The 57,671-nt window shown below is 33.8% G+C and carries 58 protein-coding genes and 1 tRNA gene (2 of these 59 only partly in view); 20 read left to right on the top strand and 39 right to left on the bottom strand.

Features of this window, described 5'->3' with window-relative positions:
* Positions 1–836, bottom strand: partial view of a T9SS type B sorting domain-containing protein gene (locus tag M0D21_RS09645; protein ID WP_248328848.1) — the 5' portion only. It extends 670 nt beyond the left edge of the window; only the first 836 of its 1,506 coding nucleotides appear in the window; it begins with the start codon at positions 834–836; its stop codon lies beyond the left edge, outside the window.
* Positions 837–1,129: 293 nt separating this feature from the next.
* Between M0D21_RS09645 and folE the strand changes: the two genes are divergently transcribed.
* The 5 genes from folE (at position 1,130) to M0D21_RS09620 (ending at position 5,876) form a co-directional block, all read left to right on the top strand.
* Positions 1,130–1,807, top strand: a complete 678-nt coding sequence (folE, locus tag M0D21_RS09640; RefSeq protein ID WP_248328847.1) for a GTP cyclohydrolase I FolE — start codon at positions 1,130–1,132, stop codon at positions 1,805–1,807.
* Between the two features lie 36 nt (positions 1,808–1,843).
* On the top strand, positions 1,844–3,340 hold the full coding sequence (gene cysS, locus M0D21_RS09635) for a cysteine--tRNA ligase (RefSeq protein WP_248328845.1): 1,497 nt from the start codon (positions 1,844–1,846) through the stop codon (positions 3,338–3,340).
* 5 nt (positions 3,341–3,345) lie between these two features.
* The gene (gene yidD / locus M0D21_RS09630) at positions 3,346–3,612 is read left to right on the top strand and encodes a membrane protein insertion efficiency factor YidD (protein WP_248328843.1); all 267 of its coding nucleotides are present in this window, start codon (positions 3,346–3,348) and stop codon (positions 3,610–3,612) included.
* A gap of 89 nt (positions 3,613–3,701) precedes the next feature.
* Positions 3,702–4,637: a prolipoprotein diacylglyceryl transferase gene (gene lgt / locus M0D21_RS09625; protein ID WP_248328841.1), complete on the top strand. Its 936-nt coding sequence runs from the start codon at positions 3,702–3,704 to the stop codon at positions 4,635–4,637.
* Positions 4,638–4,748: 111 nt separating this feature from the next.
* Positions 4,749–5,876, top strand: a complete 1,128-nt coding sequence (locus M0D21_RS09620; protein WP_248328839.1) for a glycoside hydrolase family 5 protein — start codon at positions 4,749–4,751, stop codon at positions 5,874–5,876.
* Positions 5,877–5,950: 74 nt separating this feature from the next.
* On the opposite strand, the gene prfA is transcribed toward M0D21_RS09620, so the two are convergent.
* The gene (gene prfA, locus M0D21_RS09615; protein ID WP_248328837.1) at positions 5,951–7,027 is read right to left on the bottom strand and encodes a peptide chain release factor 1; all 1,077 of its coding nucleotides are present in this window, start codon (positions 7,025–7,027) and stop codon (positions 5,951–5,953) included.
* Positions 7,028–7,146: 119 nt separating this feature from the next.
* Between prfA and M0D21_RS09610 the strand changes: the two genes are divergently transcribed.
* Positions 7,147–7,521 (top strand): hypothetical protein, encoded by a 375-nt coding sequence (locus tag M0D21_RS09610; RefSeq protein WP_248328835.1) that lies wholly within the window; start codon positions 7,147–7,149, stop codon positions 7,519–7,521.
* A gap of 110 nt (positions 7,522–7,631) precedes the next feature.
* Entirely contained in the window at positions 7,632–7,796 is a 165-nt protein-coding gene (locus M0D21_RS09605) for a hypothetical protein (RefSeq protein ID WP_248328833.1), read from the top strand.
* A gap of 105 nt (positions 7,797–7,901) precedes the next feature.
* Here M0D21_RS09605 and M0D21_RS09600 read toward each other — a convergent pair whose 3' ends face one another.
* The 8 genes from M0D21_RS09600 to M0D21_RS09565 all read right to left on the bottom strand — a co-directional run bounded on the left by M0D21_RS09600 (position 7,902) and on the right by M0D21_RS09565 (position 18,103).
* The gene (locus M0D21_RS09600; protein ID WP_248328831.1) at positions 7,902–9,080 is read right to left on the bottom strand and encodes an AIR synthase related protein; all 1,179 of its coding nucleotides are present in this window, start codon (positions 9,078–9,080) and stop codon (positions 7,902–7,904) included.
* Positions 9,081–9,207: 127 nt separating this feature from the next.
* Positions 9,208–10,698, bottom strand: a complete 1,491-nt coding sequence (locus tag M0D21_RS09595) for a carboxypeptidase regulatory-like domain-containing protein (protein ID WP_248328829.1) — start codon at positions 10,696–10,698, stop codon at positions 9,208–9,210.
* A gap of 75 nt (positions 10,699–10,773) precedes the next feature.
* The gene (locus M0D21_RS09590) at positions 10,774–12,249 is read right to left on the bottom strand and encodes a CsgG/HfaB family protein (RefSeq protein WP_248328827.1); all 1,476 of its coding nucleotides are present in this window, start codon (positions 12,247–12,249) and stop codon (positions 10,774–10,776) included.
* A gap of 7 nt (positions 12,250–12,256) precedes the next feature.
* Positions 12,257–12,661 carry a curli production assembly/transport component CsgF gene (locus M0D21_RS09585; RefSeq protein WP_248328825.1) on the bottom strand — a complete coding sequence of 135 codons (405 nt, stop codon included), beginning with the start codon at positions 12,659–12,661 and terminating at the stop codon, positions 12,257–12,259.
* Between the two features lie 51 nt (positions 12,662–12,712).
* Entirely contained in the window at positions 12,713–13,435 is a 723-nt protein-coding gene (locus tag M0D21_RS09580) for a CsgE family curli-type amyloid fiber assembly protein (RefSeq protein ID WP_248328823.1), read from the bottom strand.
* A 20-nt stretch (positions 13,436–13,455) separates the two neighbouring features.
* On the bottom strand, positions 13,456–13,962 hold the full coding sequence (locus tag M0D21_RS09575) for a hypothetical protein (protein WP_248328821.1): 507 nt from the start codon (positions 13,960–13,962) through the stop codon (positions 13,456–13,458).
* Between the two features lie 105 nt (positions 13,963–14,067).
* Positions 14,068–15,585, bottom strand: a complete 1,518-nt coding sequence (locus M0D21_RS09570) for a hypothetical protein (protein WP_248328819.1) — start codon at positions 15,583–15,585, stop codon at positions 14,068–14,070.
* A gap of 331 nt (positions 15,586–15,916) precedes the next feature.
* Positions 15,917–18,103, bottom strand: a complete 2,187-nt coding sequence (locus M0D21_RS09565) for a glutamine synthetase III family protein (protein ID WP_248328817.1) — start codon at positions 18,101–18,103, stop codon at positions 15,917–15,919.
* A 220-nt stretch (positions 18,104–18,323) separates the two neighbouring features.
* On the opposite strand from M0D21_RS09565, the gene M0D21_RS09560 reads away from it, so the two are divergent.
* On the top strand, positions 18,324–19,349 hold the full coding sequence (locus tag M0D21_RS09560) for a glutamine synthetase beta-grasp domain-containing protein (protein ID WP_248328815.1): 1,026 nt from the start codon (positions 18,324–18,326) through the stop codon (positions 19,347–19,349).
* Between the two features lie 120 nt (positions 19,350–19,469).
* Here M0D21_RS09560 and M0D21_RS09555 read toward each other — a convergent pair whose 3' ends face one another.
* Positions 19,470–20,417 carry a calcium/sodium antiporter gene (locus M0D21_RS09555; protein ID WP_248329469.1) on the bottom strand — a complete coding sequence of 316 codons (948 nt, stop codon included), beginning with the start codon at positions 20,415–20,417 and terminating at the stop codon, positions 19,470–19,472.
* Positions 20,418–20,604: 187 nt separating this feature from the next.
* Here M0D21_RS09555 and M0D21_RS09550 point away from each other — a divergent pair, with 187 nt between their 5' ends.
* The 3 genes from M0D21_RS09550 (at position 20,605) to M0D21_RS09535 (ending at position 23,706) form a co-directional block, all read left to right on the top strand.
* Positions 20,605–20,964: a BlaI/MecI/CopY family transcriptional regulator gene (locus tag M0D21_RS09550; protein WP_248328813.1), complete on the top strand. Its 360-nt coding sequence runs from the start codon at positions 20,605–20,607 to the stop codon at positions 20,962–20,964.
* Positions 20,964–22,559 carry a M56 family metallopeptidase gene (locus M0D21_RS09545; protein ID WP_248328811.1) on the top strand — a complete coding sequence of 532 codons (1,596 nt, stop codon included), beginning with the start codon at positions 20,964–20,966 and terminating at the stop codon, positions 22,557–22,559. The genes M0D21_RS09550 and M0D21_RS09545 overlap by 1 nt, the downstream gene beginning before the upstream one ends.
* Positions 22,560–22,887: 328 nt before the next feature.
* The gene (locus M0D21_RS09535; protein ID WP_248328807.1) at positions 22,888–23,706 is read left to right on the top strand and encodes a hypothetical protein; all 819 of its coding nucleotides are present in this window, start codon (positions 22,888–22,890) and stop codon (positions 23,704–23,706) included.
* Between the two features lie 61 nt (positions 23,707–23,767).
* On the opposite strand, the gene M0D21_RS09530 is transcribed toward M0D21_RS09535, so the two are convergent.
* Complete coding sequence (locus M0D21_RS09530) at positions 23,768–24,280, bottom strand: adenine phosphoribosyltransferase (protein ID WP_248328805.1); 513 nt, start codon at positions 24,278–24,280, stop codon at positions 23,768–23,770.
* Positions 24,281–24,417: 137 nt separating this feature from the next.
* Here M0D21_RS09530 and M0D21_RS09525 point away from each other — a divergent pair.
* Positions 24,418–24,491, top strand: a tRNA-Arg gene (locus tag M0D21_RS09525).
* A gap of 273 nt (positions 24,492–24,764) precedes the next feature.
* On the opposite strand, the gene M0D21_RS09520 is transcribed toward M0D21_RS09525, so the two are convergent.
* The 6 genes from M0D21_RS09520 to M0D21_RS09495 all read right to left on the bottom strand — a co-directional run bounded on the left by M0D21_RS09520 (position 24,765) and on the right by M0D21_RS09495 (position 30,243).
* A complete protein-coding gene (locus tag M0D21_RS09520) occupies positions 24,765–25,796 on the bottom strand; it encodes an AI-2E family transporter (protein ID WP_248328803.1) in 1,032 nt (343 codons plus the stop codon).
* Between the two features lies 1 nt (position 25,797).
* Positions 25,798–27,438: an arylsulfatase gene (locus M0D21_RS09515; protein WP_248328801.1), complete on the bottom strand. Its 1,641-nt coding sequence runs from the start codon at positions 27,436–27,438 to the stop codon at positions 25,798–25,800.
* A 31-nt stretch (positions 27,439–27,469) separates the two neighbouring features.
* The gene (locus tag M0D21_RS09510) at positions 27,470–28,036 is read right to left on the bottom strand and encodes an HdeD family acid-resistance protein (protein WP_248328799.1); all 567 of its coding nucleotides are present in this window, start codon (positions 28,034–28,036) and stop codon (positions 27,470–27,472) included.
* Positions 28,037–28,100: 64 nt separating this feature from the next.
* Positions 28,101–28,538 (bottom strand): DUF1772 domain-containing protein, encoded by a 438-nt coding sequence (locus M0D21_RS09505; protein WP_248328797.1) that lies wholly within the window; start codon positions 28,536–28,538, stop codon positions 28,101–28,103.
* A gap of 14 nt (positions 28,539–28,552) precedes the next feature.
* Positions 28,553–28,984, bottom strand: a complete 432-nt coding sequence (locus tag M0D21_RS09500) for a hypothetical protein (RefSeq protein ID WP_248328795.1) — start codon at positions 28,982–28,984, stop codon at positions 28,553–28,555.
* A 5-nt stretch (positions 28,985–28,989) separates the two neighbouring features.
* Positions 28,990–30,243, bottom strand: coding sequence for a ferredoxin reductase family protein (locus M0D21_RS09495; RefSeq protein ID WP_248328793.1), 1,254 nt, complete (start codon positions 30,241–30,243; stop codon positions 28,990–28,992).
* Between the two features lie 139 nt (positions 30,244–30,382).
* Between M0D21_RS09495 and M0D21_RS09490 the strand changes: the two genes are divergently transcribed.
* The 3 genes from M0D21_RS09490 to M0D21_RS09480 all read left to right on the top strand — a co-directional run bounded on the left by M0D21_RS09490 (position 30,383) and on the right by M0D21_RS09480 (position 32,392).
* Entirely contained in the window at positions 30,383–30,817 is a 435-nt protein-coding gene (locus M0D21_RS09490; protein ID WP_248328791.1) for a MarR family winged helix-turn-helix transcriptional regulator, read from the top strand.
* A gap of 180 nt (positions 30,818–30,997) precedes the next feature.
* Positions 30,998–31,735 carry a hypothetical protein gene (locus M0D21_RS09485; RefSeq protein WP_248328789.1) on the top strand — a complete coding sequence of 246 codons (738 nt, stop codon included), beginning with the start codon at positions 30,998–31,000 and terminating at the stop codon, positions 31,733–31,735.
* Positions 31,736–31,843: 108 nt separating this feature from the next.
* Positions 31,844–32,392, top strand: coding sequence for a hypothetical protein (locus M0D21_RS09480; protein WP_248328787.1), 549 nt, complete (start codon positions 31,844–31,846; stop codon positions 32,390–32,392).
* 59 nt (positions 32,393–32,451) lie between these two features.
* Here the strand turns inward: M0D21_RS09480 and M0D21_RS09475 are convergent, their stop codons facing one another.
* The 6 genes from M0D21_RS09475 to M0D21_RS09450 all read right to left on the bottom strand — a co-directional run bounded on the left by M0D21_RS09475 (position 32,452) and on the right by M0D21_RS09450 (position 38,714).
* Positions 32,452–33,489: a bestrophin family protein gene (locus tag M0D21_RS09475; protein ID WP_248328785.1), complete on the bottom strand. Its 1,038-nt coding sequence runs from the start codon at positions 33,487–33,489 to the stop codon at positions 32,452–32,454.
* A 43-nt stretch (positions 33,490–33,532) separates the two neighbouring features.
* Complete coding sequence (locus M0D21_RS09470; RefSeq protein ID WP_248328783.1) at positions 33,533–33,967, bottom strand: MarR family winged helix-turn-helix transcriptional regulator; 435 nt, start codon at positions 33,965–33,967, stop codon at positions 33,533–33,535.
* A 684-nt stretch (positions 33,968–34,651) separates the two neighbouring features.
* The gene (locus M0D21_RS09465; RefSeq protein WP_248328781.1) at positions 34,652–35,704 is read right to left on the bottom strand and encodes a trypsin-like serine protease; all 1,053 of its coding nucleotides are present in this window, start codon (positions 35,702–35,704) and stop codon (positions 34,652–34,654) included.
* A 179-nt stretch (positions 35,705–35,883) separates the two neighbouring features.
* Positions 35,884–36,447, bottom strand: a complete 564-nt coding sequence (locus tag M0D21_RS09460; RefSeq protein ID WP_248328779.1) for a porin family protein — start codon at positions 36,445–36,447, stop codon at positions 35,884–35,886.
* 171 nt (positions 36,448–36,618) lie between these two features.
* The gene (locus M0D21_RS09455) at positions 36,619–37,524 is read right to left on the bottom strand and encodes a hypothetical protein (protein WP_248328777.1); all 906 of its coding nucleotides are present in this window, start codon (positions 37,522–37,524) and stop codon (positions 36,619–36,621) included.
* Between the two features lie 101 nt (positions 37,525–37,625).
* Positions 37,626–38,714 (bottom strand): helix-turn-helix domain-containing protein, encoded by a 1,089-nt coding sequence (locus M0D21_RS09450; RefSeq protein WP_248328775.1) that lies wholly within the window; start codon positions 38,712–38,714, stop codon positions 37,626–37,628.
* 758 nt (positions 38,715–39,472) lie between these two features.
* Between M0D21_RS09450 and M0D21_RS09445 the strand changes: the two genes are divergently transcribed.
* The 3 genes from M0D21_RS09445 (at position 39,473) to M0D21_RS09435 (ending at position 41,939) form a co-directional block, all read left to right on the top strand.
* On the top strand, positions 39,473–39,631 hold the full coding sequence (locus M0D21_RS09445; protein WP_248328773.1) for a tetratricopeptide repeat protein: 159 nt from the start codon (positions 39,473–39,475) through the stop codon (positions 39,629–39,631).
* A gap of 206 nt (positions 39,632–39,837) precedes the next feature.
* Positions 39,838–40,974, top strand: coding sequence for an MBL fold metallo-hydrolase (locus tag M0D21_RS09440; protein WP_248328771.1), 1,137 nt, complete (start codon positions 39,838–39,840; stop codon positions 40,972–40,974).
* Positions 40,975–41,012: 38 nt separating this feature from the next.
* Positions 41,013–41,939, top strand: a complete 927-nt coding sequence (locus M0D21_RS09435; RefSeq protein ID WP_248328769.1) for a helix-turn-helix domain-containing protein — start codon at positions 41,013–41,015, stop codon at positions 41,937–41,939.
* Between the two features lie 119 nt (positions 41,940–42,058).
* On the opposite strand, the gene M0D21_RS09430 is transcribed toward M0D21_RS09435, so the two are convergent.
* Genes M0D21_RS09430 through M0D21_RS09405 form a run of 6 tightly spaced genes read right to left on the bottom strand, consistent with a single transcriptional unit; the run spans position 42,059 to position 46,909 of the window.
* The gene (locus M0D21_RS09430; RefSeq protein WP_248328767.1) at positions 42,059–42,781 is read right to left on the bottom strand and encodes a GNAT family N-acetyltransferase; all 723 of its coding nucleotides are present in this window, start codon (positions 42,779–42,781) and stop codon (positions 42,059–42,061) included.
* 2 nt (positions 42,782–42,783) lie between these two features.
* Positions 42,784–43,740 carry an NAD(P)H-dependent oxidoreductase gene (locus M0D21_RS09425; protein ID WP_248328765.1) on the bottom strand — a complete coding sequence of 319 codons (957 nt, stop codon included), beginning with the start codon at positions 43,738–43,740 and terminating at the stop codon, positions 42,784–42,786.
* 27 nt (positions 43,741–43,767) lie between these two features.
* Positions 43,768–44,346, bottom strand: coding sequence for an NAD(P)H-dependent oxidoreductase (locus M0D21_RS09420; RefSeq protein ID WP_248328762.1), 579 nt, complete (start codon positions 44,344–44,346; stop codon positions 43,768–43,770).
* Positions 44,347–44,396: 50 nt separating this feature from the next.
* Positions 44,397–44,744 carry a DUF983 domain-containing protein gene (locus tag M0D21_RS09415; RefSeq protein WP_248328760.1) on the bottom strand — a complete coding sequence of 116 codons (348 nt, stop codon included), beginning with the start codon at positions 44,742–44,744 and terminating at the stop codon, positions 44,397–44,399.
* Positions 44,745–44,762: 18 nt separating this feature from the next.
* Entirely contained in the window at positions 44,763–45,632 is an 870-nt protein-coding gene (locus M0D21_RS09410) for an SDR family oxidoreductase (RefSeq protein ID WP_248328758.1), read from the bottom strand.
* 20 nt (positions 45,633–45,652) lie between these two features.
* The gene (locus M0D21_RS09405) at positions 45,653–46,909 is read right to left on the bottom strand and encodes a serine hydrolase domain-containing protein (RefSeq protein WP_248328756.1); all 1,257 of its coding nucleotides are present in this window, start codon (positions 46,907–46,909) and stop codon (positions 45,653–45,655) included.
* 220 nt (positions 46,910–47,129) lie between these two features.
* Between M0D21_RS09405 and M0D21_RS09400 the strand changes: the two genes are divergently transcribed.
* Positions 47,130–48,227, top strand: a complete 1,098-nt coding sequence (locus tag M0D21_RS09400) for a serine hydrolase domain-containing protein (RefSeq protein WP_248328754.1) — start codon at positions 47,130–47,132, stop codon at positions 48,225–48,227.
* A gap of 11 nt (positions 48,228–48,238) precedes the next feature.
* On the opposite strand, the gene M0D21_RS09395 is transcribed toward M0D21_RS09400, so the two are convergent.
* From M0D21_RS09395 to M0D21_RS09375, 5 genes are all read right to left on the bottom strand, one after another.
* Complete coding sequence (locus tag M0D21_RS09395) at positions 48,239–50,029, bottom strand: tetratricopeptide repeat protein (RefSeq protein WP_248328752.1); 1,791 nt, start codon at positions 50,027–50,029, stop codon at positions 48,239–48,241.
* A 125-nt stretch (positions 50,030–50,154) separates the two neighbouring features.
* On the bottom strand, positions 50,155–50,616 hold the full coding sequence (locus tag M0D21_RS09390; RefSeq protein WP_248328750.1) for a GNAT family N-acetyltransferase: 462 nt from the start codon (positions 50,614–50,616) through the stop codon (positions 50,155–50,157).
* Positions 50,617–50,621: 5 nt separating this feature from the next.
* The gene (locus tag M0D21_RS09385; RefSeq protein ID WP_248328748.1) at positions 50,622–53,255 is read right to left on the bottom strand and encodes a DUF5916 domain-containing protein; all 2,634 of its coding nucleotides are present in this window, start codon (positions 53,253–53,255) and stop codon (positions 50,622–50,624) included.
* 179 nt (positions 53,256–53,434) lie between these two features.
* Positions 53,435–53,920, bottom strand: coding sequence for a hypothetical protein (locus M0D21_RS09380; protein ID WP_248328746.1), 486 nt, complete (start codon positions 53,918–53,920; stop codon positions 53,435–53,437).
* Positions 53,921–54,148: 228 nt separating this feature from the next.
* The gene (locus tag M0D21_RS09375) at positions 54,149–54,667 is read right to left on the bottom strand and encodes a DinB family protein (protein WP_248328744.1); all 519 of its coding nucleotides are present in this window, start codon (positions 54,665–54,667) and stop codon (positions 54,149–54,151) included.
* A 118-nt stretch (positions 54,668–54,785) separates the two neighbouring features.
* On the opposite strand from M0D21_RS09375, the gene M0D21_RS09370 reads away from it, so the two are divergent.
* Positions 54,786–55,229 (top strand): Lrp/AsnC family transcriptional regulator, encoded by a 444-nt coding sequence (locus M0D21_RS09370; protein ID WP_248328742.1) that lies wholly within the window; start codon positions 54,786–54,788, stop codon positions 55,227–55,229.
* Between the two features lie 94 nt (positions 55,230–55,323).
* Here the strand turns inward: M0D21_RS09370 and M0D21_RS09365 are convergent, their stop codons facing one another.
* The 4 genes from M0D21_RS09365 to M0D21_RS09350 form a co-directional block, all read right to left on the bottom strand.
* The gene (locus M0D21_RS09365; protein ID WP_248328740.1) at positions 55,324–55,764 is read right to left on the bottom strand and encodes a carboxymuconolactone decarboxylase family protein; all 441 of its coding nucleotides are present in this window, start codon (positions 55,762–55,764) and stop codon (positions 55,324–55,326) included.
* A gap of 65 nt (positions 55,765–55,829) precedes the next feature.
* Positions 55,830–56,405, bottom strand: coding sequence for a Crp/Fnr family transcriptional regulator (locus M0D21_RS09360; RefSeq protein WP_248328738.1), 576 nt, complete (start codon positions 56,403–56,405; stop codon positions 55,830–55,832).
* 168 nt (positions 56,406–56,573) lie between these two features.
* Positions 56,574–57,086, bottom strand: coding sequence for a cupin domain-containing protein (locus M0D21_RS09355; protein ID WP_248328736.1), 513 nt, complete (start codon positions 57,084–57,086; stop codon positions 56,574–56,576).
* Positions 57,083–57,671: the 3' portion of an FMN-dependent NADH-azoreductase gene (locus M0D21_RS09350; RefSeq protein ID WP_248328734.1), read on the bottom strand. 35 nt of this gene lie beyond the right edge of the window; the window shows 589 of its 624 coding nt (coding positions 36–624); its start codon lies beyond the right edge, outside the window — the gene reads right to left on this strand; its stop codon occupies positions 57,083–57,085. Before M0D21_RS09350 ends, M0D21_RS09355 begins: the two co-directional genes overlap by 4 nt.

The raw sequence follows: 57,671 nt of genomic DNA, 5'->3' as shown, positions 1-57,671 counted from the left end.
TCTGTCAACCCTCCAATATTAACAGCACTACTGCTATCGGCTCCTAGAGCCCAAGTTCTCCATTGGTAAGTAATAGCACCAGGGAATCGTCCTTCTATAGTTACTGGGAATTCTCCACAAGTGGCAATATCTGGACCAACTCCTGGCTCCAATATTGTACAATCTGTGGTTCCAGCATTATCTTCGTCTAAATTCGTTTGTTGTAGTTGTATTACTCCTGCTTCATCAGAAAAATTTGTAATGAGAATAAAATAATACTCTCCAGTTTGCGCATCAGGAATTGTAAAGGTCTCAGTAAAAATACCTTCATCAGGATTTCTTGCAAAGCTACAGTCTACAATATTGGTATTATCAAGATTTTGAACATAAAAGTCTGGATCATCTACATTATTTACACATTCTGCAGGTCGTATATTTTCTCCATCACCATTAAGATCACAACCTTGAGTTAATTGATCTTCACAATTGATAAAAGAAGTTGTGAAAGGACCCCAGGCGATAAAATCTACATCCAATTGTTGCTCTCCTCTATCTAAGTTACTATTATCATTTATATCGATCCATTGTTGAATATCAAAAATCAATTCCCCAGGCTCATCAATTCTTAGGAAATACCAAGAAGAATTACGTGTACTGTCTAAGCAACCTAACCCTTGAAAACTAATGTCTTCTCCTGTAATATTTGGAAAAGTTAATTCCTGGGCTGCATCAGAACAAAACGGTTGAGCAGTTCTACAGGCCACATCAAAGTCGAGTTGAGCAAAACTCGAAAACGTACTTGATCCTATAAAAAACAGAACCAATAAAATTTGAGAGAAAGATATTTTTTTTGCCATCTTCATATAACGTTAAAAACTACAATTTTCTTGTACAAAGGTTAAATTTGGGATTTAAATATACTGAACTTCTTTAATAAAACTAGTATATCTAATTGTTTAACATTGATTTCACTAACTAACCCAACAAAATCGTATCTTTGCAAATCATTTGAGTAGAGGCTGATTAACATTTCTTTACTCAAATCCGAAAAGGGAGTGCAATATCATAAATTTAGACAGGATTTTATACAAGCATTTATGTAATTTTGTGGCCCACATCGGTATTTTGAAGAACAATAAAAATTTGCAGTGTGAAAATTGACAAGGCCCTTGAAGCTATCGAAGCGCTAGGTGATAATCATGTAGCTACTAGCGCAACTACCCCACTAAGAGAAGACGCTTTTAAACTTAGTGATAAGGAAAAAATTGACATAATTAGAGAAGACGTAAAACATATTATGGAAACATTAGGACTTGATCTTACCGATGACAGTCTTAAAGGAACTCCACAACGTGTTGCGAAAATGTTTGTAAACGAGATCTTTTCGGGATTACATCCTCTAAGAAGGCCTGAAGCCTCTACTTTTGATAACAACTACAAGTATGGCGAAATGCTTGTAGAAAAAAATATTACCGTTTATTCTACTTGTGAACATCATTTATTACCAATCGTAGGAAGAGCCCATGTAGCATACATCTCTAATGGTACAGTAGTAGGACTTTCAAAAATGAATCGTATCGTAGATTACTATGCAAAACGCCCACAAGTACAGGAGCGTTTAACCATGCAAATTGTAGAACACTTGCAAGTAGTTTTAGGCACTAAAGATGTTGCATGCGTGATCGATGCTAAGCATCTTTGTGTAAACTCAAGAGGAATTCGAGATATAGAAAGCAGCACCGTAACTAGTGAATTTGGCGGTAAGTTTAAAGAAGAATCTGTAAGAAGAGAATTCCTGGATTACATTAAATTAGATACTACATTTTAATCATTCAATACATTTCATCAAGCATCAATCTAGATCATGGCAGTAGCTCCTTTGTACAAAACTCAAGAACTAAAAATTTATAATTCAATTTCAGGACAAAAAGAAACATTTACACCTATTACAGACGGAAACATAGGTATGTATGTTTGCGGTCCAACGGTTTACAGTAATGTACACTTAGGTAATTGTCGCACTTTTATTTCTTTTGATTTAGTTTTTAGATATCTTAAACATTTAGGGTACAAAGTGCGTTATGTAAGAAATATCACAGATGCTGGTCATTTAGAAAATGATGCCGATGATGGTGAAGACAAAGTAGCTAAAAAAGCTAGACTGGAGCAATTGGAACCTATGGAGATTGTACAGCGTTACACTTTGGACTTTCACAGTGTAATGAATAATTTCAACACAATTCCACCAAGTATAGAACCTACCGCTACCGGACATATTGTTGAACAAATTGAAATCATTAAAACTATTATTGATAATGGTTTTGCATATGTTTCTAATGGATCTGTATATTTTGATGTTCAAAAATTTAATGAGACCAATGATTATGGAAAACTTAGTGGCCGTAATCTTGAAGATATGATTGCCAATACAAGAGAGTTGGCAGCACAAAGCGATAAGAAAAACCCTCAGGATTTTGCACTATGGAAAAAGGCAGAACCGCAGCATATTATGCGCTGGCCTTCTCCTTGGAGCGATGGTTTCCCAGGGTGGCACCTTGAATGTACTGCAATGAGCACCAAATATCTTGGTGAGCGTTTTGATATTCATGGAGGAGGAATGGATTTGAAATTCCCGCACCACGAGTGTGAAATTGCGCAAGGTGAAGCCGCATGTGGTCAAACACCAGTCAACTACTGGATGCATGCTAACATGCTTACTCTTAACGGAAAAAAGATGTCTAAATCTACGGGTAACACTATATCGCCAGCAGAATTGTTTACCGGAGAGAATAATATACTCGATAAGCCTTTTCACCCCTCAATTGTGCGCTTTTTTATGATGCAAGCACATTACAGGAGTATTTTGGATTTTTCTAATGAAGCACTTGAAGCATCTGAGAAAGGTTTTTATCGATTAATGGATTCGTTAAAAACATTAAAAGGGCTTGATACCCAATCCAAAACTGAAGGTTTTGATGTTACAAAATGGAAAGAAGAGTGCTATTCTTCAATGAATGATGATTTTAATAGCCCGATTCTTATTGCAAAATTGTTTGAAGCTGTTAAATTCATAAACACAGTAAAAGAACAAAAAGCCACCATAACCCCTGAGGATCTATTAACTCTCAGTGAAACACTACAGGGCTTTATTTTTGATGTTTTAGGATTGGTAAATATTCATGAAACATCTGCCGACACTAGTGATAAACTTTCAGGAGTCGTAGAATTACTCATTAACCTAAGAGCAGAAGCAAGAGCAAATAAAGATTTTGCCACCAGTGACAAAATAAGAGACGAACTTCATGCTATGGGAATTCAGTTAAAAGATAGTCGAGAAGGAACTACATTCTCTGTAAATTAAAAACTTTGGAAGCTAAAGTCACCTTAAGGAAGGTTTTGATATATCCATTTGTGATATTGGTAAAACTTTATCAAAATTTGATCTCTCCATTAACACCGGCTACTTGTAGATATGAGCCAACATGCTCTCATTACACCATAGAAGCTTTACAAAAACATGGTTTGTTTAGAGGTAGTTTACTTTCTATAAAAAGAATATTTAGCTGTCACCCATGGGGAGGCAAAGGATACGATCCTGTACCCGAGCCTAAAAACAAAAATGAAAAGAATTAATTAAAACGTTTTATCATTTCATTAGAATTTCAAGGTATTCGTTTCTCATATAAATACCTATATTTACCTCTGAAAAATAATCACACTACATGATACCTTTAAAATTTGTTTGGAATCCTGTTGAAGGAATAGATCTTGGCTTCTTCGTAATACGTTTTTATAGTCTAATGTTTGTTGTAGCCTTTTCTCTTGGGTGGTACCTAATGAAAAAAATATACATTAGAGAAAACATCTCCATGGAGAAATTGGATTCTATATTCATTTATGCAGTAATTGCTACACTAGTTGGAGCTCGCCTTGGACACGTTTTCTTCTACGATTGGGGTTACTACAAAAACAATTTACTAGAAATCATATTACCATTTAGATTCAAGCCAGAGTTCGAATTTATCGGTTTTCAAGGACTAGCAAGTCACGGTGCTGCTATAGGGATCATTATCGCTATGTACTATTATTCAAAAAAGGTAATTCAAAAACATATTCTTTGGATTCTTGATCGAATTGTAGTTCCTGTGGCCTTCGGAGGAATATTCGTGCGTCTAGGTAATTTTTTTAATTCCGAAATTATTGGAAAAGCATCTGGAGATTCTCCATTTGGAGTTAAGTTTGTGAGAGATGGCTTAAGTAAATATGAAGTGGTAAAAGAAACCGGAATTAAGAACGTAAACAAAGCTTACTCAGCGGTAGTTGAGAATTCGCAGTTTTCAAATTTACTTGACACCGTTCCTTATCGTCACCCAGCTCAATTATATGAAGCGTTTGGCTATATATTTGTATCTGCTATTTTGTGGTTGATCTATTGGAAAACGGACAAGAGAAAAAATAGAGGTTTTTTATTTGGATCATACCTTGTAATGCTATGGACAGTAAGATTCTTCGTTGAATTTGTTAAGAAAAGTCAAGGCGGATTTGAAGATGCTTTAGGAAAGAACTTATCAACAGGACAATGGCTCAGTATTCCGTTTATAATCGCAGGATTATATTTTATTCTACAATCGTTTAAGAAAAAGAATATTACAGAATAAGCATGTAAAACTTCAATAAATAAAAGCGGCCAATTCTACAATGAATTGGCTTTTTTTATACTAAAAAACCACTAGTCACGTTAACACAATTAACCAACAAAAACTATAACCATGAACTGGAAAATTGCTATTACATTTATACTTACACTTTTTATTCTTTGTACTACCCTAGCATGTGAATCTGACTCCGACCTTCCACCAGAAACAGATCAATCTGGAGGAGACAACTCAGGCGGGGATGGTGATAACGGAGGTGACGGAGATAACGGAGGAGATGGTGACAATGGAGGAGATGGAGATAATGGCGGGGATGGTGATGGCTCAAACGGCACCACTACAGCTGTTGCGACCTTTGGTCAACTAAAAACTTCTGGAAACAAAATTGTCGACAAAAATGACAACCCTGTACAACTTAGAGGAATGTCGCTTTTTTGGAGTCAATGGATGGGCCAATATTACACCAAAGAAGCGGTAAGTTGGTTAAAAAAAGATTGGAATTGTAACATTGTTCGAGCAGCAATGGGTGTAGAAGATGCAGATGGATATCTTACTAATAGAGATAAAGAAAAACAAAAAATATTTACCGTAATCGATGCAGCTATCGAAGAAGGTATTTATGTTATTGTTGACTGGCATAGCCATCATGCAGAAGATCACGTTGAAGAAGCAAAAACGTTCTTCGCTGAAGTAGCTCAAAAATACGGAAACCAACCCAACCTTATCTACGAAATATACAATGAACCTTTGCAAGGTCCTTCATGGAAGGACGTTCTAAAACCTTATCACGAACAAGTTATCGCTGCAATTAGACAACATGACCCAGATAACCTTGTAATATGTGGTACACGAACCTGGTCCCAAGACGTGGATGAAGTTATCGGAAATGAAATAAATGACAATAACGTAGCTTATACCCTGCACTATTATGCAGCAACACACAAACAATTTTTAAGAGATAAGGCTCAAAAAGCTTTAGATGCCGGATTACCCCTATTTGTGACAGAATATGGTGTTACCGAAGCTACTGGAGATGGCTTTATCGACACCAACGAAGCTCAGGCATGGTGGGATTTTATGGATCAAAATAAAATATCATGGTGCAATTGGTCTATTGCAGATAAACAAGAGGCTTCTGCTGCACTACAACCGGGAGCCAGCGGGACCGGAGGCTGGAACGAAAGTGAAATTACCACTTCTGGAAAAATGGTTCGAAATGAGATAAAAACAAAAAATCAATAATAGGTTTACATGCATAGTATAAAAAAACCGGTTCACTAGTGAACCGGTTTTTTTATACTGATAGAATGCTGAAATTAAAAAACTTCATTCGACTCCTTCAATTTCTCTGTATTCTCTACCAATTGAAGTTCATCTATAATTTTTTGAATATCTCCATCTATAATATTTCCTAAATCATAAAGCGTTAAACCAATACGGTGATCGGTAACCCTTCCCTGAGGATAATTATATGTTCTAATCTTTGCCGATCTATCTCCAGAAGACACCATACTCTTTCGTTTCGCCGAATCTGCCGCCTGCTTTTTGGCGAGTTCTAATTCATACAATCGAGAACGAAGTACTTTTAAAGCCTTCTCTAAATTCTTATGGGATGATTTTTGATCCTGACAACTCACGATCATACCCGTGGGTTCGTGATGTAGTTTAATTGCCGAATAGGTAGTATTCACAGACTGTCCTCCCGGTCCTGTAGAGGTAGTTCTTTCTATTCGCACTTCGGTCATATCTAATTCTACATCGAACTCTTCAGCTTCAGGAAGCACCATTACTGTTGCTGCACTGGTATGAACACGACCCTGGGTTTCGGTTTGAGGTACACGTTGCACACGATGCACACCAGCTTCAAACTTCATAGTACCATAAGCGTCCTCTCCATTTACCTCAAAAATAATTTCTTTGTATCCACCACTGGTACCTTCGTTAAGATCTACCAGACTAGTACTCCATCCTTTACCTTCGCAATATTTGGTATACATTCTAAATAAGTCTCCTGCAAAAATACTTGCCTCATCACCTCCAGTACCCGCTCTTATTTCAACCACGCAGTTCTTGGCATCTTCTGGATCTTTTGGAACCAGCATAAAACGAATTTTTTCCTCGAGCTGCGGAAGTTCTTCCTTAGCCTCATCCAGCTGCATTTTGGCCATCTCCACCATTTCAGCATCACTTCCGTCGGATATAATTTCTTCAGCTTCCTTAAGATTATCAGTAAGTTCTATATAACGATCTCTTTCATCCATTATGGCTTTTAGATCTTTATATTCCTTATTAAGTTTAATGTATCTTTTTTGATCAGCAATAATATCTGGCTGAATGATCAGATCACTCACCTCATCAAATCGTTGCTTTACAATATTTAATTTATCAATCATAGTTAATCGGTCCTAACATTGGAAGATACAAAAGTAAGGTTTTTTGCATAAAAGCCTATACCCTCTCTTAGTTCTAAATAAGGTTTTCCTCAGAAAAATTGTATTTTTGAATGACAATTATGAAAAACCAAAAGATAACATATCAAAATTTACCCATTGTAAAATGGTTTTTCGTATTTGCTGCTTTGTTTAGCTTTGGAGGATATTCCCAATACACTCCACCAAAAACAAAGGAAGTAGCTACCGAGTTACTATTTGTTACTGAAGAACGCACAGATAAAGTTTTTCATTTTAAACGTGCTTTGGAGCGCAAGAAAATAAACGGTTACTCTTTTTACAGTAATGCATCTCTTCTCTTGTTATCCAATTTACATTCAGAATTTACCCCTATCTGTCTTAAAAATTTTAATACTACTATTTCTTTATTAAGTAGAAGAAAAACCATTCTTATTCACCTTCCGAAGTTCCCAAAGGAAGATTCTTTTCTAGTGTAATACCCTTTAAGAAAATCGTAAAAACATTTTAACTCTTAATCCTCTTTACATAGGAGGATCATTATCTATTACCATATATGAAAAGATTCAAACGAATAGTAAGGCGAACTATGTTTATCTTACTTATAATCATGGCTGCAATGGTTCCTGTACCTGTATTTCTTCAGAAAAAACAAGGAAAATTCAATGATGACCATCTCATAGAACAAATGGAACAAAAAGAAAACGATGACGAATCCAGCACTAAAAAATTAGACGAGAATTTTAAGTTTTGAGTTTGCCTACAGTTAAGAATCAGGCACGTTCAAAAATGAAATATTATTAAAAAAGGTGCACTTGTTAAGTACACCTTTTTTAATTTATTCATAGTTCAAGATAGTCTAATAGTTAAATTCTCCAAACTCACTTTTGATGGTCAAACTCTTTTGTTTAGAAGCTTCTACTCTACCTACTATTTGCGCATCTACATTGAAACTTTTCGAGATAGAAATAAGTTCTTCGGCAATTTCTGGTGAGACATACAGCTCCATACGATGTCCCATATTAAACACTTGGTACATCTCTTTCCAATCGGTACCAGAGTTTTCCTGAATCAATTTGAATAGAGGTGGAACGTCGAAGAGATTATCTTTTACAATGTGAAGATTCTCTATAAAATGCAATATTTTGGTTTGCGCTCCACCACTACAATGCACCATCCCATGTATGGTATTACTATCAAATTTTTCTAGTATTTTTTTGATAATTGGTGCATAAGTCCTTGTTGGCGACAATACAAGTTTACCTGCATCTATAGGTGCATCTTCCACTGTATCAGTTAAATTAGTCTTACCAGAATACACCAATTCTGAAGGTACTGAAGGATCAAAACTCTCTGGGTATTTTTCGGCCAGGGTTTTGCTAAAAACATCATGTCTAGCAGAGGTCAACCCATTGCTTCCCATACCTCCGTTGTATGTCTTTTCATAGGTAGCTTGACCAAAAGAAGCCAGACCTACAATAACATCTCCTGCTTTTATATTTGCATTATCAATAACATCTTCACGCTTCATTCTTGCAGTTACCGTAGAATCTATAATAATAGTACGAACCAAATCCCCAACATCTGCCGTTTCTCCTCCTGTAGAATGAATTTCTACTCCAAATTCTTTTAGTTCATCGATTAATTCTTCGGTACCATTAATGATCGCCGAAATCACCTCTCCCGGAATTAGGTTTTTATTTCTTCCAATGGTAGAAGACAACATGATATTATCTGTAGCTCCTACACATAAAAGGTCATCGATATTCATAATAAGAGCATCTTGCGCAATACCTTTCCATACCGAAAGATCTCCTGTTTCTTTCCAATACATATATGCCAAAGAAGATTTAGTCCCTGCACCATCTGCATGCATTATCAAACAATACTTGTCATCACCTGTAAGATAATCAGGTACTATTTTACAAAACGCTTTAGGAAAAAGACCTTTATCTATGTTTTTGATTGCACTATGCACATCTTCTTTAGATGCCGAAACTCCACGTTGCGCATAACGCTTACTTACTTCTTGACTCATTATTATTGAAATTAAAGCGCAAAGATAAATCAATTTAGCTCAAAGACTAAACTGAATAAATAAAATTCCAAATTCTAGCAAAAATTACTAAAATTTGGAATTGAAAAGTATATTATCTTGATTCTAATTATTCCCAGTCAGGCATTGCTGCATTTTCTATTAAGCTGGTTCTTTCAGAAAGATCGGAAATTAAAAGTGTAAAAATATTCTTAGCCGAAATACCGTCGTTAGAAGTATTTATAAAAATAATTCCTGCCTCATTTGGAGAAAACCGAACATCTAAGTCATTAGTTCCCGAAGGTTTATCTACCGATAAATCTACCAAAGGATCACCATTGAAGCTATGTATAAATGCATGGGTATCTAATTGTCTGTAATTAGTATTTTCGGTTTCAGAAACATCCCTCGTATACAATAATTTTGTGCCGTCTACAGATAAATTAATTCCTCCTGCAGCACCATTTCCACCTGTTAATACTGTTTCCTGAACTACCCCTGATGTATTAATGGTCAATATCTCAACAGAATACCCATCTAAATCATTGGTTTTTATAGCAATTATTCCAGTATTTTCGTTTTTATCAACTTCAGTAATTAGATTCCCGTTAGTTGTTTGATATACCAAACTTAAACCACTACCTGTTGTATTAATAGAATAAAGTTTATCTTGATTAGGAAACAAAAGTTTTGAACCATTTGCATCCCAAGAGAAATCAACTTCCTCCAAATTAAAACCCGCCACTGCTACTTGCGAAGTAACCTGTTGTTCTTGAGAACCATCCTCGTTCATAGTAAAAAGGTGAGTTTGCGAACCAACAGATTGTAAGAACGCTATTTTTCCTGTTGCCGGATTTCTTCTTGGTCTAAAGCTATTTTTCGATGGTGAGGTTAACGCTAATTCTGTACCTCCACTTTCATCAGCAGAATAAATAACACTATTTCCATTCACCAATCTGGTGTATACAATTCTATTGTTTGGCGGACTCGCTGTTTCGAAGGCAAAGGTTGCACTATTGACTGGATCATTGATATCATCACTTGCAATTACCTGCCAAAAATATTTGGTATTGAATGATAATCCTGAAAGAGCAAATGTGGTATCTGTAATATTCTCAAACAATTCTACATTTGTATTTTCCTCATTTCTCAAACTTACCGTAAAGGTAAGCTCATCATCATCTGGATCACTAATACTCCATACCAAAGTAATATCTACAGGTACATCTGTAGCATTATCCTCTGGAGTTAATAAGGTAGCTGCGTCTGGAGGTCTGTTGCCTGCTGTTTCAACATCCATCTCGAATACCACTTCTACTTCTCGATCTGCAATCACTGTTATTCCTTCAAAAACTGCCAAAAGCCCTTCTCGCTGAGCTGATAATGAATAATCACCGGATGGCACATTTTCCAGAAGATAAAACCCTTCGGCATTTGTAAATACCGTACTAGAACCAGGGTTAGTAGATATTTTCACATTCTCCAATGGCTCATTGGTTCCAACCTGTACTACTCTACCCCTAACCGAACCTAAACCTTCTAAATCTATAGTATCTTCACTACAAGAAACTGTGACCAATACTATTAATATACTTGCTATTTTAACGATAAACTCTTTCATCTGTTTGAATAATTGTTTTCGGCAGTACTATTATTAACTGCATCATACAAATGGAACTCGAATACTTTTAATTCTTTATCCTCTTGGTTCTAAATTCTCTTTTCTAATTCTTCGATTTCTCTCTCTAAGTTTTTTAAGATCTGCATCTTTTTCTTTTTCTTTTTTTCTTGCTTTTTTACTCATTTTAATTGGGTTATCGAAATACCAATTTAAGCCAAAAGAAAAATTAAAATATTGATCGTCTCTTTTACCCTGAGCAATATTATCTAGTTCATCACTCATCACCAAATTATGTGTTGCATTTAATGAGACTCCTATATCTTCAGAAACCAGATATTCTACTCCGCCTCCATATTGAAACTTAAAAAAGGTTCTATCAAAACCATCACTATTTACATTCCCTATTCCTCCAAAGAAAAAAGGCGTAAGTTTTTCAAAAGGTAATAGTGTTAATTCGGCGTTGAGATCCACTGCATTAAAACCTTCTACAAATGCATTTTGATTATCTAGTTCAAACTTACTTATGTTAAGATTAGCATTGAGGTAAGGATTAAAATACCATCTTCCTCCCACTTGAACAGAATATGACAATTGGGCATTATTATAATCTCCTCCGATAAGTGCGCCCCCTCCTCTTATATATGCAGATTTCTTACCTCTCCTTTCTTTAAAATAACGATCATATAATGCTGTATTTTGGGCTTCATCTTTCTCTGCTCTATAATCTTGAATTATATCATTTACAGTTTCTGGAGAAGCATTTACTGCCCATAACTTATCTTCTATTCCTTCTATTATCAAAGACTCTACTGCTTTTTCTATAGCTTCGGAAACTGCCATTTGAGCCGGTTCATTTTTTGTAAACCCGGTCTCAGCTTCAAGTAACCTTCTAAATCTCACATACCTAAAGAAATTAGCATCTAAAGCTTGTGATAATATGGTTTTGGAAACATATACTGTTTTCAATATCTTTCCGCTTGAAGTAGATACTGCTCTAAGATAAACCGTAATTCTATCCTGACGATATTGTGTTGAAGCTCCAATACCGAAGTACCTTGCTCCTAACCCCCCTGTTATAATATTAGTATCATACGATACGATTCCACCCTCCAGAATAATTCCAGCATATAATAAAGGTGGCAATTGAGGTTCATTTGGGTTTTTGCTTTTTCTATACTCTTTTCTGGTTGACCGAATGATATTACGTTCGTTCAATAGATTACTCAGGTTTTCTCGTTCTATGGGAACAAACCACTTCGAATCTTCTAATGCTTTTATTAAAATTGTTGTTGCTCCTTGTGTTACTGCAGTACTAAATGTACTACCTGCTTCTGTTGGTTTATATTGCCCCGTTTGATCTCTAAATTTATAGACTCCAACAACAACGGGCTCTTTTGGTTGTGGAAAATCACGAAGAGTTTTGGTTACTTCAGAATCTTCTCCGATTCTGGCATTTTCTACAGTGATTGGCTGATTAAAGTATGTGCCACATCCAGATAGTAAAAGTGTACAAAATACTATTGTAACTATTCTGTAAAACTTATAGTACATTAAAAAATTAATTAGGAATTATTACTTGAGATTGGTCTCCTGTACTCGTGTCCAATATATTGATAACCAATCCTTCTCCTGAGGGAAAGATTTCAATAAACAAGGTTCCAAAGCTAAATGTTCCTTCGGTGAGCCCATCTTGGCCAAATTGCTGATCGAATAATGATCTGGATATTTGATTTAATAATTGACTATTTAGATTTTCGGTAAATCTTTCAAGATCAGATCTGTCATCTGCTCCATCATCCCCATCTGTGAATTTATTTTGTGCTTCAGCAGAGCTTAACAGCCACTGATAATTAAATGTATCTCCTCCAAACGCAGGGTTTTTTGGTCTATACACCAATTCTTGTGCAAAAGTAGAACCACACATGGTAAGTGTAAAAATTGTGGTGATATACAGTAATTTCATTTGTATATTAAATTGTTTGTGAGCGTTGTTAAAAACAAAATATATTTCTAATTAATATTGAAAAATATCTTTTTTCTGTTTTTTAAGGTCTTTAAAGTATTTATACACTTTACGTATTGCAATTTTCGACATTTGCTCCAAATATTCCAAATCTGGTTTTCCTATAAATTGATGAATAACGTTATCTTCTATCTTAACCCTAAGTATTGTAGTTCGTCCAAAGCTTAATGTTTCATATACTCCTACGATTTTACTTCCGTTAATCTGGTTTAAAGTATATGCATTATAAAAGAACTCGAAAAAATCTCTTCCTGGTTTTGTTTTGGTTTCTTCAATTACGATACCCTTTAATTCTATACCATCATCGGAAGAATCCTCTTGAATAACAACCTTTTCTTTTTTCTCTTCGTTAAAAGCGAACCTATCTTTACCAATTATTTTGTCTTCTTCATACACCAACAACAATACAACTATTTTATCTGTTTCCTTCACATTTATGGTAACCGTAGACAACTCTTTTACCTCATTCGCTTCCAGAGTAAATCTATCTTCTTGAATATTTTTGGATAGGTTATTTTGATCATCTGTCCTAAATACAACAAAAGAATATTTTAAGCTCTTATACACTTCTGTGGTATTCCTTGCTGTTCCAACAACAGAAATGGTCTCATCCAATGTTTCGGATTTGATTTTTGCAACCACCTCAATATTGGTATATTGTCCTACAACAACCTCGAAAACCAAAAGAAAAAATAAGACAAGTTTGGATTTCATGATGGATTGGTTATCCCCAGTTAAAAACTTCTGATGATAATTGTTCTTGCATCACCTGCCATTTTGAACTTTAAACTGTTGGTTAATTCATTATTACCAAAACGTTCAAAAATAAGGTTATTTCCTTCTTGAATAAGCTCTAGGTTTGTAGAAATAGTGGGGTCAAAAGAAAAATCTGTCACCACGTTATTATTTCCCGTTTGTGTAATTAGCTTATTCGTTTCCAGCGCAGTTTCATCAATTTCTACTCTATTTTCAGATCCATTCTGAAAAATTTTGATATCCGAAGATTGAGCTGTGATTGAAGAAAAAACCTGATTATTCGTTCCGATTTGTTGAATAAAAATAGAATTACCGCTATTCACAGCAGCAGATAAATTAGTATTTTCTTGTGGTGAAATTGCATTTACCTGAGATAAGGTAATAAACTTATCCTGATCTGTAATTAAAACCTCTTCTTTATCCCTCTCTTGTCCAAAGGCAATCGAGGTCGATAACAATAAAAATGCGATATATTTTAAGTACATAGTAGCGTTTATTTTTTTAGAATCTAAAAAATCAAGAAAAGAGTTATGCTTATAATTATTTTATAAGCACAACTCTTTAAATATACTAATTTTTAATCAGTTCTACTATTGACCTCCGTTTTGAGTAACTACAGCAGAATTGTTAGTTCCATTTTGAAGTATAGTGCTTGTATTAAGTTCTCCAAACTGTGTAACAAAAGTGTTATTGTTCACACCGTTCTGGATATCTGAAGCTACATTACTTGTACCTACCTGGAAGATATCACTTGTATTTCCAACTCCGTTTTGGTCAGAAATTGCAAGGTTTTCATCTCCAAATTGAAAATGAAGAACTAGGTTACTTTCTCCAGATAAACCATCTCCACCTTCTTGAGAAGCCTCAGCAACATTTCCGTTTCCGAATTGGAATTGATCTGTTACATTTTCTCCTCCAAAAGTTAAGATGTTTTGTGTTGCAGAAGCGCTATTCCCTATTCCAGTTTGATTTTGTACGATAGTATTGTTATCTTCTTCATGTCTTGCAAAAGCATTGTTTTCTTCACCAGATTGAGTTTGGTTTATAGAACCTCCTCTTGAAGTAAAGAAGAAACCTCCTTGAAGCGCTTCAGCGTTATTTCCAATTCCTATTTGTGTTTGTACAGCAACATTGTCTGTACCAGACTGAGTTACACTAGCGACATTCTCATCTCCACTTTGTAATTGATCAGAAATATTAGTACTTCCGTTTTGTGAAGCTGTAGCTACGTTTCCGTTTCCAAGCTGAACTTGAATTGCAAGATTATCTCCTCCAAAAGAACCTAAGTTTTGATCTGCACTAGCACTGTTTGCATCTCCAGCTTGCCCTTGAAGAATAGTATTATTATCTTCCTCATGATTAGCAAAAGCAGAGTTCTCTTCTCCTATTTGTATTTGCTGTACTTCACCTCCTCTAGATTCGAATGAGCTACTTCCCTGAATAGAAACTGCAGCGTTTCCTCCACCGTCTTGATCTTGGATTAACACATTGTCAGGCCCCCATTGCTCACCAGTTGCAACATTGGCATCTCCTAGTTGAGTTTGTCTTGAAGAGTTTCCATCTCCAATTTGTGTGATTATTGCAGAGTTGAAGGTACCGTTCTGGTTAATATCACTTACGTTAAAAGTTCCTTCCTGAGTAGAACTTGCAGAATTAGCATCTCCCACTTGAACTTGGAATGCAGTGTTAAGAATTCCTTCTTGAGAAATAACAGCCCCATTTCCATTTCCTTCCTGAGACTGATTCGCTAAGTTTCCTCCTCCGAAGAAAGCTAAGTTCTGAGTAGCACTAGCGGTGTTACCATCACCTATTTGTACTTGATAAATTTCATTTAAAACTTCCTCATGCTGAGCAGTTGCAGAGTTTTTGTTACCAATTTGCGTTTGCTGTACTACCCCACTGGTAGAAGCAAATGCATCGCTACCCTGAATAGCAGTTGCGGTGTTACCCATTCCTTCTTGAAGTGTAACAGAAGAGTTTGTGGCTCCAACTTGTGTGACATCAGCAAGATTATCATCTCCTGTTTGACTAACATCACTTGCGTTCGACTGAGCAACCATCACAGTCGTGCTTACTAAAGCTGCAAGGCTAAGAATTACTGTTTTCATACGTAATATAAATTAAAATGATTAATGAGATTACAATTTGTAAAGAGCGTTTAGAATAAAAAAGATTAGAAATTTCTAATCCTTCAATTCTGTTAGGTAAATAAATAGTCCGGGGAAGATTAATGGGGTAATATCAAAATGAATTACATTTTAACATTGACAAATTTATGAAAATATTAAGGCGATTTTGAATCTTTCTTAAGAATTCGATAAAATACATTATGGAAAAACCGTAGAAACAAGTTTTTCCTACGGTTTTATTAATAGTTTAACAGTTATTATTATTTTGTTAAAAATGAGTACAAAAGTTGACTAGTAAGTAATTTCCTACCTATCTGGTAAATAAAAGTTCACGATACTTTGTGAGCGGCCATAACTCATCATCAACAATCAACTCTAATTTGTCACAATTATATCTTATTTGGTCAAATAGTGGCTTTACCTTATTACAATAGGTCATTGCCTTTTTTTCTAAATCTTCAATTTTATTGGCCTTTCTTCTTTCTTCGGTCATTTCATTGACCTTTGCATTTATCTTTCCTATATATTCCGAAATTTCTTCTATAATCTCTAATTGTTCTTTGGCGTATTTCTTAAAATCCTTGCCATACAATTCTTTTAAGCCAGAAACATTACTAATTAATGTATTTTGATATTTCACTCCTGTAGGAATTACATGATTACGAGCAATATCTCCCAAAACACGTCCTTCAATTTGAATTCTCATAACATATTCCTCAATCTCTATTTCATATCTGGCTTTTGCTTCTATTTCATTCATAACCCCCATTTTCTCAAAAAGGTCGATATTTTCTTGAGCTACCTTGGCTCGAAGTGCTTCCGGAGTGGTTTTATTATTACTGAGCCCTCTTTTCTTTGCTTCTTTCTCCCATTCATCACTATATCCATTTCCTTCAAAAAGTATATTTTTCGACTTCTTTATATACTCTCTAAGTACATTAAAAATAGCTTCGTCTTTCTTTAATCCTTTTTTATCTATCAACTTATCGACTTCTACTTTAAAATCTTTAAGTTGTTTTGCCACTATGGTGTTCAGTATGGTCATTGGGTTTGCGCAGTTCGCTTTAGAACCTACTGCTCTGAACTCGAATTTATTTCCTGTGAACGCAAACGGAGAGGTTCTATTTCGATCTGTATTATCTAATAAAATTTCTGGGATTTTACCTACTACATTTAATTTAAGATCGGTTTTTTCTTGTGGAGATAATTTCCCATCTGTTACACCTTCTAATTCTTTTAAAACCGCAGTGAGCTGCTGCCCTATAAAAACCGACATAATAGCCGGAGGTGCTTCATTTGCCCCAAGACGGTGGTCATTGCTAGCAGAGGCTATTCCCGCTCGCATTAATTCTTCATTATCATTAATTGCTTTAATTGTATTGATAAAAAAGGTTAAAAACTGAAGGTTACTCATTGGAGTTTTTCCAGGACCCAAAAGATTTATTCCTGTATTTGTACTCAATGACCAATTATTGTGTTTCCCAGAACCATTTACCCCGGCAAAAGGTTTTTCATGAAGAAGTACTCTTAAGTTGTGACGAGACGCAATTTTACCCATTACATCCATTAACAACGAATTATGATCGACTGCCAAATTTGTTTCTTCATATATAGGAGCTACCTCAAATTGATTTGGAGCCACCTCATTATGACGCGTTTTAACTGGTATCCCTAGTAACATGCACTCTACCTCAAGATCTTTCATGAAATTAAGTGCTCTGGTAGGGATACTTCCAAAATAATGATCATCCAATTGTTGTCCCTTGGCAGAAGAATGCCCCAAAAGTGTTCTACCTGTCATAACAATATCGGGCCTAGATTCAGCCAAAGCACTATCTATTAAAAAATACTCTTGCTCCCACCCTAGAGATGCATTCACTTTTTTAACATTTTTATCGAAATATTTGGCAACTGCAGTAGCTGCATGATCTACAGCCTGCAAAGCTCTTAGTAAAGGGGTTTTATAATCTAAAGCTTCCCCAGTATATGCCACAAAAACTGTAGGAATACAGAGGGTGGTATCATATATAAATGCAGGAGAAGTTGGATCCCAAGCGGTATATCCTCTTGCTTCAAAAGTATTTCTTATTCCTCCATGCGGAAAAGAAGATGCATCGGGCTCTTGTTGTACTAGTTGTCCTCCCCCAAATTTTTCTATAGCTTGTCCATTACCAATCGTTTCAAAAAATGCATCATGCTTTTCTGCGGTAGCTCCTGTAAGCGGTTGAAACCAATGCGTATAATGAGTTACTCCTTTAGCTAAGGCCCAATCTTTCATCGCAGAAGCAATTTGGTCTGCAATCCTTCGATCGATTTTTGAACCATGCTCGATAGCATCCATAACACTAGTATAAGCATCCGTGGTTAAGGACTGCATCATTGTGGTTTGGTTAAACACATTTTCACCAAATAACACCGATCTACGCTCGGTTTCTTTAACTGTCACAGAACCACGACTTAACGTCTCTTTTAATGCTTGGAATCTTAATGTAGACATAATTGAGTAAGTTTTGCTACAAATATACTAGAAGTTTAGATTGAAAAAATGAAAAATTAATTATTTAAAAATTACATATATTTCAAAATACCCCCTAAAAAAGTAGGGTGTTAATAAAAATGATGATAAATTATGGTTTAACCCCCCTCTTTTTTTTGGTTATATTGAAAGATAGATTAATTTTGTGCTCTTTAAGAGTTCAATTTATAAAGTGTTAATTATGAGCAAGTCTAAATTAGAATACATTTGGTTGGATGGATATAAGCCAACTGCTAATCTAAGAAGTAAAACAAAAATCGAAGAAAACTTTAGCGGGAAGCTTGAAGATTGTCCAGTATGGTCATTTGATGGTAGTTCTACAAAACAAGCAGAAGGAGGTTCTTCTGACTGTTTATTAAAGCCAGTAGCTATCTATCCTGATCCAACAAGAAGAAATGGATACCTAGTAATGACGGAAGTTTTGAATGCTGACGGTACGCCACACGAATCTAATGCAAGAGCAACAATTGATGATGATGATAACGATTTCTGGTTTGGTTTTGAGCAAGAATACTTTATCATGGACAAAAACACTCAACTACCTTTAGGATTCCCTGTTGGTGGTTATCCAGGCCCTCAAGGAATGTACTACTGTTCTGTAGGTGGTAAAAACACTCACGGTAGAGACTTCGTTGAAGAGCATGCAGACCTTTGTATTGATGCTGGACTTAACTTTGAAGGAATCAACCAAGAAGTTGCTAGTGGACAGTGGGAATTTCAATTATTCTCTAAAGGAGCTAAAAAAGCCGGAGATGAGATTTGGGTAGCTCGTTACTTATTAGATCGTCTTACTGAGAAATATGGATACTATATTGAATATCACCCAAAACCGATCAAAGGTGACTGGAATGGTTCTGGTATGCACGCTAACTTCTCTAATGAAGTATTAAGAACTTGCGGTTCTAAAGAAGTATACGAGACGATTTGTGAAGCTTTTAGACCTGTTACTAAAGAACACATTGAAGTTTATGGTGAATTCAATGACCAAAGATTAACAGGAGATCACGAAACACAATCTATTCATGAATTCTCTTATGGAGTATCTGATAGAGGAGCATCGATCAGAATTCCTATCATTACTGTAGAAAAAGGATGGAAAGGATGGTTAGAAGATCGTCGTCCAGCTTCAAATGGAGACCCATATAAAATTGCTGCTAGAATTGTAAAAACTGTTAAAACAGCAGATGTTGCAGCTATGTTAGCATAAGCAATAAAGAGTACTAACTAATATTTGTTGGTTAAACGCTAAAAAACCTCTGAGGAAATTTCTCAGAGGTTTTTTCATATATCATAATACTATATAGCTTAGTAAATCTTACTCCATAACCTATGCAATGAACACCAAGGCAATGAAAATACAATAGGCTACAAAAATTATAAGCCCTTTTACCCTGGTTAACACCATCTTTTTGGGAATAAACGCTAGAGGTAATAATACCATTGCAAACCCTAACATCCAGAATATATTCACCCCCATAAGAGTTTCATCTTTCACAGCAATAGGTTGAATTAGCGAAGTAATTCCTAAAACCGAAGCAATATTAAATATATTCGACCCAATAAGATTTCCTAATGAAATAGCCTTTTCTTGCTTTAATGCAGCAATAACCGAAGCTGCCAACTCAGGCACACTGGTACCAACCGCTATAAGAGTAACTGCAATAACCCCTTCACTTACACCTAACTTTAAGGCAATATCTTCAGCTCCGCTTACCAATAACTCAGACCCAAAATATAATGCGCATCCACCGATAAGTAACCATATAAAAATTTTGAAGTTTGAAGTTGTCTGAAGTGCATCATCAACTTCTTCTGCCACATTGTTTGATAATTTTCTTGATCTTCTTATCAAAACAAAAAGATATACCAATAACGATAAAATAAACAAACCTCCTTCAACCTGACTAATTATCCCATCATTATCTAACACCAGATACAAAGCAAAAGACAATACAACCATCACAGGCCAGTTAAACTTATAAAAATCCTTATCAATTGCCAATGGTCCTATTATAGCAGTAATACCAAGTACCAAACCAATATTAGCTATGTTAGACCCAACTACATTCCCTAAAGATATATCTGATAAACCATCTAAAGCGGCTTGAATACTAACCAATAATTCTGGAGCAGAGGTCGCAAAAGAAACAACAGTTAAACCAATAACCATTTTAGAGAGCTTTAATCTAAAGGACAAGGCCACAGAAGATCTTACCAAAAACTCTCCTCCTACAACGAGTAACACCAAACCAATTAATACATAAAGTATGCTTATTATCATCACAAAATATTTGATTGCGAATATATAGAATTCGTATCTCAAAGTATAAAATCTCTTATACATTTTATATTAAATATATGAGAAACAAAGCACGAAAACTATAATTTTAGTTAATTAACTATAAAAATAGTTGTATAACTAAAATTATAGTTTTACTTTTGATTTCAAAGAAGGATACCTTATGGAAAAACTCACCGCAAAAGAAGAAGAAATCATGCAAGCTATTTGGAAATTGGAAAAAGCATTTGCCAAAGAAGTCCAAGCAGAATTAAAAAACACAGTACATTATAATACAGTATCTACCATTATACGTAATCTGGAAGACAAAGGTTATGTAGCGCATAATGCATTTGGCAAAACACACCAATACTACCCTATCATTAGCAAAGATGTATATCGTAATCAATTTGTGAGTAAAGCGATGAAGGAATACTTTAATAATTCCTACAAGAATATGGTTTCTTTTTTTGCGAAGGAAGAAAAAATAACTGCTGATGAGCTAAGAGAAATATTAGATGTAATTGATAAAAAGGATAACTAATGGAAGCATTTTTAATATATCTATCTAAATCCTGCCTATTACTATCTATATTTTCTTTGGTGTACTATTTTTTACTAAGAAAAGATACTTTTTTTACCATCAACAGGCATTTCCTTCTCTCTGGGATGATTATTTCTGTTCTGTTACCTCTGGTAGAATTTAATACTATCGTTTTTGTAGAGCGTCCTGGAGTTACAATGGTACCTCAAGAAATTATTCTAACTCAACCTGAAGAGATCACCAAAATCAACTGGTGGCTAGTGGGACTTGTCATATACAGTATTGGAGTTCTGGTGTTGCTTATTCGTTTTGTATTACAATTATTATCATTACACAAATTATTCAAAGAAAATAGTTCCAAAAAAGTAGATAACTATACTATTATAGAAGTAAAAGACGAGATTGCTCCTTTCTCTTTTTTCAATACAATTGTATATAACCCATCACTGCATGAGCATCATGAATTAGAAATGATTCTTGCTCATGAAAAGATTCATGTTACACAATTACACACACTAGATATTGTACTGATAAACACTTTTATGATATTTCAATGGTTTAACCCATTTGTATGGTTTTTTAAACATGGGGTGGAGCAAAATCTTGAATTTATTGCAGACCGAGAAGCTGTAATCAACACTGTTTCAAAAAAAGAGTATCAACTTACTCTTGTAAGAGTATGTTCAAACAACTACTCTTCTATCACAAATAATTTTTATCAATCATTAATCAAAAAACGAATAGTCATGTTAAACAAAGGAAATTCGCAAAAGAAAAATGCTTTAAAAACAATGTTCATTTTACCACTTTTAGGATTGTTTTTATGGAGTTTTAATACCAAAGAAGTCATTATGCTTAAGGAAGATACTCACTTAACTCCTAAGGAAGAATCTATAGCAGATAACCAAAAGGTTGTAAAATTCGAAGTGAACAAAAATTCTACAGAGAAAGATTTTGAGAACATTAAAAAAACGCTGAAGGACAAATTTAAAGTCACTATTAAATTCAGTGATATTAAAAGAAATGGAAGTAATGAAATTACAAGCATTGAAATAGAGGCTTCTTCAGAGAAAAGCAATGTCAATTATGCAATTGAAGACGACGCTGCCATTCAACCTTTTATAATAACTTATAATGATCAAACTAATTCCATAAACATTGGCAAAGCGTCTACCAATTCTAGTTATGTTTGGGTAAACAAAGATGGAAAACACATTGAACAAATCATTGAAATTGATACCGACAACGATAACGAAGATCACGAAATATATGTTGTTCCTGGAGGAAAAAAAGCAAAAGTTATCAGAAAAAAAGATAAAAACGGTAAGGTAATTATTGAGGAAATTCACGAAGGCGACAGTAATGACATTTTTGAAATACGTACCGATGATAAAAAAACCTTTGCATTTATTTCTGGAGATCGAGATGGCGAACCACTTATCATTATTGACGGTAAAAAAGCCACGAAAAAAGAAATGGAAAAATTAGACTCTGATGACATTAAGGAAATAAATGTATACAAGGGAGAAAAAGCAATTGAAAAATACGGAAAAGAAGCAAAAAATGGTGTTGTAGAAATAACCACTAAAAAATAGATTCTCTCACAAAGTCTTTATTCAGAAAACTCACCGATGAACGTTGAGTTTTTTGTATTTTCGTATCTATCATGAAAAAACAATTATTTTCTTTTTTAGCTAAATTAAATAAGTTCATTCTACCAAGTTTTACAAAACGGAGGTTAGACTTAGCCAAGGCATCAAAATTACAACTCCTCATATTCGGATGGCGATTATACGTTACAAAACGAGCACTATAATCCTTTTTTTAGTTTAAAAAATTATCTTTTTGCAACACCCACTATAATTCATCGTAATTAAGGTAAACTGTAAAACACCTTAAAATAAATAACCAAAAATAATACGTATGAAAAAGTGGATCATACTGGGCATTAGTATACTAGGCATGTTTTCATTAACTGCGTTTACAGCTCATTCAGAAAACAATGAAACCCTTTACACTTCGCAATCTGATGAAGTTACGGCAATTATTAGCAAAAACACCACAGAGAAAGAACTGAAAGATTTACAAACATTTTTCTCTGAGAATGGCATCGAATTAATTCTCAAAAAAGTAGAGTATAATGAACAAAATGAAATTACTAGTTTGAGTATTATACTTAAAAGAGGAAATTCTAAAAGTCAATATTCTTCATCATCTTCTAATCCAATTTCAGAAATAGAATTAGGATTCAAAGACGAGAGTCTCTATATAACTCAATCTGGTTCTTTTGACATTGCCACTTTAGGCAATCATCATTCTTTTCATTTTCCTAAAGCAGCTATGGATAGCTTAATGCAAAAGCACAATTTTGCTTTTAATTTTGATTTTAATAAAGATATGGACTCCATATTTAGTCAGAATAATTTTGATATCACAAAATTTAAAGATCAAATCATGAGATCTTTCACTTTTGATGAAGATGAGAATGGGAACTTCTTTTTCAATGGACAGCAAATACCTTCTTTCCAAAAAGGAAAAGGCCAGCGATATAATTTTATCGACAACCCAGATATTGAAAAGTTAATTATCATCGATGGTAAGGAGGTAGATTTTGCTACTCTCGATAAACTTGCTAAATCTGATGAATTAGCAGAAGTAGATTTCTTAAAACCAGAAACCGCAATAAGTATTTACGGAGAAAAAGCAAAAGATGGGGCAATAATCGCAACTACCAAACAATAGGTAGTCTTTTTATAAATAGAGTTGAACGAAAAGCCTTCCTTTTGGGAGGCTTTTTTTAAAACTAATAATTTAATAACGAAGCAATAGGAACCTTAAGTTTGTTAGCGCCTTTTAGAAAACCAAGTTCCATAATAAAATTACATTGCACCACTACTCCACCTAATTCTTCTACCAAAGTACAAACCGCAGCTGCAGTTCCTCCGGTTGCCAATACGTCATCATGAATCAAAACATGTTCCCCAGGTTTAATAGCATCGGTATGTATCTCAAGAGTATCTTCTCCATACTCTAAACCATAGCTTTGTGAAGTTACTTGATACGGTAATTTTCCTTTTTTTCTTACAGGAATAAACCCTGCCTGTAATCGCTCTGCCAACATACCTCCGATGATAAAACCTCTTGATTCTATACCAACAACCTTGTCAATTTTAATATCATTTGGGCATAATTTAGCCAGTTCATTGGCGGTCTTCAAAAGAGCATTAGGATCTGCCAGCAAGGGAGTAATATCTTTAAAAACAATTCCCGGCTTAGGAAAATCTGGAATATTTCGTATGTAACTTTCTAGATGCATATATCAAAATTAATTTCGCTCAAATATACCATAGATTCGTTATGGAAACTTAATTTTTACTTCGAAAAATATTTAATAAAAATATCCTTGGGTAGTTATTTAAAAAGACATATATTTGCACCCGCAATAGCAAAAAAGGCCTCGTAGCATAACTGAATAGTGCACTTGATTACGGCTCAAGAGGTTGCAGGTTTGAATCCTGCCGAGGTCACTGAAGGTTCAAGGTTTGAATCCAGCAAGATTCTGGCCTAGAGCACTAAATAAAACTAAAACCCTTCAAATATCAGTATTTGAAGGGTTTTTGACTTTTATCACGGCACTAATCGCAATCAAAATTTATTAGAAAAAGGTCAACAATTCGGTCAACAGATTTTTAATCGGTCAACAGTGTTGACCGATTAACTGAAAAAAAAGTCATGTAGCTTGAAGCTTACTTATAGGCATAAAAAATGGAGTTATAGCACTTATTTTTATAATAAAGCACTCATATCTCTCCCTTGTCTGAAAGCATAATCGCCACAGGCTTTGTACTCTTGAATTTGGAAAATATAATCACCATTATAACAGTAATAGGAACGCTCAATATCATACCTGTTGTACCCCAAATTAATCCCCAAAGCGATAATGCCAAAATAGCTACGAGTGCACTTAAATTCATCGAATTACCAACCAATTTGGGCTCTAAAATATTTCCAACTATCACTTGAATTAACCCAACAATAACTACAGTTAAAATAAACGGTGTTGTGTTGGTAAATTGTAACAGACAGAAAGCTGCAGGGAATAATGTTCCTATAAGTGAGCCTATAGTGGGAATATAATTTAAGATGAAAATAATTAGACCCCAAAACACAGGTGCATCAACCCCGATTATTGATAATGTCACTGCGCTTAATGCTCCAGTTATTAGACTCACCAATGTTTTTACTCCTAAATAATTGGAGATGGACTCTTCCAATTCTATTAGAGTGGATGAAACTTCTTTAAATTCATTATCTTCTTTAAAGACTAACCGAAGTTTTTTTCCAAAATTAGTTTCTTCCAAGAATATAAAAAGTAAGTATAGAATAATCATAAAAGCATTGCTTACTAAACTAGTGAGTGAAGAAACTATAGGCTCAATTAAATCGCTAAGTGTACTACTAATATCTTCATCCCCAATCAAAGTCTTCAAATCGATACCAAAAGATTCATTAATAGTCGTTAATAGGGCGTTGAAATTTGCTTCATAAACATCATACTGACCTACCATTGTACTGATATTCGAAGAAATGATACCACTTACAAAGTAAACAACCAACGCAATAATAAAAGTAAGGAGGGCATTTTTCACCCAATTGGGCACAAATTCTCTCAGCACTTTAATTTTGTTAAGGGTAGATTTTAGTTTCTTTATCAATATCCAAAGGATTAAAGAAAATATTAATGGAATTAAAAAGCTTTTTCCATAAATCAATGCTATTATCCCCGCTACCAAAATGATACTAATTTGAGTAAACTTTGTAATTTTTGTCATATTAAAATAGATTGATGATTTTCTTGGTTGTAGTATACTCTTCCCAGTCATTTAACAAGTCTTGAAAAACTGATGTATGTACTTTTGACAGGTCTTTTGTTTCTCCAGGGTCTGTTACAATATCATATAACTCCCAATGATTATTACCAGGCTCAAATACCCATAAAATTTTCCACTTTCCTTTTCTAAGCGCCTTATTACCATGCAATTCCCATCCAAGGTAATCTGTATGCACGTTTGCAGAATCTCCTTTTAGAAAAGGGACTAGAGACTTACCTGATAATGAATGTACTTTATCAGTATTTATTAGCTTTGAATAATTAACCCCAATAAGTTCGTAAAGAGTTGGAGCTAAATCATAAATATGCCCTATTGCCTCAGTATCTATAGTTCCTTTTAGCTCTTTGCTCATTCCATTCCATTTAATAATAGCCGGTGTTCTTATGCCTCCTTCTCCAGTTTTTCCCTTATAAAATCTGAATGGCGACATACTTGCTTGCGCCCAACCTTCGCCTATGGAAGCCGCAGAATTATTTCTGCCAATATTATCAAAAGATGTATCAAAATTGTTTTTTATATACTCGGGTGAAGAATCTGAATACTCTTCAAGAGTTTGATATGCTGAACCATTATCGGAAAGAAAAACAATAATGGTATTATTATATTGGTTGGTCGATTTCAGGTATTCAAAGACACGACCTATTTGCTCATCTACAAAGTCAATCATTCCCGCATATACTTCCATAGATTTTGAAAGTCTTAATTTTTCATCTTCAGATAGGCTTTCCCAAGACGGCGCAAGCTTTTGACCTAATGTGATATCCTTTTGAAATATACCTAGTTTGACTAATTCTTGATAACGCTTTACTCTTAATTTGTCATAGCCACTATCGTATAATCCTTTATACTTATCTGAATATTCTTCAGGGCATTCTAAAGGGTCGTGAGGTGCAGTAAAAGCCAAATATCCAAAAAATGGCTTTGCTTTATCTCTTTCTTTTAGATAGTCCAGGAACTTATCTGTAAAGTGCAGGGAAGAATAGAAGTCCTTTCGTGGGTTTACCCTCATATCATTTTCAACCAATTCTGCCAAAGAACCTTTAGTAATTGGCATTAATGGACTTCCGGTATGTGAACTTGCCCCTTGAAGCAACACGTAACTCTTGTCAAAACCTCTTGTATATGGCCATTCGTCCTTATGTTCACCTAAATGCCATTTCCCACTTATAAAACTCTGGTATCCTTCTCTCACTAAGACTTCTGGTATTGTCATAACACTATCATTCAATGCTCCTAAATATCCATCTCGTTCCCTTAGTGCTGGAATATGAGGTGTCATATCTATGATAAACTCATCCATTGCACCTAGACCATTTAAATGATTATCAACTCCCGTAAGTAACATTGACCTCGCAGGAGAACAAGTGGGGGCGGTATAGAAATTAGAAATGCGCACACCTTCACTAGCAAGCTTTTGAAGATTTGGTGTGTTTATCTCTCCTCCAAAAGGTGAAAAATCAGAATACCCCATATCGTCAGTTACAATAAAAAGGATATTTGGTTTCTCAAATTTTACTTTTTCTGTTTTACACCCTACTAAAACAAAACTAAATACTACTAATTTTAGGGTTAGTGACTTCAAAATTTCACTTTTCGATTTCTTACTCAATTACCTAAAAGTTTTTGTGAAGATTTTTCATTCTAAAAGCGGCCAATACACTGAAAAACCCTGTGGAGATTAATGAAAGTCCTATCCAGAATACAAAAGTCATTCCAACAAACTTGGGATTCCATATTAGGATAAATGAGAAAATTATTCCTAGAACACTAATTATCATTAGTACTACCCAATTCTTTTCTCCGTAACTTCTTAAATCTATGGCCATCGCCATTGCACCGAACGAACGGAACAAAAGAATAAAACCAACATATAATGCGAGGCTTATTAATGAAACTTCAGGGTGAGACAGTAACAAGATTCCTATTAAGGTAGTTATAATTCCTAAAACCAAAACCCAGCCCCAATTATCAATTTTATTTTTATTAGAAAATGCAAATAGAATTTCTATTACGCCTATGACCAAAAAAGCGTAACTCAAAAGATTGTTTAATGCTAAAAAAGCTTTGTCTGGTGAAATAAAGGCTTTAATCCCTCCTCCAATTAAAAATATCCCGACGATTAGTGGTAGATACCAATATTTGATTGATTCTTTTGCGCTACTAGTGGATTGATTGTTCATTATACTTTGATTTAATTAGTGTTTACTCTTTAAAATTTTCAGTTTCTTTATATCTTTTCAATTGTTAAATAGTTGATGCAATTACAGCTATAACAAAACTCAGAATAGTTAATACTGTCCTGACATGATGAAGCTTATCCCATTTATGTATCTTAGGTATGGTACCTCTTACATCTTTGAGATTCGCTAGTTCGGCGTTTGTTTTTGATATAAATATTGCTGTAAAAGGCACTAATAGAAATAATGGAATAGCACTTATAATCCACAATATATCCTGAGTAAAATACCAGGCAAGCAAAATAAATATCACCGTAATTATTCCGAAGGTTTTCAGAATTCGGCTAGCTTTTGGAAAGACCATTTGCCAATTTTTTAAATGCTCTTCTTCGTTTGTTTGAGTTCGCACTTTAATTTCAACCAAAGAAATGTAGAATGTTGAACCAGCAACAAGTCCTGTTCCTATCAATACAATAATTTTTAGAATAGTTTGAATCCCTATCATATTTTTTATTCGAATTATTTATCAAGCCCAATTATAATTGCAAAAACACAGATAAACATTAGTGCCAAAGAAAAGAACATCCTTAAAGCGTGGAATCTTTTTATCTTACTTTCAACTGTTTTATTTTCCTTAGGGTTATTATTTTTAAGTTTCAAATAGTTTCTGCATAACGGAACTAAAATCATTAAAGGAATTAAACCTACCAGCCAAAAATCTTCTCTCGTAAAAAGCCAAGTAATAACAATTAGTAGAAGAATAATGTTAAGTCCGTATCTGCTAAACATCTCATCCGTTTGAGCTCTTTTTGCATTCCTAATATCATTGTCAAAAGAATCTTCACCATTACAGAATTCTGGTTTATGATAACAAAGTGCTATAAAAAAGAAGAAGGTAAAGGACAGACCTGAAGCAAACAAAGTAAATATTTCTAATGTTATCGTTTTCATCTTATCTACCTAAAACTAAACTCCTCATAGTGAATCTCTTTCATAAGAACACCTTTTTCACGTAGCTGCTTTATATAACTTTCTCGCATTGTTTCAGGACCACATACATAGAATGATTTATTTACAACATCCATCACATTGTACTTTTTCCCAATTGAGAAATGCCCTTTATCATCAGAGTTCCATACAACAAAATCTACATTGTCTTTTTCAGCTGTCAGACTTTCAATTTCATCCTTATAATTTGCTTCCTTAACAGAGCCAACTGACCAAATGAGTGTTATTTTATAATCTCGTGGGACAACTCTCAAAAAAGATAGAAAAGGAGTTATGCCAATACCACCAGCAAGCCATATTTGCTCTTTGTGAGTAGCCTTCTTGAAATCAAAAAGACCATAAGGCCCTTGAATTTTTGCTTCAGTACCTATAGCAAGAGCACTCTGTATATTAGCAGTATAGTCACCCAACGATTTGATAGTAAAACGCAAGTCATTTTCAGAACTATCATTACTAATTGTAAATGGATGCGATTCTCCATTCCCAAAACCGGGTATTGAAAGAAAAGCAAACTGACCAGCTTCGAAATCCAGGGATTTTTCTTTTGGTGAAAACGTCAGTTCTACCACATCGTTTGCGAAATTCTTCACGCTTGAAAGTGAATATTTAAGCTTCTTATTAAAAAGACCAAAAAGGAAAGATTTATAGAACCAAGCTGAAACACCAATAATTGACATCAATAAAACATAGTTCTTAACAATCGGTAATTCAGACGTTAGTGTTGGGACATTTAAGAAATGAGCTATCCCCATAATATAAAAAATACCCATTAACTTATGTATTTTAATCCATCTATTATATTTGAGTTTTCTCTTAAATACTGGTGCTACAGATAACACTACTCCTATCAATATCAACAATAATGAGAAAAAACCTAAAGGTTTACCTATGGTAAACTCTTCAGACTTGGGGACCGTAATAAAATGTAATATCAATAGAATTACGGCAAGTGTACCTGCTCTTCTGTGTATCATATACATTTTATCAAGCCCACCAAAAATACGCTCAACCCATCTTGCCTTAGTAGCCATCAAAAAATTAATAGCGAAAACAGTCATCACCCAGGACGAAAAAACCTCTCCAATAATATTTTGAACTCCGAAGACATAGTCTCCTTGATATAATGTGATATCGATTCCCCAAAAAATAAAATGGATGAAAACGATGATTGGAAAATAGTGTTCTTGTTTTATTATTCTCATTTTTAGTCGTTTTGTACGGATTAAATTATATATTATAAAGCCATATAGATACGAGTTTAAATAGCGATACATAAATTTTAATATTCATCACTTTAATTTCTAAAATGCATATATTTGTCATCATAAATATTCATACTGTATGAAAGAAAGTCCTAGACATAAATCCATAGGCGCTCAAATGGCAATTGCCCAACAACTTCTTAAACGCAATCATCACAAAGCGTTTAAAGAGGCTGGAATGAAAATAACACTTGAGCAAATGGTTGTCCTAGAGATGCTACACATACAAGGTGATATGAATATGACAGAGCTTTCTAAAGGTGTTTGGAAACAAAATGCAAATATTACCCGTATTGTTGACAAACTTGAAAACCTAAAATTCCTAGTAAGAAAACCCGTAGAAGGCGACCGCAGGGCTAATCTTCTATCAATCACTCCAGAAGGAAGCGCATACTTTAAAGAGCTTGTTCCAATAGTTCAAAAAACCTACAAACAAAGTGTTTCCTGCTTAACCAAAGAAGAGGAATCTTATGTTTTGGAAATCCTAAAAAAACTTATTGACCATCTTTCTTAATATTTTTTTATCATAATATTTTACATATTAAATATATACTTCACAAATATATTAAATATTAATTTATGTTTAGCTAATATTTATTATATTTAAATAATTTTAAAAAGATGATATTTATCATATAAAGTACTTTTCATTCCTTTTAAATTGACGTTTTTAAACATTAATACGAATATTACCATGGCAAAAGAGACTAAATATAATCCAGCGTTAAGGGCGGTTACCTCTATTAGACATTTGGCACTTGGATTGGAATCTAACTGGAATGACCTTAGGAAAACAGGGCAAAATATTGATAAGATTACAAATGAAGCGGTAACCCTAATTGAGAAATATGGAAATCAATCAACTCAACTAAGATTAGAAAGCGAATTGGAACGCTTGAGCATAAATAAAAATAAGTTAAAGGAAATCTTAGATACTGCAATCTCTGCTATTCAAAAAAAGAAAGCTGAAGGGCTTTCAAGTAATTGGAGTGAATCAAAAGAATACTCTGATGCTCTCTTGGAAAATTTCAATATTCTTCAACAGCTAGGTAAAGACTGTCTTCCTGAAAACGAACTTAAAAAGTGGAACGACTTATGGTTGAAAGCCAATAATCTATGCTCCAATATCAGGAACAAAGCAGAGGCTTGCGGTCTTCAGTTACTTATGATTGAAAAGTACAAGCCTGAAGAGGTAGATGAAATGACCGATGAAATTCTTAAGCATATTCCTTTTAAATACTCAATAGACGAGGCTGTCGATTACGAAAAAGACTATTTACAGGCTTACTCGGATATTAAACTTGAAGCCTCTAAAAAGAAAAATCTTTGGGACAGGTTTTTGGATATTTTGGCTGGTGGAATACAAGAATCTCCAGCACAAAGAGTTTTAATGCAAAGATGGGTTGATGGGGAAAGAAATGATTTACAATAACAATATTTAACACATTAAATATTTATTTAATTAATATTTTTGTAGTGAAATATTATTTGTATAAATTTGCTTCATAAATTTTAAGTTAAATAATCATTTCTATATATTATGAATAAAACAACTTTCCTTATTGCAAGCGGAATATCGATGGCACTTGCAGGTGCAGTAATGATATTTTCCAAAGACATTGGTATTGGCACTTCGAAAGTATTACTACCCATCCTATTCTTAATAAGCGGTATAGCCACTTTTTTATTTGCAGGAGCTAATAAACAATTAAAAAACGCTAGTTTTTTTCATAAAATTCAAAGTGTTTTATTTATTGTATTTGCAGTAGTCATTGCTTTTCTTCCAGATTCATTAATGTCCTATTTGCTATACGTAACTTATTTTTCTTTGTGTTATGGTTTAATAGAGATTATGACTGGTTTTTCAGTTCTTAATGCCAAGGGACCTATAAAAATGAATATGCTCGTTTATCGTTTTATAAGTGGTCTGGTAAATTCAATAGGAGCAATGATTTTATTACTAACTGCTCTTTCTAATGAATTAGCAGGACTTCAAGTGGCTGGTTTGTTATCGGTTGTTGGTGGGTTATTCACAATACTCTTTGCAAATAAAGTAAAGAAAATAGCTGAAAATTCTGCAGTTATTTAAACATCTGAATTTTTTATAAAAAAAGACCCTCTATATTATTTAGAGGGTTTTGTATTTAACTACATTAAAACACCTTTTTTTGCTTTTATCACAGGAGGTATGTCTTTCTCCCCAATCATTTCTTTTAAATCTATTTCTATCGTTCTACACAAAGCTAGCATTGGAATATCATTACCAAGTCCTTCAAACGGATTTTCCGAATAATCCCCTACTAGTTCCATCATAAGAAAAATCCAAGAAACTAAAACAGTCAAGGGGATAGACCACAGCACAGCATTTTCACCCAGTTTTGCAAATTCAGGTGCTAATCCAAACGGTAATAAAAAAATAAAAATTCCAACAAACACATTGCTTATACTGGCGTATTGTCTTGGTAAAGGGAAATTTTTAATCCGTTCACATTGCCCTTGGTGCGTAAAGAAGTCTTTTAAGTTATTCTGTAGCTCCATATGTCGAAAATCATCAATAATATTCTTAGCTCTAAGTTCCTTTAGATTTTGTGCCTGATAATCGAGTATTTGAGTCGCCATATTGCTGAACCCTCGTAATTCTTGGTACTCATTATCATCGAAAAATTTTTTCAAATCCTCTATAGTAAAATCCTTGTCAAATAAACCTGCTCCTATACTCTCAATTCTTTTTTGGGTTGCTTTTTTTACAATTTTCCTTTGACTAACGTGTTCCCAAGGTGTAGGTTTAAGCAACTGTCCTCTCAACGTATACAGCCAACCAATATGCCTTAAAACTAAAGTACTCTGGTATTTTTTTAAAATTTTCTCTTCTACATCAGTTTCTGTAAATTGATTTGAAACATACCCTTTTACATTAATACTCCAGGTACGGCTGCTGTTTACAATTGCACCCCAAATTTTTCTAGCTTCCCAAAGTCTGTCATATGCATTATTGTTTTTGAATCCCACATAGAATGCTACCGCAGTTCCTATTACGGTAATAGGTTCCCAAGGTACTTCTAGCCATCGCCATTTAGTGAAGTGATAAAGCAGTGCCCCAAGAGTAGACCATAGAGATAACCAAATTAAATGGATACCACTAAACTTAACGATACCTGCTATTCCTAAATCCTTTTTTACAAACATTAGTTGAAGTTTTACTTAGTTGAATGAAATAGAATCTCGAAGATTAAGAAAAGTGTTTAATTATTTTATCTAAAGCGATAATCACTAATTCTTCCTCTTTTTTAGTAATAGAACCTACAACCGCTTTATCAACTTCAATAACTAATGGTATTAGGGTTTCAAAATGTTTTTTCCCTTTTTTGGTTATCATCAGTAGGTTAGCCCTCCTATCTCCTGCTACTGACTTTCTTGACACCAAACTCTGCTTTTCAAGCTTATCTACTATTCTTGTAATATTCGTATTCTGTTTCCAAACACCTTTAGAAAGCTGAGTCATATTCATATTACCGTTTTCATAGAGTATTTCCAAAACCAGCATTTGGTCCATAGTCAAATTAATACCGGACTTTTTAAGAGCATTTTGTTGATTTCTTTTTACTAATTGTTGTGCAACACTAATCCTAGCTGCTAATGACCTATTTCTTTGGCTATTTTCCATTAAAAAGAGTTTGTCTGTTAAATTTATAATTTCATTTAACTAATTTATTTTAATCAATATTATTCATAATAATATTTCATATATCAAATATATTGTTTTTTGTCAAATTTTTTAGAATTTTTGCAGCTACAAATCTTAAACTAAAACTTTCGGTTACTTCAATAACTTCTGTTTAGCTCATATATAGGAAAAATATTCCTTTAGATTTCTTATTTTTATAATTGAAAGTCAAATGACATCATTTGCATTCAAATTGACCGTCAACAATTCGGTCAACAGATTTTGTGAAGAAGTTTTTAGAACCTATAAAATCTCCATATTCTCTGAAACACTAGAACACTGCGGAGGTCACCAAGGCAAGGGTTTGAATCCTGCCGCGGTCACAAATAGGTAGTTTAAATACTGCCGTGGTCACCAAAGGCGGTTTAAATCCTGCCGAGGTCACTTAAAAATGAAAAGCTCACCAATGGTGAGCTTTTTTGTTTGTACAAGATTTGAACTCGTTCAAGAATCGAAATACGAACAAAAAAGCACAAATCTATGGTTTGTGACTTTTCATTTAGACTACCAAGCTCAAAGGAAAACCGGAGGTAATCTGCCGAGGTCACAGCAAGCAGTAAACCACGTCCAAAAGACGTGGTTCTTTATTTTATCGTTTTTAATATCTATAGGGTTTGGCCTTACTTATTTACGAGTAGCTTTGTATGTGCCATCGGGCTGTGTTACAATTAATTCTTGAAAAACACCATTTTCTGAATTCTTAAATTCTATTTTGTAATCATTGGATATTTTAAAAGTAAATTGGTGTTCTCCCGTTGGAACCAGTTCATAAGATTGTTGGTCTGCTACAAATAAATATAACTTCGTACCAGAATCTTCTGTATAGATCTTTACGGTAGTTCCTTGTACATCATACTCGCCTACATACTGTTTGAAGATTTTAGGATCAACATCGATAACTTTAGGTCTATCATCTATGGCATCAGGTTTAGGTTCTGTTCTAAACTTGGCATTAGAGACATCACCCTTTCCTGTCATTTCTTCATGAATCCATTTTATATAATGAGATACTCTTGTATAATATTCTTCCACTCCGTAAAGCCCTTCATCACCGCCTTTTTGATCTTGTCCAGAACTAATTCCTGCCAAGTATACTATATCGTTCTTGAGAATAAAAGCGGGTCCTCCACTATCCCCTGGACCACTAATCCCTTCATATTCGGTAAGGTATTTTGTTTTCGTATTAGGGTGATCAAAGGTCCAGTATAACCATTTTTGAGTCGTTCTTTCTATCCTATTTGTGGCTCCTCTTTGTTTTCCATCATTACCGTTAACTCCAATTAATCCATTACCCTTGTGGCCTCTACCTATCATGTAAATGAGCTTATCTACTTCATCAGTGTCCATATATAATTTTGCTTTTAATGCGCCAATAGGTTTTGACTTTAAATGTATTAAAGCAATATCATTGTCGTCACTATTTTGTCTTACCATCCAAGAAGGATGCATTATAACTTTATCTACTTCAATTTCAATATCGTTTATAATCACAAAATGTTTCTTCCCATTTTTAAATTTGTCTACAACTTCTATGGCACAATGTGCGGCTGTTATTGCCCATTGATCTGCTATAATTGTGCCTTCACAGTCAGGAAGGTTTAAATGACATATGTATTTTTCGAATCGTTCGGCAAGTTTTAAAAACTCGGCTTCATCTTTGTCATGTCTAGTTAACATTAGATTATGTCTGCTATCTGATACATAGCTAAAACTTGTCAGTGTTAATAACACTAACATTATTAAAAAATAAATTTTTATTCGCATGTGTTTATATATTTTGATTTACAGATATAAATGTGGATTTCAAAAAAAACAAGTATAAGAACTCAGGTTTTTCTTTGTCAAATAATTGAGTTCTAAAAAAAGAAGTAGCCTACCGATAGTTGAAATACTCCATTTCTATTTTTACCCGAAAAACCATCTACATCAATAATATTAGTTAATCCAAGATTATATCTTGCGCTAAAATTGAGCCCGTTATCAAATTTGTAACCTAGGCCAAAATTCACACCAAAATCTGTAGTTTTTAAAAAATCTTTATAATCCAAAGTACCTCCTTTAGAAGAAAGCAAAAAACCGATTTGAGGTCCTGCTTCTATACTCAATCTTTCCGTAACATAGTACTTCCCAATTATTGGGACATTTAAATAGTTTAGTGTAATTCTGCCCTCAGAGCTAATGTTGGTATCAACCCCTTGTCCAGAGTATATTACCTCGGGTTGCAAAGAGAATTTCTCTGAAAACTTGATTTCTGCCATTGCGCCAAAATGAAAATCTGTATTAGGATCAAAATCTTCTGTATTGTCTCCTGTAATAAAGGCGAGGTTTAAACCTGCTTTTGCTCCGAATTTAATTTCTTGTGCTTCAATATGGGATATTCCTAAAACTGTAATAATAATTACTAATCCTACTTTTTTCATTATTTATGTTTTTGATTTCTGATACGAAAATATGTTTGAAAAGAAAATAAAACTTCAAAATTGAGGTTCGAGAAGTATTGAAACGTTTCCATACTACGAATCAGGACCTCTACTGTTTTTTTGGTATCCTACCCTGAAAAATAAGTTTACACAAATACCTCTTCTCTACAACTAAAATTCTATGCCAAATGCGAGACTAAAACCTTGTTCAACATAACCTTCAAAAGGTTCATCATGACCGCCATTTCCACTAAGAATATTAGTGTTTTTTGATTCTAAGAAAGCTACTTCTTCGTTTGTAAGGCTACCAACAGCCTCATCTGTTGTTCCATAGACATAAGTAACATCAGATAGACTTTGGATAGAACTAAAATCTTGCGTATATCGATTCATAATCAGACTTGCGAATAGCCTGGCTTCATTTCTTTCAAAAACAGTAGATGCAGGTTCTTGATCTAAGATTGGTGTAATCCCATTTTCAAAATCGCCGTTTCTTCCTTCGGCAAGTGCCTGCCAAAAAACATCATTCATATCCAAACGCCCTGTAATAATTAAGTACTTATCGGCTACATCTATTCCTTTTTGTGCAATAAGCTCTTGTGCTATGAATGCGCCAAATGAAGCACCAAGAATATATACCGTCCTACCTTCATCTTTAAAATGTTTTACGACTTGATAGAGTGTTTCTACACTTTGCGCATTAAAAGTAACTGCTTGATCTAGGGTAATGTCTTCATCTTCCAAAATTCCAGGATTTAAAGTTTGAGCTTGATGTACATTTACCGTTAAAATACCTTTGGGGCGTAAAGCTTGAGAAAGGTCATCTACCAACTCTTCATCAAGGACTATATCTGGACCTGCTTGTACATTAATAAGAACGGTAGAAGCTTTTTCATCTCCATTGAAATAAATTAAATTCTTTATGTTTTGTGGTATTTCGTTAATTGTTACTGGTAGTGATCCATCGTCATCATTAGAGCAAGATACCATAGACATTGAAATCATAGCTATCAACATTACGCAGGTAATAGATTTACATTTGTTAGAACGTATCATTCTTGTGAATACTTTTTTCATTTTTTACTTTTTAAAATTCTAAGGTTTAAAATTATGACTCCTGAATAATAAAAAATGGTTTTAAAAAGTATAGAGGTATTAAAACGGCCACACTAGACGAATTAGGACGTTCTTTCAAGATTTCTATATGCACCGGGAGATACGCTTAAGCTAGTTTTAAAAGCATTGTAAAATGCGCTTTTGGATTTAAAGCCTGCTTCTAATCCAATTGCTTCGACAGAATATTTGTCAAATACAGGGTCCTGAAGTAAACTTTTGGCAGCTTCTATACGGTAATCATTGACGAATTGAATAATACTTTTGTTGAGTTCTTGGTTCACGATTTGAGACAAATAGCTTTCGCTAGTATCCAATTGCGTGGCCAATTCTAATCTACTTAAAAGGGGGTTTTTAAATAGCTCATCTTCTTCCATTAGCTTGTAAAGATGTGTGATAATTTTAGAGCTTGTCGCACTCTTGATTTTGGAATTGGTTTTGACCCTAGGTTGCTTTTTTGTAAGTATGTAATTTCGTATCTCCTCTTTTTGAGTGATAATTTGTAATCTAAAAATTCCGTAATACAGTACCCACCAAAAGAACAGAGACATACCTATCCAAAGAACATAATAAATGTAGAATGAAGTGAAAATGTAGATTTCTAAGCGCGTTAAAATCCAACATACGATCAGACATAGAACAAATAAGTTCAATCGCAATAGCCACCGCCGTTTGTCCTCTGAAATGTCATTGGCTTTTAGTATTAATTTTCTACTCCAAAAAATCAAATATGTATTGAAGATAATCGATGCAGTATCTCTAATAATGAGTATAATAAATTCAGTGATTGAACCATAAAGGTTTAAAAGAAATACAGGGATTTCTATAATGATAAACACTGAAAATGGAAGATACATCCATTTGTGCCAATTACTATCAAAGAAGGAATGCTTGATTTGAATTAAAAAATAAGTCAATAAAGTAGCTGCAAACAAAGCATCAAACCTTAAATTCCCGAGAATTACAAATACAATATTATGTGTTTTAGTGCTTTGCCATTCTAAAAAGGTTATACTAGATAGTAAGAATATAGTTAGAGATAGATAGTTATTTGCCCTGCTTTTATAAAAAGATGTCGTTATTAGTGAGACACTAATAAAATATCCAATAACAACACTTGCAATCATTGCAAAGTCTAATAATGTTTTATCCAATTTGCTAGAAACTAATATTATTAAAATTTTCTTCTTGTAAGAACAAAGCTATTTTTTATATGATCAAATAGGATTCTTGAATATAATAAACTGTATTATATGTGCCTTGTTACAGCGAAGTAATTATTTATCTTCATTAAACATTACTCCAAGTACGTTTATCCAGTATAAAAATGTTCTAATTTGTCTAATTATATGGTTTCAGAACCTCTCTAATATATAATTTATGTTTTAACAGTATCAATGCAAATACTTTTACCTCCATAAGGTTATGAATAAGTAATGAACAGAGTTAGACTTTTAGGAAACCGTACATGTTTCAACTCTCAATACTCTTGACTTCACTTAAAAAATAATAATGAAGTATTATCACTAAGCAATTCATATGAAAACAAAAATAGGACTATTAACACTTTGTACAATAGTATTTACAAACGGCGGATGTGGGTATAAATTATTGAAAAACAAGCTCTCTGATTAAATTTTTAATGGATGTCCCTACTTTCCTTTTATATTCAGAAAACAAAATATATATTCGTCTAAGCCTTGTTTATATTTATCGAAAGCAGTTCATGCAATTGTTCATTCTAAAAATAAATATTAGTTATAAGAAATGAATAGTGAGTCTTTACTTCAAATAACCAGTTTTTTAATCGTATTCATTTCGTTCCTTTTAGCTTTTTTTCTTTTCACCGTAAATTCTAAAAATAAAATAGGAAATACCTTTCTAGCTTTATACCTTATTATAAGAGCTATAGATGTTAGTGCTTATTTTTACTATTCTTGGAGAGTGTTATTTAAAAATGAACAATACAGAACTTGCTTTGAAAAATTACAAAAAATCTATTCTTATTAATCCCGAAAACAGTAACGCAAAACAAGTGATTGAAAAAATCGAGTTAGAGCATAAAAACTAATAACAAAACTTATATTCTTATCAATCAAAAGGAATGCTTTATAAAAAATCCATGGCGATAGGTACTGGTTTTTTTTCTTTTAACCAAAATGTATACGTCTTCTACGAAAATGTGTAAGTTGTTAATCTTATATCTGATATACCTTTGTACTCAAATAATCAGAATAAAATGATTTAATTATATCATTTTTCTATTTTAAACGAATAATGAAAAGAATACGAAAAATCATAAAAAGAATGTTGTTAGCTATAGGAATTATTATTGGAGCACTTGTCATAACCGGAACACTGTTTGTGAATTTCAGTCCTCAATTTGGAGGAAAGGTATCAAAAGAGCAACTCATAGAATATGCACAATCTGAGAATCATAAAGAAGGAAAATTCATAAACATTGGCGGTGTAACTTCTGAAATGAGCATGGGAAACATGTTAAAAGCCATTGGGGGTATGCTCAAGAGCATTCCCAATGCCAGGCCAAAGTCTCCCATCGAAATTCAAAAAATTGACTCTGTCAATATTGCCAATTATCATTCAAAAACAAGATTTATTTGGTTTGGGCATTCAGCTTTTTTATTACAAATGAACGGTAAGAATATCATTATTGATCCTATGTTAAGTGAAGTACCTGCTCCACACCCACTTTTGGGAGGAAAACGATTTAATAAAGAACTTCCTATCGAAATTGAAAAATTACCTAAAATAGATGCTGTAGTTATTTCTCATGATCATTATGATCATTTAGATTATGAATCTATTCTGAAGTTAAAGGATAAGGTGAGTATGTTTTTTACTCCATTGGGAGTAGGAGTTCATTTGCAAGAATGGGGAGTTCCCAAGGAAAAGATTATGGAGTTAGATTGGTGGCAACAAACTACATTTAAAGACTTAACTTTTATAAGCACGCCAGCTCAACATTTTTCTGGTCGAGGATTATCTGATCGAGATCATACTCTTTGGTGCTCTTGGATTATTCAATCGAATGATGAGAAAATATTCTTTAGCGGAGACAGTGGGTATGCATCACATTTTAAAGAAATTGGGGATAAACATGGTCCTTTTGATTTTGCAATGATCGAGTGCGGGCAGTACAATGAGCTATGGTCTGAGATTCATATGTTTCCTGAAGAAACGGCTCAAGCAGGTCAAGATGTTAAAGCAAAAAAAATAATGCCTATTCATTGGGGCGCTTTCAAATTGGCACAGCATTCCTGGACCGACCCAATAGAACGTGTAAGCAAAAAAGCTGACGAATTAGGTATACCACTAATTACTCCCGAAATAGGAGAATCAACACTTATAGATGACACAGAGACTCACCAGGATAAATGGTGGGAGAATTACTAAAATAAATTGTAATTTTAATAGCCTATACTATACTTACAATGCCTAGTTTTAATTTCAAAAATATTACAGAATATCATAAACACTTTGAGTTACCAGAGCCTCAGAACCCATTATTAAGTGTATTGCATACAGCCCTGAAAGAAGGTGAAGAAGAAAACTGTGATACTCATTCATTTGATGAACCCTTAGAACTCAGTTGTGACTTTTATGCCATAGGCTTCAAAAAAATTCTTTCAGGAGAAATTACTTATGGGCGAACAAAATATGACTGTACAAATGGTACACTTTTATTTACGGCCCCCAATCAAAAACTAAGCTTTAAAGATGTAGTACTTAGCTCTGAGAGTTATCATATTGCTTTTCACAAAGATTATGTTCAAAGTTCTGAGATCTATCAAAAGATAAAAAAATATAATTTCTTTAATTACCATGTGAATGAAGCGCTTCATTTATCTCCTAAAGAAGAGCAAATCATAAAAGATATTTTCAAGAATATCACTATTGAATATTACAACAATCAAGATGAATTTAGTAAAGAAATCATTATTTCGCAGTTAGATACCTTATTAAAATATGCAGATCGGTTTTACAAGAGACAATTTCTTGATAGAACCGATGACAACAAGATTTTAATTACAAAATTCAAGGAGATTTTAAATACATATTTTGAACAAAATCTATTTGCAGAAGAAGGAATCCCAACGGTAGATTGGATGGCTGCACAATTAAACGTAAGTCATCGATATATGAGCGATACCATTAAGGCAGAAACTGGGAAAACAGCAATCGATCAAATCAATTTATTCTTGGTAGAAGAAGCGAAAAGTATGCTGCTAAACCCTAACTTATCTATATCTGAAACCGCTTATAAATTAGGGTTTGAATATCCACAGTATTTTACCAGAGTGTTTAAAAAGAAAGTGGGCATGAGTCCAAAAGAGTATATTCAGACTCATACGAATTGATTTTCTATATTAACCTTACTAAAACCTAAGGATTAGTGGTTTCTATTTCTTTTTTTTGAGTTTAGTTTTAAAAATAAAACCGACCTTCTAGATAAAATACATACTTCATAATAGTTGTATTAAACGGTATATGATTGTAAATATCCCTGGTTTTGAAAACCAAGCTTATCATAGATAGGTGTTCCTAATTTAGATGCAACCAGATATACCTTTTTACTTTTATTTCTAATCGCTCTCGAAAGTAAATGTTTGGTCATGATTTTACCAAGACCAAGCCCACGAAACTCTGGGAGTGCCCCTATCATGTGTAATCCAGAATTTCCATAATGATCTTTAAATACAATTCCGCAGCTAACATAATTACCCTGATATTTACCAATATATAACTTCACCTTATCGCCACGTAACAATGGCTCCAGGGTACTACTGTATATAGTATATCCAAAGGCTTTAGAAGAAATTTTGGCAAATGCATCTACTTCTTTTATAGTTGTAACTTCAATAATATCGTCATCATACTCATCTAAACATGAATAACCATCTATATGCAACACCATTCCCTCTACAGTAGATGTTTTCTTAAAACCATGTTTCAATAATTTATTCTCAAGTTCGTTATTTTGCTGAAGAGCAATAGAGCCTGGTATAGTTCCTTTCTTGACATCAATTTTAAGCTGTTCAAAATCGATTTTATCCTCATTTAGACCAAAAGTTTTGGAAGGCCAGGTAGCATTTTTGGGAGCAAGAAACAGATATGCATCATTATGATGTAGATATCCCCCTACCTGCCCCAGGTACTCCCAAAACTCAAATTGGTGTTGTATTGCGTTACTTTCTTGCATAATTATGCATATTGTATATTAGACGCTTCAATAAGTGCGGCAGAGTCCTCATAAAAACGATACTCTTTAATCATTTCATCTTCAATAATACAAAGTTGCACCCAGTTGCTATTAAATAATTTTCCGGTACTTTTTACTAAATGAGAAAATGTTCCCTTAGCTACTACCAGATTACCTTGCGCCTCTACTACTTGCTGAACCAAAAACTCTTTGGTTTCAAATAAAGAGCTGATATTTTTCAGAAACTGTTTTGCGTCTTCTCGGGTTCTATAAACTCCATGTAATTGTTCAGTAGGTCTTTCTTCTTCTTTTACACTCACAATGTAGCAATCTGGATGAAAACTATTCAATATACCCTCTATATCTCCATGTTGAAAAGCGTTAAAATATCCTTGCACGACATCTACATTACTCTTTATTATATTTTCTCCTTCTTTATTAAAAATCTGAAAGGCTCGATCTAATTTTTGAAGTTCTTCTGCATTTGAGATGATCATTTTTTCTTCATCAAAATTGTCTTGGAAACTACCTAGAGAATAGGTCGATTTTAATAGGCCACCCCATAAAGGTACCAGTTTGGTCAAAATACCTAAATGTGTGCTTGCCCCGGTAGCCCCAGGTGAAGTACTAAGCAACAACACCGGTTTGCTATCAAAAAAACGTTGTTTAATAACAGACAGCCAGTCTATAATATTTTTTAAAAACGCCGACGGAAGCCCATTATGCTCTGGGGATGAGAGAATAAACCCTTCACTTTCTTTAAAAATTTCGAAAAGTTCGAGAATTGGTTGTGGTATACCCGCTTCATGAATAGCTGCACTATAAATAGGGACATCAAATTTTTTAAGATCTATAAATCGTATATCATGTTCTTGGAATCTATTGATTAATGATTGCACTAATTTCTCATTTATAGACTCTGGATGATTACTTCCTGTAAATGCTAAAATCTTTTTCATAGCTATTTTTTTATTGTTAATACATATTTATTTTAATTGTTCTCCTAATTTATTTACTGCCAACAGCCATTTTTCTCGTTGCTTTTGTGTTGAACTTTTTACCGGTGCCATATAGGTAGTTTTAACAGGTTTCACACCACAAAACTCTAGTACGCCTTTTTTAAACTGATTGATAACTGGATTTTTCATTACTAAGCTATTATACCAGCTTACAGTATCTGACGTTACTATAATTCGCGCTGTTTTTCCTTTTAGAAGTTTTTCTGGAAAAAGTTTTCCTTCTTGATATTTAAAAGTAACTCCTGGTAAAAACGTTCTATCTATAAATCCTTTAAGCAAAGCTGGTATGCCATACCACCACATCGGAAAAACCCATACTAGATGTTCTGCATCTTTGATTTTTTCTATGGCAGTTTCTAAATCTGATTCTAAAGGGTGTGGTATTCGGTAGCCATATTTTAAAATGGGATCAAAATTTAAATCAATCAAATTAATAGTTTCTACATCGGCGTCGGCCATGACAGCTCCTTTTCTATAATGTTCTGCCAAGGCCCAATTGAAGCTTTCTTTATCCGGATGTCCGTTTATAATTAAAACTTTCTTCATTGTATTCGTTTATACGGTTTGTTTTTCGTGCTTTCCTCTTGAATAGTATTTTAAATTCCCCTTAGCATGTAAATCCAAATAATTCTTGACATACGCATATTAAAGGAAGATAAAAGGACTAATACGATCGCGATCCAAATCAATATTCGCATATCAAAAAGGGTTTCATAAAAAAGGGTGCCTACTAGAAAAGTTAATATAGCCTGAGTTATGCCTAAAGCATAACTAATGTACATTGCACCAAAGAAGAAACCTGGTTCTTTTTCGAAAACAAAATGGCAATGTTCACATTCCTTTTTCATTCTAGGTTTTCTAAAATTGAAATAAATGTTTCTCTCTTTATAAATTGTTCCTTTACCACAGTTTGGGCATTTATTGGTGATCATCTTGTTTATCATGATTTCCTCTTTTATATGTTATACCATTGATGCATTCTCTTTATAATATTGCTTTAACCTTCTGGTTCCATATCGCATCGCTACATTGTCATCTGCCATCATAGTGAGAAAAAACTCTATGGGACCATAGGTGCTTTCCTTGGTTAGTTTTCGTAATAACCAAAGGGTCAGTAATCTAGTCCAGTTAGGAAGGTGCATCACTTTGGGCTTTTTATGTAGTACGTGAAAAGCCATTTCTGCAATTTCGTTGTGTGTTAAAACATCGGGACCTCCTACACTGCATTCGGTGGTGGGATTATCTATCAAATTGAGGCACATTTGGGCCAGATCCTCCCCATGAATAGGATTTAACAATTGATTACCCTTACCAAATAGAAATACACTGCCTTTATTGGCCATTGATAAAAAATCCCGCATGTCTGAGAAAAAACCATTGGGTCGTAGGATAGTGTAATCTAGCCCAGACTTTTTCAATTCATCGACAAAAGCTTCTTTGGCTTCAAATATTTTAAGATGACGATGTAGATCTCCATTAATTGCTGAGACATAGATAAACTTTCTCACTCCAGCACGCTGCGCTTCTCGTAAAAGATTAACATTGGCCTGATAATCCACATCCATATAAGACAATCCATCTTTTTGACGAGTAATTCCCACTGTAGATATCACAACATCCACACCTTTGCAAACCCCTGTTAACGTTTCGGGTTTGGTTACTTCTGCTTCAATTACTTCAATACTCGAAGATTCGAACTCCTGCATTTTTTTCTTATCCCGAGTAATAAACCTAGCCGACAAATTATTGTTAACTATCTCTTTGGCTATGTACCCTCCTAAATATCCTGTGCCACCGGCAAGAAGTATCTTTTTTTCTTTTTCAATTCTCATCACTATCTACTTTTTACCGATTAATTGTTTGAAATAAATGCTATCACTCCCTCCTTTATTTGATTTTTTAAGACTTCCCATTTAGGTTCATTGTCTGAAAATGTGGCATCCATATTACTAGAGATTACAAAACCATAACTTCCATCATCTGCAATTTCAATAAGAGAAGACACCCCCAGGCTATTTCCTCCATGCATCCATATTCCGTTTTTTAAATACCAAAATAAGCCGTGGTTTTCAGCGAAACTATGAGGTACGATATTCTCAGGTAATTGTTTGGTAAATAAGAGTCGATAGTAAGAAGGGGTAAAAAGCGTAGAAGATTGTCCTTTGATTCCTTTTGTCATATCCAAAACATACTTACCAAGGCCCTCATTGTTTGTGTATAAACTACCTTCGGGGTAACCATGATTTGCATAAAATGGTAATGGTGTATTGATATCTAAATATGGTATCGCCATGGTATTTAAATCAACTTCTAGAATATCATAAGTAGATACATTCATTTGTAGAGGTTGAAGAATATTTTCTTTCACATAAGTATCAAATGGCACTCCTGTTGCGTTTTCGATAACAAACCCCATCAATGAGGTTGCGACATTCGAATAGGACCACGTGCTACCGGTCATCGTATCTAGGTACATATCTTCACCATAAAACTCACCTTCTTCTAAGAAGTATTGTCCCAGGTAATCGGATAAAGGCATTGGATTTGAAATCTCCAGACCAAGGCCATTTACTAAAACATTTGCTCCTGTACTATTGGTATCCTGATTTGGGAGAATAACATAGTTGCCTGCTATATAATTTTCGAGATTATCAATAATTCCAGAAGTATGCGTTACCAAGTGTCTCACCAAAATGACCGCATCGGGGTTTTGTAAATTGGTAATTTTTACGGGAAGTATTTGGTTGATTGGTGTATCCAGAGTAAAATAGCCTTGTTCAATAGCTTTTGCAGTAGCCGCCCCTACAAATGTTTTACTTATCGATGCTATTCCATTTTGAGTCTGATTAGTATATAAAATTTGATTTGCCACATCTGCAAAACCAAACCCCTCTTGAAAAACAATATCATCATTTTCTACAACGGTCACTGAAAAACCTGGAACATTTGCAGAAGCACTAAGCGCTTCAAAGTATGTAGTTAATTCACTTGTAGTTGCTATAGTATTGGGATTGGGAATTACATTGGCATCATCATCATTTGAGCAAGATGCTAGGGTCAAGAAAGAACCTAATAATAAGAGCCACATAATTTTACTTTGAAATGTCATAACTTTTCGTTTTTCGATTATTAAAATTTTGATGAGACAAAGGTGTTCAGAAAACAAAAGGCAATCGTTCTGAAATACAATTCGGAACCTACGAAATGAAAATCCGAACCTTTTGGATGATTATGGAAAGAGCTTTAAATTTTAAATTTTCAGGAAATAAACTTGTTAGTATTGTCAGATTATTTTATCAATTTTGTGATATCAATCAAAAAACAAATACATGTCTAAATACACATATACTTTCTTATTGTTAGCAATCAGTTTTTTCGGATCTCTAACAGAATTATACGCTCAGAATACTACAGTAAGCGACAAAATAGATGCCATAGTACATCAAAAAATGAAAGAATATAATATTCCCGGACTGGCAATTGGAGTACTAAAAGACACAAGTTTTGTGTATACCAAAGGTTATGGTGTTACCACCATTGGAACTAAAGATACTATTTCTGAAAACTCAGTATTTCATACCGCATCTATAAGCAAGCTATTTACAGGAATCGCTATTATGGAATTAGTAGAGGATGAAAAATTAAATCTGGATAATAAACTTGTAGATCTCATACCTGAACTACCATATAAAGATGAACGTATAAAAGAAATAACCGTTAAGCAATTATTAAATCATACCTCGGGGCTCCCAGATGTTAAGAATTACCATTGGGAGAGAAATAATCTGCACAAAAGCAGTTTAAATGATTACATTCTAAACCTTACGCTTACCCTGCGTTCTGAACCATCAACTCAATATTATTATAGTAACTTAGGATATAATATTTTGGGGTTAATCATTGAAAAAGCTTCCGGCATTTCTTTTGAAGACTATTTGAAAGACAGCATCCTTTCTAAAAACAACATGAATACCAGTGATTTTAGATATTACAAGATTCCAGATAGTTTAAAAACAAGTCCGCATTCACAAAAAAAGATTAGTAATAAAGTTTATGTTAGAAAAACATATCCGTATACTAGAGAACATGCTCCTAGTAGCACATTAAATGCTTCTGTGAAGGAATTATCAAATTGGATGCATCTATTTTTAAACGAATATCATTCCAATCCTAAATCTATGTATCACCAAATGACTAAACCTTCTACCGACTTAACTTCGTTTATTGGATTAGGTTTTCAGCTATATAATTTAGATAATTATAAAGCTGTAGGGCATTTTGGAGGAGATAAAGGTTTTAGAAGTTTCTTAATGCTAATTCCTGAAAAAAAGATTGGATTAGTAGTTCTTGGTAATTGTGATTATCATGAAGATTATAGACAAGAAATTTTAAAACCCATTGCAAAGTTACTTATAGAAACCCTTTAATATATCGAGAGCTAATTTTTCATCCACTGTTTTGGAGTCATCCCAATCACTTTTTTAAAATATGTATTGAATACAGTTTTAGAATTAAAACCACTGTCGTATGCTAAGCCCAGCAGTGTTAAGTGTTTGTTTTTAGGATCTACTGCAATCTTTTTAAAGTGTTCTAAACGTTTGCTATTAATAAGTTCGCTAAAATTGGTTTGCAAATAATCATTTATAAATTTTGAAAGTTTATTGGGGTGTAGTTCTATGGTAGCGGCCATAGAACGCAATGACAGGTCTGGATTTAAGAAGGCCTGATTATCATCCAGATACTTCGATACTTTTAACTCCAAAAGTTTTACTTCTTCGTTAGAAAAACCAGATTGCTTTTCCTTTTTTGAATAGTGATCAACATTACCTATGGGTAGTTCTACATTTCCAAACACCTCAGATATCAACCGTTTATAGGTTTCTGTTGTTCTAATAGGCTCCAAAAATGGATCAAACTGAAAATTGAGTATTTGCCCAATTCGATTCTGTACCATACGCTCTAACCGATGCAACACCTCATCTGTTTTTCTGCAATAGATCAAGTAATAGAAATCCCAATGTACCATTAAGTTTACATCCTCGGACAGCAGGTTTTCGTCATATTGAATAGTTTTTTTGTGGTTAATCGCATCAAAAATCGATTCGACTATGATAATAAAACTATCATCGAGGAACGCCCTTGCATAAGACATTGTGGCTTCTTTATCCTTCTGAAATAAAAAGCACGCTAATTTCAAATGTCTACTTAGATCGAAACTACTATCTAACCTCAAAGAACTCTCAAAACATTGTATCGCATTTTTATAATCCTTCTGTAAAAAGTAAATATTACCTCTTGTATAATAATGGTTAGGCGAAAGCGGATTAATTTTTAGGATTTTATTGGTTTCTTTAATCGCTTCATCAAATAAACCATTTGCAGTATACAACTCTGCCAAAGCTTCATTGGCTTCTCCAAAAAATGGATTTACACGCAAACATTCCTGCAATTCTTGGTAACCATCCTCGAAGTTCCAATTCCCCCAAAAACTAATCGTTGCTTTGGCAAAATGGCCCATATAAGAATCTGTATTTAACTCATACCCTTTGTCTAGATACTCGTTTGCTTTTAGTAGTCCTTCTACCCTATCTATATGTCCCCAACTGGCTAAAATGGCATAACACCAACCAATGGCTACTACCGGATCTGCATATGAAGTGTCTATTCTTGCACTTTGTTGGTAATAATCGATAGCTTTCTCTATCTGAGATAGACTCCAAGTAAGCTGGTAGTATCTTCCTTTGAGATACCATTGATATGCCTTTAAATTTTGAGTATGAACGGTCGTAAGAGATTCATCGATATCTATATGTCCAAAATTCTCTCGAATTTTATCGGCAATTAAAACACTAATTTCATCTTGAAGTTCAAAAACATCAACTAGTTTTCGATCAAACTTTTCAGACCAAAGTAAAAAACCCGTATCGGTTCGTGTTAACTGTGCCATGATTCTAATACGATCATTGGCAATTCTTATACTTCCTTCTACCGCATTGGTTACTCCTAACTCATTACCTATTATGCGTATATCTGTTGGTTTCCCTTTAAAGGCAAAAGAAGAAGTTCTCGCCGTTACTTTGAGACCATTAATCTTAGAGAGTGCGCTTATAATTTCTTCTGTAATTCCGTCGCAGAAATACTCATATGATACATCTCCACTCAGATTCCTGAATGGAAGTACGACGATAGACTTGTCTAAGGAGGATATGTTAGAACTCAGTGTATTCAATTAGATAAATAGTCCATAAATTTAAGAAAGTCCTGAAAGAGACCTCTTAAATTTCACAAAGAATTTTGAATTCTAATAGTACAATTCCCTACTTATTACCTAACGACCCAGAGAAATCATTGATATTACTTATCAACTTCTAGAAAAAAACGTTCTTTACTTTTTGAATGGGCTCCAATACGATCATAAAATTTGATTGCTTTTGTATTAAATTCCGGTGTTTGCCATTGAATTAGAGAACACCCTATATTTTTACTTTCCTGTTGAATTCTACGAATTAGTCGTTCACCTAGTCCAAGCCCTCGAGCAAAATCTTTAATAAACAGGCAATCCATGTAAACATATTCTTTAGCATCCCAGGTGGTATATTGTTTCATATAAGTTGCATACCCTATCAACTCTTTGTTACTTTCTACTACTAAACAGTATAACTTGGGAGCCTCTGTAAAAAGATCTAAAGCTAACCGGTTAAGTTGACCATCTAAATTATATGTCTCTTTTTCGTAGATCGCATGTAAATAGCATAATTCTATTATTTGTCGAACATCTTCAAATTCGGCAAAGCGTATATTGGCCGTTATTTTCATATATGTTATTTTAAAAATCTATAGGTGAATTTTATTAGAAAAATATTATTCACATCTTTAATATTTTCTTTTAAATCAGTGGTAAGATTATTATTGAAATTACCAAAATTAGAAGCGTCTTGACTCCAAACAAAATATAACTCAGAACCGGGAGTATACTCCCATCGCAATACCATATTGGATCGCCATTGTATAAATGAAAAATCTGGTTGAATAAAAGAATAATCTACTGTACCATCTATATTTTCATCAATTTGATAGCTATTGGATTCCAAATTTATTTGCTCATTAGAGAATAATGATATTCTATCGTTTAGTGTATTGGCTATTGGGTCATTTACATATTTGAACTCTTGATATCTTCCTTGAGATATGAACGGTTGTCCCCAATATTGCAAACTTAATGTGGGAGTAAGAATATAATCTAGGCGTAAAGGAATATTAAATGTTTGCTGTTCGATTTCCCCTAGAATATATCTTGATCGACCAACGAACGAATTTGCAGAAACATATTGAAGCTTATCTTTTACCCTAGTATAAGAAGGAGATAGTGAAATTGTTAAAGCATTTAATGGTTGATAGGTTATGCTTCCTCCCACAGAATAGCGAGAAAGTGCATTTTCTGTAGCTATCTGGTTCGAAAAATTAACTCCAAAACGTAGTTTTTTCCTATTATCTGAAGTAATACTGCCTCCAAGGGTATATTCTGGAGGCAATCGAAACCTCGGTCCACCTCTCAATAAGAAATTATTATAGTTCACTGGTTTTAGATCAGAAAACAAATTAATCCAGGTATTATCTTTTAAGTTAAGCCAAGCATTAATATTGAAAAGAAGTTCGTTAAAATTACCTCCAAAATCAAAAGCTGCAAATTGATTATAATTTACCCTCCAAGCTCTCATATTCTTAAGAGGTTTAGTGGTTCTATACCCCACCCAGCCATAATATCTCATGTCATCTGCACGAAGTTGGAAGCCCAAATCATTTAATTCTAACTCTGGAGAACGCCAGGTAACACCGGTTTGAAAAAGCCAGTTCCCGGCGCCCTTCCCCACCTGAATATTACCTCCGCTTCCCGTTAAAGTCGTAAGATTAGTAGCTACATCTAGATGATCTGCTCCTTCTCTTTGAAACAAATGGGTAATTGATTGTTGTGTTCGGGTGATAGCTTGAGCACTTCCGTTAACTTTACTAAACACAAAATTCCCTTTAAAATAGTAGGCTCTATTCTTCCAATTATGCGTAAAATCTAAGCCACCAGTATATGCCGATTCGTGCAAAAATTCAAGGTTATCACTTAGATTTCTATTTGTGGCAGTGAATATACCGCCTATGAATGTATTATTATCATTAAAATCTTTCTGTATTCTAGATACAAGATAATTTGTAAAAGGTTCAACAGTTTCTTCACGTTCTCCATTGGGTCCAACTATATCAGCCGTTTCTTTTTCGGTTACTGCTTCTAATATACCTATAGACCAACCATCTTGAGTTTTTCCACTAAACTTTGCTGCTCCTAAAATAGTAGTAATATTAGGTTGATCACTAAACTCATTTTCAGCTAACGAAGTTGCTCCTTGTGGGGAGCGACCAATTCGTCTAGAGTAAAACAGGTTATCAAATCCGAAAGTCCGTCCCCCGTTTACTGAGCTGGAAAATGTATAGTCAAAGATGTTTTTATTTTCAATGAAAAACGGGCGTCTTTCTTGAAAGAAAATTTGAAAACCATCTAATGCAATGGCAGAAGGATCAGCTTCTACTTGTCCAAAATCAGGATTAATTGTAAAATCAAGTGTTAAATCATTGGTTATCCCCCATTTGCCATCTAAACCAAGATTAAGTTTGGTTTCGCTTTTTTTCACCAGTGGATTTAAGGTACTTCGTCCTAATTCATTCTGAGATGCAACCAGATAAGGTTGTATCTCAAGTTGCTTTTGCGATTTGAGATTTGTAATTCCGTGCAATTCTCCAAAACTACTTACCCATCCTGGGGCATTACGCGGGGTACGTTGCCACACAGACCGTTCTTCTTTCCTAAAGAACCTTCTTGTCGATTGTATTCCCCAAATTTGTTTTTTCTCCTTCCCGAAACGAATTTGACTCAGAGGAATTCGTATTTCAGCAGTCCAACCCTGATCGTCAATGTTTGTTTTGGCGTACCAAATCGGATTCCATGTATTGTCCCAGTTTCCGCCATCATTACTTATGTATTCATCTCCTAGTACTCCAGAAACCGAAATCGTAAACGAGTATGCCGTTCTTAAATCCCCAAGACTGCCTATGTTAATTTCTACCCAATCTCCATCAAATCCATCACGTCTAGATAACCTACTCACTATTTTTTCAGGTTCATTATCATAACATCGAAATGCGACATATATATTTTTTTCATCATATAAGATTTTTAGCTTCGATTGGTATGAAGGCTCTGTATTTTCATCTGGACTCCATTCGACATAATTGCCACTCCACCTTACCAAATCCCAGGCCTCATCATTTATAATTCCATCGATTTTTGGTGGTACCATATCCTCTAAATATGTAGTGGTGTAAATGCGCTTCGAAATTGTATCCTGAGATATCGCATTTCCTGAAAACAGGCATATAAATCCCCATACAAAAAATAAGAAATTTTTCATAACTAATTAAATATCAAAAATTTAAATTGTTTTCCGTCCTTTAACCTTAAAGATTCAAGATGTTTTTGAAATTTTGATTACATCAACCGATTGTCAAAACATTCAACTCTTTTTCAGGCAAAAAACCGGTACTAGCTATATTTTTTTTGACCATATTTCAGCATATCAATGCACTGTTTCTATGCGTTTTGGTGTTTATTTAAAACATCATTTGAGTATCCTATAAAATCTGGCGTTTCGGCTTTTTTAAGTACGTTTTCAATCCAGGAAATTCTTTCATGGGCAAAAACTTCTAATTCCCACACACATAAAAGTGAATTCGTGTTATAAGGTGAATTGGTAATTACAGCGGGATTTTCAAAATTTGAAAAAAACACTTTGGTTTCTATCATTTCCCCTCCTGTCCACCAATTTAATAAGATCCAAATTCCTTCTCGAGCCTCATGCACTATCAAAAATGCATGTTTATAGATCGGGAGCCTAGAGTTTTCTAGTTGTTTTAACCAAGCTGGAAGATGGTGAATTACATTCTTATAAATATTACTCGATGTAAATTTGGTCTTATTGGTGATTTGGTAAATTTTGACTGCCCAATTTTCCACCATAAATAACTCATTAAAGAGTATTGACCTTGGCTTATATATTTCAAATTCTGCGTTTTTCATGGTTTTTATTTTTTACATTTAGACATCTACATTTTTAAAAGACAGATGTATCTTTCAGTTTAATAAGAGTATCTACCCCAAGATAAAAGAGTATTGACCCTTGTCATAAACTGATATATTCTGAAATCATAAATTCTGCTAATCCTAATATCAATTTAAATTTCTTGGGATAGAACTATATTTCTAATTGTAGATTTTAAAGGGTTCCTTGATTTGGTGCATCTGTTTTTATAAATATCTATCCACAATGATATCTTTATGCCAAATTTCATGTCCCGTAATTGTAAAAGCCGCTGCTCTCGCAGACATATGACCACCATTTGCAGTACCTATATTTTTTAAATCATTTGGAGTAAGGCTATTCAATAAGGAAATAGACCCGTCACGTACAATCTGAAACTCTCCTAAAAGATCATTCATTGTTTTTTGATTTGCCTTAGAAGGTTCTATGTAAATGTTTTGATCAAAACCTGCTAATTCTGTTTTATCATTACGTGCTATTCTGAAACATCTGTACATAAATATTCGTTCGGTATCAATAAGATGTTGTAGTATCTCTTTGCAACTCCACTTATTCTCAGCATAGCAATATTCATGTTTCTCTGGTGGAATATCTTTAAAAAAACTAGACATAGTTTCTTTACCGGCCTCAAAACTTTCTATTAGTGTATGATTGTCCCGAAGCTTATGAATGTATTGGCCATAATAGGGGTCAAACTCTCTTGGTTGTAAATCTTTAATTGTCATTTCCTAAAATTTTAATACTCAAAATTAAAGACTAAAACAATAATTAACCATTAATAAAATAACCATTTAGCCAAAAAAACCTATTTTTGTAATACAAAAATAATTTTTTACCTAACAAATGAAAATAGACGAAATTAATTGGACAATTTTAAGCATGTTACAAAAAAATGCTAGAATTCCTCTTAAGGATTTAGCAAAGGAAGTAGGGTTATCATCTCCTACAGTTGCAGAGCGCATACAAAAAATGGAAGATGCAGGTATTATAGAATCTTATCATACCAAAGTAAGTTTAGACAAATTAGGGTACCCATTAGGAGTATATATTACAATTAAAATACGGTTTGGCCAAACAGAAAGGTTTCAGGAATTTATAAAAACTGTTCCAGAAATAAGTGAATGTCATAAACTTACCGGGCGGGATTGTATGCTTATGCGAGGAGTAGTAAAAGATCCTAAACATTTGGAAGATCTAAATGCCAGACTAGCTGTTTATGGTGAATTAACTACTTCCCTCATTTTAAATTCTATTATTTCAGATAAAATTTATGATAAGCCGTTTTAGATGTAATCCAGATTCTGATCTCTTACTACTCCTTGTTAGTATCTTCGAAAAAAGAAAGGTTCAGAAGTATTCACTTTTTCTTTATTGATGACTTTTAAGAATTCGGCAAAGGCTTTAAAGTACTTACAGCAATTCTGTTCCAAAAGTTAATGACACCTATAGCCATTATAATTTGTGAAAAATACTGTTCATCAAATTTAGAAATCGCTTCTTGATAGGTATCTTCTGATAATCCTCCTTCATTAATATTGGTAATCTCTTCTGTCATTTGCAATACAATCCTTTCCTCTTGTGAGAATAGGTCTGTCTTCTCCCAGCTATTCAATAAAAAAATACGTTGAGGACTTTCTCCATCTTTAATTGCTTCTTTGGTATGCATATCAATACAAAATGCACATCGATTTATTTGTGAAGCTCTAATCTTAATTAAGTGTTTGTGAGTAGTACTTAATTTAGCTTTGGCAAGATAATTCTCTATAGCAAACAATCCTTCATACGCTGTGGGTTCTACTTGGTCAATTTGAATTCTTTCCATTTTTTTAAAGTTTTTTGATTCACCACAAAATTATGTGCAGGAAGAAAGAAAAAACTTAAACCAGTTTAAGAACGTTTTTTGGCTCTTATTTCACTAACATATTCTGGTGTAAGTCCCAGAAAAGAAGCTATTAAATATTGTGGTACACGTTGTGCAAATTCAGGAAAACTTTCTGTAAAATGATAATACACATCTTCTTTAGAATAATCGAATACATATTTCATTCGCACCAAAGAAGCCCCATAAGCAATTTCAAATATTTTTCTAAAATATCTTTCTAGTTCTGGGAATTCCTCCAGCATTTTTTTCTGATCATCACGTTTTATTTGAAGAATAGTTGTACGATCAACCGCCTGAATAGAAAAATCTGTAATATTACCCCTTTGGAAAGCCAGATGATCAGTAATCCACCAATTTTCAATAGCAAATTGCACTGTTCTCTGGGTTCCGTTTTTACCTATAAAAAACATATGAGCACATCCCTCTAATACAAAATAATTGAAATTACATTTGGAGCCGGCAGAAAGAATGATTTCTTTCTTTTTATAGGTTTGAATTGTAAAATACTGGAGTACCTTATCAAAATCACCTTTGGTCAAATTGGTAAATCGATTGATATGTTCAAAAAATGATATAGGCATTTATACTGCTTCTTATTTGTAGTGCTAAGATAAAAAACACAAGAACGAATGAACACCTTTTAACATTGGTTTCTTTTCTTATTTTTTTGTATCGCCTACATAAATCGAAAATGCCTTGCAAAATAAATTACAAGGCACTTCTTCATCATGAATTATAAAGAAATTACCTTATTCCCGAACAGGAATCATATTGGCAATGTCTACCGGAAAACTGTCATATTTATTGTATAGTTTAAGATATTTTTGAGGATCAATTGGAGATTCACTTAAGGTTTCATTTAACCCCCTAAAGAAGCCTTCCCTTTTTTGGGATGGATTAAACAGTAAAGTCACTTCTACTTCTTCATTGGTATCATTCTGAAAACCATGAGGAGTCATTCTGGGAGCATATACCACCGTTCCAGGCTCTGCTAACACCTTTTCGGCATTTGCTCCATAAAAAATGGTTAGTACACCTTTTTTAACTATAAAGGTTTCATCCATAAACCGATGGTAATGCAATTTGGCACCTATGGCATAGGGTTCAAGCTTAATTTCATAAACTCCCAATTGATCATTAGATATCTCACTGGTAACTTTAAAAGTAAATGAAATACCATTCATACTATATGCTTCCCCTTCTTCAGGAGTAATGACCTGTGCATTATCCTCCAGAGTATCATTGAAATAATCTATTTTCATTGTATTATATATTTAAATGTTTCCTGAATTTTTGTTTGAATTGAATCGAATCTTTTATCGTTTCCTTCGCTAGTAGATGTTCCTTCTAAAGAAAAAACGTTTCTAACCGAGATTCCTATAAATTGTAGTATCGCTTCTAAATAGGGTTTTTGAAAATCGAAAGGTTCTAGTACTGTGTTCTCATAAAAACCTCCTTTAACCAGTACTAAATGAGCAACTTTCTGTGCTAGCATTCCTACGATGGTTCCATTATCCTGGGTACTAAATGTTTTATTGGGTCTTACAACCTGATCAAAATAAGCTTTAAGACTAGAGGGAACGTTAAGATTATACAACGGACTGCTAATTAATATCTCATCTGCAGCATATAGCTCATTTATGAATTCATCAGAAATTAATAACGCTTCTTTTTGCTTTAGCGTTAAATTGTTTTCTGGTGTATAAAATGCTTCTATGGTATCATTAGAGATATGAGGCACTTCAAAAGCTGCTAAATCCCGATAGATTATTTTGCCATTTTCGTTGGCCAATTTCCAGTTCTTTTCAAAGACATCTGCTAGTTTTCTAGAATGTGAACCATCTTTT

The organism is Aquimarina acroporae (assembly GCF_023195925.1).
In the GTDB taxonomy this organism is placed as follows: Bacteria; Bacteroidota; Bacteroidia; order Flavobacteriales; family Flavobacteriaceae; genus Aquimarina; species Aquimarina acroporae.
This window is presented reverse-complemented; position numbering and strand designations above follow the sequence as displayed.

Bases quoted from the DNA above. Each gene is read 5' to 3' on its own strand.
- cysS (WP_248328845.1), top strand. From the start codon at position 1,844: ATGGCAGTAGCTCCTTTGTACAAAACTCAAGAACTAAAAATTTATAAT.
- lgt (WP_248328841.1), top strand. From the start codon at position 3,702: ATGATACCTTTAAAATTTGTTTGGAATCCTGTTGAAGGAATAGATCTT.
- M0D21_RS09620 (WP_248328839.1), top strand. From the start codon at position 4,749: ATGAACTGGAAAATTGCTATTACATTTATACTTACACTTTTTATTCTT.
- prfA (WP_248328837.1), bottom strand. From the start codon at position 7,027: ATGATTGATAAATTAAATATTGTAAAGCAACGATTTGATGAGGTGAGT.
- M0D21_RS09610 (WP_248328835.1), top strand. From the start codon at position 7,147: ATGAAAAACCAAAAGATAACATATCAAAATTTACCCATTGTAAAATGG.
- M0D21_RS09605 (WP_248328833.1), top strand. From the start codon at position 7,632: ATGTTTATCTTACTTATAATCATGGCTGCAATGGTTCCTGTACCTGTA.
- M0D21_RS09600 (WP_248328831.1), bottom strand. From the start codon at position 9,080: ATGAGTCAAGAAGTAAGTAAGCGTTATGCGCAACGTGGAGTTTCGGCA.
- M0D21_RS09595 (WP_248328829.1), bottom strand. From the start codon at position 10,698: ATGAAAGAGTTTATCGTTAAAATAGCAAGTATATTAATAGTATTGGTC.
- M0D21_RS09590 (WP_248328827.1), bottom strand. From the start codon at position 12,249: ATGTACTATAAGTTTTACAGAATAGTTACAATAGTATTTTGTACACTT.
- M0D21_RS09585 (WP_248328825.1), bottom strand. From the start codon at position 12,661: ATGAAATTACTGTATATCACCACAATTTTTACACTTACCATGTGTGGT.
- M0D21_RS09580 (WP_248328823.1), bottom strand. From the start codon at position 13,435: ATGAAATCCAAACTTGTCTTATTTTTTCTTTTGGTTTTCGAGGTTGTT.
- M0D21_RS09575 (WP_248328821.1), bottom strand. From the start codon at position 13,962: ATGTACTTAAAATATATCGCATTTTTATTGTTATCGACCTCGATTGCC.
- M0D21_RS09570 (WP_248328819.1), bottom strand. From the start codon at position 15,585: ATGAAAACAGTAATTCTTAGCCTTGCAGCTTTAGTAAGCACGACTGTG.
- M0D21_RS09565 (WP_248328817.1), bottom strand. From the start codon at position 18,103: ATGTCTACATTAAGATTCCAAGCATTAAAAGAGACGTTAAGTCGTGGT.
- M0D21_RS09560 (WP_248328815.1), top strand. From the start codon at position 18,324: ATGAGCAAGTCTAAATTAGAATACATTTGGTTGGATGGATATAAGCCA.
- M0D21_RS09550 (WP_248328813.1), top strand. From the start codon at position 20,605: ATGGAAAAACTCACCGCAAAAGAAGAAGAAATCATGCAAGCTATTTGG.
- M0D21_RS09545 (WP_248328811.1), top strand. From the start codon at position 20,964: ATGGAAGCATTTTTAATATATCTATCTAAATCCTGCCTATTACTATCT.
- M0D21_RS09535 (WP_248328807.1), top strand. From the start codon at position 22,888: ATGAAAAAGTGGATCATACTGGGCATTAGTATACTAGGCATGTTTTCA.
- M0D21_RS09530 (WP_248328805.1), bottom strand. From the start codon at position 24,280: ATGCATCTAGAAAGTTACATACGAAATATTCCAGATTTTCCTAAGCCG.
- M0D21_RS09520 (WP_248328803.1), bottom strand. From the start codon at position 25,796: ATGACAAAAATTACAAAGTTTACTCAAATTAGTATCATTTTGGTAGCG.
- M0D21_RS09510 (WP_248328799.1), bottom strand. From the start codon at position 28,036: ATGAACAATCAATCCACTAGTAGCGCAAAAGAATCAATCAAATATTGG.
- M0D21_RS09505 (WP_248328797.1), bottom strand. From the start codon at position 28,538: ATGATAGGGATTCAAACTATTCTAAAAATTATTGTATTGATAGGAACA.
- M0D21_RS09500 (WP_248328795.1), bottom strand. From the start codon at position 28,984: ATGAAAACGATAACATTAGAAATATTTACTTTGTTTGCTTCAGGTCTG.
- M0D21_RS09495 (WP_248328793.1), bottom strand. From the start codon at position 30,243: ATGAGAATAATAAAACAAGAACACTATTTTCCAATCATCGTTTTCATC.
- M0D21_RS09490 (WP_248328791.1), top strand. From the start codon at position 30,383: ATGAAAGAAAGTCCTAGACATAAATCCATAGGCGCTCAAATGGCAATT.
- M0D21_RS09485 (WP_248328789.1), top strand. From the start codon at position 30,998: ATGGCAAAAGAGACTAAATATAATCCAGCGTTAAGGGCGGTTACCTCT.
- M0D21_RS09480 (WP_248328787.1), top strand. From the start codon at position 31,844: ATGAATAAAACAACTTTCCTTATTGCAAGCGGAATATCGATGGCACTT.
- M0D21_RS09475 (WP_248328785.1), bottom strand. From the start codon at position 33,489: ATGTTTGTAAAAAAGGATTTAGGAATAGCAGGTATCGTTAAGTTTAGT.
- M0D21_RS09470 (WP_248328783.1), bottom strand. From the start codon at position 33,967: ATGGAAAATAGCCAAAGAAATAGGTCATTAGCAGCTAGGATTAGTGTT.
- M0D21_RS09465 (WP_248328781.1), bottom strand. From the start codon at position 35,704: ATGTTAACTAGACATGACAAAGATGAAGCCGAGTTTTTAAAACTTGCC.
- M0D21_RS09460 (WP_248328779.1), bottom strand. From the start codon at position 36,447: ATGAAAAAAGTAGGATTAGTAATTATTATTACAGTTTTAGGAATATCC.
- M0D21_RS09455 (WP_248328777.1), bottom strand. From the start codon at position 37,524: ATGAAAAAAGTATTCACAAGAATGATACGTTCTAACAAATGTAAATCT.
- M0D21_RS09445 (WP_248328773.1), top strand. From the start codon at position 39,473: ATGTTAGTGCTTATTTTTACTATTCTTGGAGAGTGTTATTTAAAAATG.
- M0D21_RS09440 (WP_248328771.1), top strand. From the start codon at position 39,838: ATGAAAAGAATACGAAAAATCATAAAAAGAATGTTGTTAGCTATAGGA.
- M0D21_RS09435 (WP_248328769.1), top strand. From the start codon at position 41,013: ATGCCTAGTTTTAATTTCAAAAATATTACAGAATATCATAAACACTTT.
- M0D21_RS09430 (WP_248328767.1), bottom strand. From the start codon at position 42,781: ATGCAAGAAAGTAACGCAATACAACACCAATTTGAGTTTTGGGAGTAC.
- M0D21_RS09425 (WP_248328765.1), bottom strand. From the start codon at position 43,740: ATGAAAAAGATTTTAGCATTTACAGGAAGTAATCATCCAGAGTCTATA.
- M0D21_RS09420 (WP_248328762.1), bottom strand. From the start codon at position 44,346: ATGAAGAAAGTTTTAATTATAAACGGACATCCGGATAAAGAAAGCTTC.
- M0D21_RS09415 (WP_248328760.1), bottom strand. From the start codon at position 44,744: ATGATAAACAAGATGATCACCAATAAATGCCCAAACTGTGGTAAAGGA.
- M0D21_RS09410 (WP_248328758.1), bottom strand. From the start codon at position 45,632: ATGAGAATTGAAAAAGAAAAAAAGATACTTCTTGCCGGTGGCACAGGA.
- M0D21_RS09405 (WP_248328756.1), bottom strand. From the start codon at position 46,909: ATGACATTTCAAAGTAAAATTATGTGGCTCTTATTATTAGGTTCTTTC.
- M0D21_RS09400 (WP_248328754.1), top strand. From the start codon at position 47,130: ATGTCTAAATACACATATACTTTCTTATTGTTAGCAATCAGTTTTTTC.
- M0D21_RS09390 (WP_248328750.1), bottom strand. From the start codon at position 50,616: ATGAAAATAACGGCCAATATACGCTTTGCCGAATTTGAAGATGTTCGA.
- M0D21_RS09385 (WP_248328748.1), bottom strand. From the start codon at position 53,255: ATGAAAAATTTCTTATTTTTTGTATGGGGATTTATATGCCTGTTTTCA.
- M0D21_RS09380 (WP_248328746.1), bottom strand. From the start codon at position 53,920: ATGAAAAACGCAGAATTTGAAATATATAAGCCAAGGTCAATACTCTTT.
- M0D21_RS09375 (WP_248328744.1), bottom strand. From the start codon at position 54,667: ATGACAATTAAAGATTTACAACCAAGAGAGTTTGACCCCTATTATGGC.
- M0D21_RS09370 (WP_248328742.1), top strand. From the start codon at position 54,786: ATGAAAATAGACGAAATTAATTGGACAATTTTAAGCATGTTACAAAAA.
- M0D21_RS09365 (WP_248328740.1), bottom strand. From the start codon at position 55,764: ATGGAAAGAATTCAAATTGACCAAGTAGAACCCACAGCGTATGAAGGA.
- M0D21_RS09360 (WP_248328738.1), bottom strand. From the start codon at position 56,405: ATGCCTATATCATTTTTTGAACATATCAATCGATTTACCAATTTGACC.
- M0D21_RS09355 (WP_248328736.1), bottom strand. From the start codon at position 57,086: ATGAAAATAGATTATTTCAATGATACTCTGGAGGATAATGCACAGGTC.